Source organism: Neisseria flava, from assembly GCF_982712965.1.
Genome location: NZ_CEXQBZ010000116.1, coordinates 1 through 57,387 on the forward strand (window position 1 = coordinate 1; position 57,387 = coordinate 57,387).

The 57,387-nt window shown below is 49.4% G+C and carries 53 protein-coding genes, 4 tRNA genes and 2 pseudogenes (1 of these 59 only partly in view); 21 read left to right on the forward strand and 38 right to left on the reverse strand.

The genetic code is table 11. The annotated features are described in order from the left end of the window. Positions 1-182: 182 nt before the first annotated feature. Positions 183-746: a YceI family protein gene (locus AC5M9B_RS07495; protein WP_070654430.1), complete on the forward strand. Its 564-nt coding sequence runs from the start codon at positions 183-185 to the stop codon at positions 744-746. A gap of 149 nt (positions 747-895) precedes the next feature. Beyond that, positions 896-1,462 (forward strand): peptidylprolyl isomerase, encoded by a 567-nt coding sequence (locus tag AC5M9B_RS07500; protein WP_070654431.1) that lies wholly within the window; start codon positions 896-898, stop codon positions 1,460-1,462. Between the two features lie 111 nt (positions 1,463-1,573). On the opposite strand, the gene AC5M9B_RS07505 is transcribed toward AC5M9B_RS07500, so the two are convergent. Then, a complete protein-coding gene (locus AC5M9B_RS07505) occupies positions 1,574-2,059 on the reverse strand; it encodes a DUF4189 domain-containing protein (protein WP_070654437.1) in 486 nt (161 codons plus the stop codon). Between the two features lie 125 nt (positions 2,060-2,184). Beyond that, positions 2,185-2,541: a winged helix-turn-helix transcriptional regulator gene (locus tag AC5M9B_RS07510; RefSeq protein ID WP_070654438.1), complete on the reverse strand. Its 357-nt coding sequence runs from the start codon at positions 2,539-2,541 to the stop codon at positions 2,185-2,187. A gap of 163 nt (positions 2,542-2,704) precedes the next feature. Between AC5M9B_RS07510 and AC5M9B_RS07515 the strand changes: the two genes are divergently transcribed. From AC5M9B_RS07515 to AC5M9B_RS07525, 3 genes are all read left to right on the forward strand, one after another. After that, on the forward strand, positions 2,705-3,577 hold the full coding sequence (locus AC5M9B_RS07515; protein WP_487648461.1) for a pirin family protein: 873 nt from the start codon (positions 2,705-2,707) through the stop codon (positions 3,575-3,577). A 418-nt stretch (positions 3,578-3,995) separates the two neighbouring features. Further along, positions 3,996-4,247 carry a hypothetical protein gene (locus tag AC5M9B_RS07520; RefSeq protein WP_003743019.1) on the forward strand — a complete coding sequence of 84 codons (252 nt, stop codon included), beginning with the start codon at positions 3,996-3,998 and terminating at the stop codon, positions 4,245-4,247. Between the two features lie 42 nt (positions 4,248-4,289). Then, on the forward strand, positions 4,290-4,619 hold the full coding sequence (locus tag AC5M9B_RS07525; protein WP_003743017.1) for an NGK_0946 family protein: 330 nt from the start codon (positions 4,290-4,292) through the stop codon (positions 4,617-4,619). Positions 4,620-4,780: 161 nt separating this feature from the next. Here the strand turns inward: AC5M9B_RS07525 and nrdD are convergent, their stop codons facing one another. Continuing rightward, the gene (gene nrdD / locus AC5M9B_RS07530) at positions 4,781-6,562 is read right to left on the reverse strand and encodes an anaerobic ribonucleoside-triphosphate reductase (RefSeq protein ID WP_045072736.1); all 1,782 of its coding nucleotides are present in this window, start codon (positions 6,560-6,562) and stop codon (positions 4,781-4,783) included. Between the two features lie 34 nt (positions 6,563-6,596). Further along, complete coding sequence (gene nrdG, locus AC5M9B_RS07535) at positions 6,597-7,133, reverse strand: anaerobic ribonucleoside-triphosphate reductase activating protein (protein WP_070654434.1); 537 nt, start codon at positions 7,131-7,133, stop codon at positions 6,597-6,599. A gap of 620 nt (positions 7,134-7,753) precedes the next feature. Between nrdG and AC5M9B_RS07540 the strand changes: the two genes are divergently transcribed. Then, entirely contained in the window at positions 7,754-8,143 is a 390-nt protein-coding gene (locus AC5M9B_RS07540) for a DUF5339 family protein (protein WP_070654435.1), read from the forward strand. A gap of 221 nt (positions 8,144-8,364) precedes the next feature. On the opposite strand, the gene AC5M9B_RS07545 is transcribed toward AC5M9B_RS07540, so the two are convergent. From AC5M9B_RS07545 to uvrA, 4 genes are all read right to left on the reverse strand, one after another. Continuing rightward, positions 8,365-8,895, reverse strand: coding sequence for an REP-associated tyrosine transposase (locus tag AC5M9B_RS07545; protein ID WP_487648462.1), 531 nt, complete (start codon positions 8,893-8,895; stop codon positions 8,365-8,367). A gap of 200 nt (positions 8,896-9,095) precedes the next feature. Beyond that, a complete protein-coding gene (locus AC5M9B_RS07550; protein WP_487648463.1) occupies positions 9,096-10,088 on the reverse strand; it encodes a hypothetical protein in 993 nt (330 codons plus the stop codon). A gap of 16 nt (positions 10,089-10,104) precedes the next feature. Then, complete coding sequence (locus AC5M9B_RS07555; protein ID WP_487648464.1) at positions 10,105-11,496, reverse strand: AAA family ATPase; 1,392 nt, start codon at positions 11,494-11,496, stop codon at positions 10,105-10,107. Positions 11,497-11,524: 28 nt separating this feature from the next. Then, positions 11,525-14,395: an excinuclease ABC subunit UvrA gene (gene uvrA / locus AC5M9B_RS07560; RefSeq protein WP_487648465.1), complete on the reverse strand. Its 2,871-nt coding sequence runs from the start codon at positions 14,393-14,395 to the stop codon at positions 11,525-11,527. 219 nt (positions 14,396-14,614) lie between these two features. Here uvrA and AC5M9B_RS07565 point away from each other — a divergent pair, with 219 nt between their 5' ends. Continuing rightward, the gene (locus AC5M9B_RS07565; protein ID WP_487648466.1) at positions 14,615-15,415 is read left to right on the forward strand and encodes a phosphatidylserine decarboxylase; all 801 of its coding nucleotides are present in this window, start codon (positions 14,615-14,617) and stop codon (positions 15,413-15,415) included. A gap of 106 nt (positions 15,416-15,521) precedes the next feature. On the opposite strand, the gene AC5M9B_RS07570 is transcribed toward AC5M9B_RS07565, so the two are convergent. Continuing rightward, positions 15,522-16,022, reverse strand: a complete 501-nt coding sequence (locus tag AC5M9B_RS07570; protein ID WP_487648475.1) for a hypothetical protein — start codon at positions 16,020-16,022, stop codon at positions 15,522-15,524. Continuing rightward, positions 15,937-16,275: a general secretion pathway protein GspG gene (locus tag AC5M9B_RS07575; RefSeq protein WP_070442141.1), complete on the reverse strand. Its 339-nt coding sequence runs from the start codon at positions 16,273-16,275 to the stop codon at positions 15,937-15,939. The genes AC5M9B_RS07570 and AC5M9B_RS07575 overlap by 86 nt, the downstream gene beginning before the upstream one ends. Positions 16,276-16,420: 145 nt before the next feature. On the opposite strand from AC5M9B_RS07575, the gene AC5M9B_RS07580 reads away from it, so the two are divergent. Both AC5M9B_RS07580 and AC5M9B_RS07585 read left to right on the forward strand, forming a co-directional pair. After that, positions 16,421-17,602, forward strand: coding sequence for an aspartate aminotransferase family protein (locus AC5M9B_RS07580; protein WP_487648467.1), 1,182 nt, complete (start codon positions 16,421-16,423; stop codon positions 17,600-17,602). 253 nt (positions 17,603-17,855) lie between these two features. Beyond that, complete coding sequence (locus AC5M9B_RS07585; protein ID WP_070655713.1) at positions 17,856-18,791, forward strand: dihydroorotate oxidase; 936 nt, start codon at positions 17,856-17,858, stop codon at positions 18,789-18,791. 249 nt (positions 18,792-19,040) lie between these two features. Here AC5M9B_RS07585 and ygiD read toward each other — a convergent pair whose 3' ends face one another. The 5 genes and pseudogenes from ygiD to cueR all read right to left on the reverse strand — a co-directional run bounded on the left by ygiD (position 19,041) and on the right by cueR (position 22,551). Next, complete coding sequence (ygiD, locus tag AC5M9B_RS07590; RefSeq protein WP_070655711.1) at positions 19,041-19,826, reverse strand: 4,5-DOPA-extradiol-dioxygenase; 786 nt, start codon at positions 19,824-19,826, stop codon at positions 19,041-19,043. A 263-nt stretch (positions 19,827-20,089) separates the two neighbouring features. Then, positions 20,090-21,064, reverse strand: a pseudogene (locus AC5M9B_RS07595) (oxidoreductase). Positions 21,065-21,122: 58 nt separating this feature from the next. Then, positions 21,123-21,458, reverse strand: a complete 336-nt coding sequence (locus tag AC5M9B_RS07600; protein WP_070655709.1) for a thioredoxin family protein — start codon at positions 21,456-21,458, stop codon at positions 21,123-21,125. 91 nt (positions 21,459-21,549) lie between these two features. Then, positions 21,550-21,879, reverse strand: coding sequence for an OsmC family protein (locus AC5M9B_RS07605; RefSeq protein WP_070655707.1), 330 nt, complete (start codon positions 21,877-21,879; stop codon positions 21,550-21,552). Between the two features lie 279 nt (positions 21,880-22,158). Further along, positions 22,159-22,551, reverse strand: a complete 393-nt coding sequence (cueR, locus tag AC5M9B_RS07610) for a Cu(I)-responsive transcriptional regulator (protein ID WP_379976321.1) — start codon at positions 22,549-22,551, stop codon at positions 22,159-22,161. 147 nt (positions 22,552-22,698) lie between these two features. On the opposite strand from cueR, the gene AC5M9B_RS07615 reads away from it, so the two are divergent. The 4 genes from AC5M9B_RS07615 to AC5M9B_RS07630 all read left to right on the forward strand — a co-directional run bounded on the left by AC5M9B_RS07615 (position 22,699) and on the right by AC5M9B_RS07630 (position 27,078). Then, positions 22,699-22,908: a heavy-metal-associated domain-containing protein gene (locus AC5M9B_RS07615; protein WP_003674677.1), complete on the forward strand. Its 210-nt coding sequence runs from the start codon at positions 22,699-22,701 to the stop codon at positions 22,906-22,908. Positions 22,909-23,007: 99 nt separating this feature from the next. Beyond that, the gene (locus AC5M9B_RS07620; RefSeq protein WP_487648468.1) at positions 23,008-25,170 is read left to right on the forward strand and encodes a heavy metal translocating P-type ATPase; all 2,163 of its coding nucleotides are present in this window, start codon (positions 23,008-23,010) and stop codon (positions 25,168-25,170) included. Between the two features lie 145 nt (positions 25,171-25,315). Further along, positions 25,316-26,275 carry a tRNA 2-thiocytidine(32) synthetase TtcA gene (ttcA, locus tag AC5M9B_RS07625; protein ID WP_070655704.1) on the forward strand — a complete coding sequence of 320 codons (960 nt, stop codon included), beginning with the start codon at positions 25,316-25,318 and terminating at the stop codon, positions 26,273-26,275. A 314-nt stretch (positions 26,276-26,589) separates the two neighbouring features. Further along, a complete protein-coding gene (locus AC5M9B_RS07630) occupies positions 26,590-27,078 on the forward strand; it encodes a DUF456 domain-containing protein (RefSeq protein WP_070655702.1) in 489 nt (162 codons plus the stop codon). A 72-nt stretch (positions 27,079-27,150) separates the two neighbouring features. Here the strand turns inward: AC5M9B_RS07630 and AC5M9B_RS07635 are convergent. Both AC5M9B_RS07635 and AC5M9B_RS07640 read right to left on the reverse strand, forming a co-directional pair. Further along, a pseudogene (locus tag AC5M9B_RS07635) lies at positions 27,151-27,812 on the reverse strand (UPF0149 family protein). Between the two features lie 85 nt (positions 27,813-27,897). Further along, positions 27,898-29,151, reverse strand: a complete 1,254-nt coding sequence (locus AC5M9B_RS07640) for a D-alanyl-D-alanine carboxypeptidase family protein (RefSeq protein WP_487648469.1) — start codon at positions 29,149-29,151, stop codon at positions 27,898-27,900. 215 nt (positions 29,152-29,366) lie between these two features. On the opposite strand from AC5M9B_RS07640, the gene ilvA reads away from it, so the two are divergent. Further along, complete coding sequence (gene ilvA, locus AC5M9B_RS07645; RefSeq protein ID WP_070655696.1) at positions 29,367-30,893, forward strand: threonine ammonia-lyase, biosynthetic; 1,527 nt, start codon at positions 29,367-29,369, stop codon at positions 30,891-30,893. 110 nt (positions 30,894-31,003) lie between these two features. Here ilvA and AC5M9B_RS07650 read toward each other — a convergent pair whose 3' ends face one another. Next, positions 31,004-31,810: an outer membrane protein assembly factor BamD gene (locus AC5M9B_RS07650; RefSeq protein WP_070538918.1), complete on the reverse strand. Its 807-nt coding sequence runs from the start codon at positions 31,808-31,810 to the stop codon at positions 31,004-31,006. Between AC5M9B_RS07650 and rluD the strand changes: the two genes are divergently transcribed. The 4 genes from rluD to yciA all read left to right on the forward strand — a co-directional run bounded on the left by rluD (position 31,809) and on the right by yciA (position 34,955). Beyond that, positions 31,809-32,933 (forward strand): 23S rRNA pseudouridine(1911/1915/1917) synthase RluD, encoded by a 1,125-nt coding sequence (rluD, locus tag AC5M9B_RS07655; protein ID WP_101810763.1) that lies wholly within the window; start codon positions 31,809-31,811, stop codon positions 32,931-32,933. The two genes, AC5M9B_RS07650 and rluD, sit on opposite strands and share 2 nt — an antisense overlap. 1 nt (position 32,934) lies before the next feature. Then, complete coding sequence (locus AC5M9B_RS07660; protein ID WP_261765163.1) at positions 32,935-33,516, forward strand: hypothetical protein; 582 nt, start codon at positions 32,935-32,937, stop codon at positions 33,514-33,516. Positions 33,517-33,639: 123 nt separating this feature from the next. Next, positions 33,640-34,413 (forward strand): peptidoglycan editing factor PgeF, encoded by a 774-nt coding sequence (gene pgeF / locus AC5M9B_RS07665; protein ID WP_070655692.1) that lies wholly within the window; start codon positions 33,640-33,642, stop codon positions 34,411-34,413. 104 nt (positions 34,414-34,517) lie between these two features. Continuing rightward, positions 34,518-34,955, forward strand: a complete 438-nt coding sequence (gene yciA / locus AC5M9B_RS07670; protein WP_003742967.1) for an acyl-CoA thioester hydrolase YciA — start codon at positions 34,518-34,520, stop codon at positions 34,953-34,955. 113 nt (positions 34,956-35,068) lie between these two features. Here yciA and AC5M9B_RS07675 read toward each other — a convergent pair whose 3' ends face one another. The 10 genes from AC5M9B_RS07675 to AC5M9B_RS07720 all read right to left on the reverse strand — a co-directional run bounded on the left by AC5M9B_RS07675 (position 35,069) and on the right by AC5M9B_RS07720 (position 46,820). Then, positions 35,069-36,166: an NnrS family protein gene (locus tag AC5M9B_RS07675; protein WP_070655690.1), complete on the reverse strand. Its 1,098-nt coding sequence runs from the start codon at positions 36,164-36,166 to the stop codon at positions 35,069-35,071. Between the two features lie 295 nt (positions 36,167-36,461). Continuing rightward, on the reverse strand, positions 36,462-37,076 hold the full coding sequence (locus AC5M9B_RS07680; RefSeq protein WP_070538915.1) for a CadD family cadmium resistance transporter: 615 nt from the start codon (positions 37,074-37,076) through the stop codon (positions 36,462-36,464). A gap of 326 nt (positions 37,077-37,402) precedes the next feature. Next, positions 37,403-38,095, reverse strand: coding sequence for an ATP-binding cassette domain-containing protein (locus tag AC5M9B_RS07685; RefSeq protein ID WP_182096250.1), 693 nt, complete (start codon positions 38,093-38,095; stop codon positions 37,403-37,405). Further along, positions 38,095-38,892, reverse strand: coding sequence for an ABC transporter permease (locus AC5M9B_RS07690; protein ID WP_487648470.1), 798 nt, complete (start codon positions 38,890-38,892; stop codon positions 38,095-38,097). The genes AC5M9B_RS07685 and AC5M9B_RS07690 overlap by 1 nt, the downstream gene beginning before the upstream one ends. Positions 38,893-39,075: 183 nt before the next feature. Then, a complete protein-coding gene (locus AC5M9B_RS07695) occupies positions 39,076-40,434 on the reverse strand; it encodes an HNH endonuclease (RefSeq protein WP_487648471.1) in 1,359 nt (452 codons plus the stop codon). A gap of 232 nt (positions 40,435-40,666) precedes the next feature. Next, entirely contained in the window at positions 40,667-41,644 is a 978-nt protein-coding gene (locus tag AC5M9B_RS07700; RefSeq protein WP_487648472.1) for an ABC transporter substrate-binding protein, read from the reverse strand. 323 nt (positions 41,645-41,967) lie between these two features. Then, positions 41,968-42,852: a DMT family transporter gene (locus tag AC5M9B_RS07705; RefSeq protein ID WP_070679764.1), complete on the reverse strand. Its 885-nt coding sequence runs from the start codon at positions 42,850-42,852 to the stop codon at positions 41,968-41,970. 312 nt (positions 42,853-43,164) lie between these two features. Further along, on the reverse strand, positions 43,165-44,184 hold the full coding sequence (gene lepB / locus AC5M9B_RS07710; protein ID WP_101810754.1) for a signal peptidase I: 1,020 nt from the start codon (positions 44,182-44,184) through the stop codon (positions 43,165-43,167). After that, complete coding sequence (gene lepA, locus AC5M9B_RS07715; protein ID WP_002226499.1) at positions 44,184-45,977, reverse strand: translation elongation factor 4; 1,794 nt, start codon at positions 45,975-45,977, stop codon at positions 44,184-44,186. Before lepA ends, lepB begins: the two co-directional genes overlap by 1 nt. 141 nt (positions 45,978-46,118) lie before the next feature. After that, positions 46,119-46,820 carry a 5'-methylthioadenosine/adenosylhomocysteine nucleosidase gene (locus AC5M9B_RS07720; RefSeq protein ID WP_016687050.1) on the reverse strand — a complete coding sequence of 234 codons (702 nt, stop codon included), beginning with the start codon at positions 46,818-46,820 and terminating at the stop codon, positions 46,119-46,121. 187 nt (positions 46,821-47,007) lie between these two features. Here AC5M9B_RS07720 and AC5M9B_RS07725 point away from each other — a divergent pair, with 187 nt between their 5' ends. Continuing rightward, positions 47,008-48,135 (forward strand): PilT/PilU family type 4a pilus ATPase, encoded by a 1,128-nt coding sequence (locus tag AC5M9B_RS07725; protein WP_003742946.1) that lies wholly within the window; start codon positions 47,008-47,010, stop codon positions 48,133-48,135. A gap of 132 nt (positions 48,136-48,267) precedes the next feature. On the opposite strand, the gene AC5M9B_RS07730 is transcribed toward AC5M9B_RS07725, so the two are convergent. From AC5M9B_RS07730 to ccoG, 10 genes are all read right to left on the reverse strand, one after another. Next, positions 48,268-48,786 (reverse strand): tyrosine-type recombinase/integrase, encoded by a 519-nt coding sequence (locus AC5M9B_RS07730; protein WP_321178369.1) that lies wholly within the window; start codon positions 48,784-48,786, stop codon positions 48,268-48,270. A gap of 111 nt (positions 48,787-48,897) precedes the next feature. Next, the gene (locus tag AC5M9B_RS07735; protein WP_261765168.1) at positions 48,898-49,230 is read right to left on the reverse strand and encodes an Arm DNA-binding domain-containing protein; all 333 of its coding nucleotides are present in this window, start codon (positions 49,228-49,230) and stop codon (positions 48,898-48,900) included. 198 nt (positions 49,231-49,428) lie between these two features. Continuing rightward, a tRNA-Leu gene (locus tag AC5M9B_RS07740) sits at positions 49,429-49,518 on the reverse strand. Between the two features lie 23 nt (positions 49,519-49,541). Further along, positions 49,542-49,619, reverse strand: a tRNA-Cys gene (locus AC5M9B_RS07745). A 10-nt stretch (positions 49,620-49,629) separates the two neighbouring features. Further along, positions 49,630-49,703, reverse strand: a tRNA-Cys gene (locus AC5M9B_RS07750). Positions 49,704-49,730: 27 nt separating this feature from the next. Next, positions 49,731-49,806 (reverse strand) — tRNA-Gly (locus tag AC5M9B_RS07755). Between the two features lie 85 nt (positions 49,807-49,891). Continuing rightward, entirely contained in the window at positions 49,892-50,452 is a 561-nt protein-coding gene (gene pgsA, locus AC5M9B_RS07760) for a CDP-diacylglycerol--glycerol-3-phosphate 3-phosphatidyltransferase (protein WP_019270169.1), read from the reverse strand. A 105-nt stretch (positions 50,453-50,557) separates the two neighbouring features. Beyond that, positions 50,558-51,103, reverse strand: a complete 546-nt coding sequence (locus tag AC5M9B_RS07765) for a type IV secretion protein Rhs (protein WP_070539763.1) — start codon at positions 51,101-51,103, stop codon at positions 50,558-50,560. Positions 51,104-51,451: 348 nt separating this feature from the next. Continuing rightward, complete coding sequence (locus AC5M9B_RS07770) at positions 51,452-52,021, reverse strand: FixH family protein (RefSeq protein WP_070539765.1); 570 nt, start codon at positions 52,019-52,021, stop codon at positions 51,452-51,454. 3 nt (positions 52,022-52,024) lie between these two features. Then, entirely contained in the window at positions 52,025-53,509 is a 1,485-nt protein-coding gene (gene ccoG / locus AC5M9B_RS07775) for a cytochrome c oxidase accessory protein CcoG (protein WP_487648473.1), read from the reverse strand. Between the two features lie 449 nt (positions 53,510-53,958). Here ccoG and tkt point away from each other — a divergent pair, with 449 nt between their 5' ends. Both tkt and AC5M9B_RS07785 read left to right on the forward strand, forming a co-directional pair. Beyond that, positions 53,959-55,938, forward strand: a complete 1,980-nt coding sequence (tkt, locus tag AC5M9B_RS07780; protein ID WP_070655669.1) for a transketolase — start codon at positions 53,959-53,961, stop codon at positions 55,936-55,938. 290 nt (positions 55,939-56,228) lie between these two features. Next, on the forward strand, positions 56,229-57,387 hold the 5' portion of the coding sequence (locus AC5M9B_RS07785; protein ID WP_487648474.1) for an LTA synthase family protein. Its footprint extends 854 nt past the window's final position; 1,159 of the gene's 2,013 nt are visible here — the first part of the coding sequence; the start codon lies at positions 56,229-56,231; its stop codon lies beyond the right edge, outside the window.

Sequence of the window (57,387 nt, forward strand, 5' to 3'; positions counted from 1 at the left end):
GAAAGGCCGTATGCTACCGCATACTGGCCTTTTTCTGTTAGGGAAAGTTGCACTTCAAATGCGAATCCGCCGACCTTTTTATCAAACATGAGTAAACCTACCGTTCACCCTTAAGAAATGATTCTCATCCTTTCCTATGTTAAGATAAACGCCTTTACAACCTCATACAAAGGAAAAGAATTATGAAAAAAATCATCCTTGCCGCGCTCGCAGCAGCAACCATCGGTACTGCCTCCGCCGCCACCTACAAAGTGGACGAACACCACGCCAACGCCCGTTTCGCCATCGACCACTTCAACACCAGCACCAACGTCGGCGGTTTTTACGGCCTGACCGGCTCCGTCGATTTCGACCAAGCCAAACGCACCGGCAAAATCGACATCACCATTCCTGTTGCCAACCTGCAAAGCGGTTCGCAACACTTTACCGACCACCTGAAATCTGCCGACATCTTCGATGCCGCCAAATATCCGAACATCCGCTTCGTTTCCACCAAGTTCAACTTCAACGGCAAAAAACTGCTCTCCGTTGACGGTAATCTGACCATGCACGGCAAAACCGCCCCCGTCAAACTCAAAGCCGAAAAATTCAACTGCTACCAAAGCCCGATGGCGAAAACCGAAGTCTGCGGCGGCGACTTCAGCACCACCATCGACCGCACCAAATGGGGCGTGAACTATCTGGTTGATGCAGGCATGACCAAAAACGTCCGCATCGACATCCAAATCGAAGCCGCCAAACAATAAGCCGCTGCGCAACACAAGAGGTCGTCTGAAAACGAAGTTTGCTGTATCCGTTTTCAGACGACCTTAAAATATTTCACAACGCCTTTTAGAGATTTCACATAAAATCCGCGATAATAACGTTTAATTTTCACACTACGAGAAACACTCAAATGAACAAAACCCTCAAACTCACTTTCGCCGCCCTTGTCCTTGCCACTGCCTTCAACGCCCAAGCCGAGACACGTGCTGTCATCGAAACCAATATGGGTAATATCAACCTGTCGCTCGACGAAACCAAAGCGCCGAAAACCGTCGCCAACTTCGTCAGCTACGCGCGCAAAGGCTTTTACGACAACACCGTTTTCCACCGCGTTATCGACGGCTTTATGATTCAAGGCGGCGGCTTTACCCCAGACCTTGCCCAAAAAGCCACAGATAAAGCTGTTATCAACGAAGCAGACAACGGCTTAAAAAACACCGTCGGCACCATCGCCATGGCGCGTACCGGCGATCCTAATTCCGCCACCAGCCAGTTCTTCATCAACACTGCCGACAATACATTCCTCAACTTCAAAAACAAAACCCCGCAAGGCTACGGCTACGCCGTCTTCGGCAAAGTAATCTCGGGCATGGATGTCGTACGCCAAATCAGCAAAACCCCGACTGAAACACGCGGCTTTCATCAAAACGTCCCAGTCAAACCCATTATTATCAAACGTATAACCGTCACCCAATAAATATCACGAATCCAAATAAAAGGTCGTCTGAAAAATCGAAATAACGGACTCCGATTTTCAGACGACCTTTTTTGTCTTAAATGGCTACGCCACAAAAATCAACTCAATGACTTACAACGATTTCAAGCGGTTCCAAAACGCCCTGACCTGACCGCTATACAAATCAGCAGACGTACAATACGCAACTTCCAAACCACATTGACCTTGCGTCCCATATTTTTTAATACATTGGTTCAACGCAGTTTGATGGACGCTTTTAAAACGCGGAGAAGTAATGGCAACCACATTTTCCGCCGTGAGACCGCCTTGCGCTTTCGGATAAGTAAGCGCGATACAGGTATTGTGAAGCGGAATAACTGACTTACACCCCGTCGCCTGCCCCTGCTGCACGCCCGAAAGTGTATCTTGTGCGCGGCAAAAAGCCTCCAATTCGGCATTTGCTTCCAGTTGCGAAGCATTTTCTTTAGTTGTTTTGAGCTGTACGGCACTGCCGCCATCTGCAGGATTCTGCCACATGACCAAGTAGCCATAAGTATCCGCCGCCCCCGCAGTACCTGCACATACGGCAAGAAGCAATGCAATAACTGTTTTTTTCATATTCATCCCTGATTACTTTATTTACATCGGCTGTTGTCATTATAAAACAAAAGAACGGCATGATATATGCCCCTTTCAGACAACCTTATCCTGCTCGGACGGACTAAAAGTCGTCTGAAAGCTGCTTACTCCTGCGTCTGCTTTCTGTGTTTCACACATTCTGCGGCATATTGCTCGCCCCAACGGTGCATCGCCTCGATGACGGGCATCAATGTCTGTCCGAACGCGGTCAGTGAATACTCCACCTTCGGCGGCACCTGCGGATACACTTCGCGATGGACAATACCGTCGTTCTCCAATTCTCGCAGCTGCAACGTCAGCATCCGCTGGGTAACGCCCGCCAACAGACGCTGCAACTCGTTAAATCGTCGGGTTTCTCCGTATAAATAATATAAAATCAATACCTTCCACTTGCCACCGATAATATCCAAAGTATTAACGACCGGACAGCAGGCGCCGTGTGTCAGTTCTGTTTCCGCCATTATCGATCTCCAAATGACAGTATAAAAATTGTGCGTACTTGTTAATAAGTTTGTACCCCATATAATACATGCAACAAAGTATGGCAACCACAACATTATTGATTTCATCACACAAAGGTCGTCTGAAAAGGTTTCAGACGACCCCACAAGAAGGAACCTCATCATGCGCAACGTCAAACAAATCTACCGTGCAAACAGCCAACACTGGGTCGGCGACGGATTCCTCGTCCAACCCCTGTTCTCCCACATGGGCGACGACCGCGGCACCAATCCCTTCCTGATGCTCGACTACGCCGCACCGCATGAGTTTACTCCCAACGAAACCCACAGCCCGCGCGGAGTCGGACAACACCCGCACAAAGGCTTTGAAACCGTTACCATCGCCTACCACGGCGAAGTGGCACACCGCGACTCCAGCGGCGGAGGCGGCATCATTTACGAAGGCGACGTGCAATGGATGACCGCAGGCTCGGGCATCATCCATGAAGAATTCCACTCCGAAAACTTCAGTAAAAAAGGCGGACTTTTTGAAATAGTCCAACTTTGGGTCAACCTGCCCGCCAAAGACAAAAACACCCCGCCGCGCTATCAGCATCTTGCCAAAGCCGCCATTCCCGTCGTTGAACTCCCTGACGAGGCAGGCTATCTACGGCTGATTGCAGGCGAATTTGAGGACGTAAAAGGCGCAGCCGACACTTTCACCGAAATGAACGTTTGGGACATCGTTCTCAATGCCGGTAAAAAAGCTGTATTGGACATACCCGAAACCCACAACTTGTCTATGGTCGTCCTGCGGGGCAACGTTACCCTAAACGGCAAAGAGCAGGCGGGCGCGGGACAATTGGTCGGCTTTGAACAAAACGGCGGCAACGTGCATATAGAAGCCGGCAGCGAAGAAGTCAAAATCCTTTTGCTGTCAGGCGTCCCGATTGACGAACCCGTCGTCGGCTATGGTCCGTTTGTGATGAATACCACCGAAGAAATCCGCCAAGCCATCAGCGATTTCAAAAGCGGCAAATTCGGCGGTATAGATTAAACAGTTCAAAGAAATCTTAGTCATGGGCAGCCTACCTGCCTTCCAGCTTAATTATATTTTTATTTGAGGTTGTCTTAATTGCTTGGAACAACCTCTTTTTTATCTATGAAACATAAAATATAGCTCGACTAAAATGATGCAAAACATGACATAAAAGCCTTATTAATATTTAATTACTTACATTAGTAAATGTATATAACTAGACATACAAACACCTAATACTTATTCAAATATTACCTTATTTAAACAATGGGTTACATATTAAAAATATTAGCATTACCGTTTGTTGGTATTCATGCCATATTGATTTTTAAACTTCCCAAACACTCATAAAATAGTTTGCTAAACTCATAATATTGATATAAAATGAAAAAAAATTAACCCAAACTAACCTTCTCTAAAGACAAGTGGATTTGTTATGTTGAAAAAAACTGTTTTGATGTCCCTCGTGTTATCTGCACTGGTCGGCTGTTCTCCCACCTATGGCAATATGCGCTTCTTACCTTCACCTGAACAAGAAGCAACAATGCGAGCTGATTCCCAAAGAGTTCAGCGCGATGAACGAGTAGAGCGTGCCGAACGCCGTCGCGAACGCCGCGAGGAAATGATGGATGAAGCAGATGCCATCAAACGTGCTTACGGTAATCAAAAAATTTATATCCTCCACTAAATTTACAATACACCCGCTTAATTTTTTTACTAGGTAAAAATCATGAAAAAAACAATTGCTGCCCTGCTTCTTTCTTCTCTGGTAGTAACAGGTTGCGCTACTCAAGGAAGCTCCGTAGGTGACTTGGCTATCGGTGACGATTCCGCAGCCATCAAAGCAGGCCGTAACCGCGCCTCTGCCCAACTCTCCCGTGCGGAACTGGAACAACACCGTCGCCAACGTGCAAACGTTTCTGAAGAGCTGGCATTGGAACGTGAAAAACGCGCCAACAAACGAGACCAAATCAACGGCGCGATGGGTACTGCTGCCGGTGCGGTCGGTCTGATCGGCGGTATCGCAGGTACTGCCGCTTTGATCAAAGCTTGGTTCTAATTTAGCAGGTATTCGTAAAAACGACCGGTACGGCGTATCGGTCGTTTTTCTTATTCTCGGCTTCAAACTCGTTCATCCTGAATAAAGTCATAAACAAAACCCAAAAGGTCGTCTGAAAACTGGTTTTAGGTTTTCAGACGACCTTTATCTATTGAATACCATCAAGCCGCTTTGCGGTGGTAATGCCGTAGTGCGTGTTCTTTGCGACGACCACTACTGAATGCAGATACGCGTTTCAGATAACCAATAACGCGGGTGCCGTAGTCGATGTCGTGACTACCGCAGGCGGAACAGGCGTGCAGGGTGCGTTTGTCGATGTGGCCGCATTCGTTGCAGATGGTGATGCGCACGTTCACGCAGAAGTAGTTGCAGCCGGTTTGTGCGGCGATGTCCAAGAGCGAGCGGTAGCCGGATTCGGGCAGTGCTTCGTCGAGGTTCAGGTGCAGTGCGGAGCCGCCATCAAGCCAGTCCACCAGTTCTTTACCGTGCAGTAGGAATTTGTCGAGCGCGTTGATTTCTTCGTCTTCGACGACGTAGAAATAGGAGTTGTAACATTCGCGGCTGACTTTGTAGCCGTCGGCTTTGTCCCATTTGGCGTTTTTCACGCCGAGGTTTTCGGCGGGGACAAACTCGGTGTTGAACTTCACGCCGTAGTGTTTGCTGGCAGCTTGGTTGGCTTCAAATATTGTTTTCAGACGACCTTGGACGAAGTGGATGTAATCGTCGTTGTAGCCGACCTTGATGCCTTGCGATTCGGCGGCTTCCGCCATGCCGTTGATGCCGATGGTGAGGAACTGTTTGTCCAGCGTGATGAAACCTGCATCGTAAACGGGCAACATGCCGGCGGCTTGGTACTCTTCCATCAGTTTGCGGTAGGCGTATTGGTATTTGTGGATTTTGGCGACTTCGGCAGCAAGGTCGCGCCCGTCTTGTTCCAGCCGGTTCATGTTGATGGTGATGACGTTGATGGAACCGGTCGCCACGCCGCCCGCCCCGAGTGTGTAGCTGAAGGTGCGGTCTTCGATGGCGTTGCGCAGGCGGCAGCAGGAAGCCAACGAGTCGGGGTTGTCGGAAAGATAGACGAAGAAGGAATTGCCTTCCGCCAACTCTTTCGCCATTTCGTCGGCGAACACGGTGTCTTTGCATTTGCCGCCGTCGGTCAGCATCGCAGCGGTCACGACGGGGAAGGTCAAAACGGCTTTAGTGCGCTCCTGATTGAACCATTTGAGGAAGAAGTTTTGCAGCTTCGCCACGCTCGCCCACACCGGTTTGCTGAAATCGGGGAAAACGAAATCGCCGAACATCGCGTCGAAATAGTATTGATCGTAAACGGAAATATTCCAGAATACGCTCTGATAACCGCGCGCGGCAGCGGGCTGGTTGATGCTGTACACCACCTGCTGCATATGGTTGGCGATTTCTTTGCCGTGGGTTTCCAAATAATCGTCGCCGTAGTCTTTGCGGGCGAAGTAGTCGAAATAGGTCAGAAATTCCACCGTTGCCACCGCGCCGGCAAACTGCGCGCTGATGGCAAACACAAGATTGATAAACGAGCCGCAAAACGAAGCCAGATGTTGCGGTGCCTTAGATTCGCCGCCAAGTTTGCTTAAGCCGTCGAGCAGGAAAGGATACAGCGTAACCGACACACAATAAGGCTTGAGGCTGGTTTCGTCGTGCACATAAATCTCATGTGCCTCAATCTGGCGGATGTATTCATCGGCGACGGATTGGTCGAAAATTTCGGCGATTTTGCGCGACACTTGGGCGCGGTTAATCTGCACGAAAAAGTCTTTCATGATTTCCGCTTCCATCGTGGCGATGTTTTTCTGGGTAACGTTGGCATTGGCGTCCATTTTCGAGCCGTCCGCCGCGTTTTGCGCGCTGATGTAGTCATGCATGAATTGCAGTTTGCCGTTTAACTGTTCGGGATGCAGCCGAATCATGTTAAGTCCTCCTGTGTGGGTTGGATAAAAAGCCTCAGGCCGTCTGAAAAGCGGCCGCCTGCGGCTGAGTCGTAATCGGGATGATTTTGGGCCCGGGTTTGTCTTTGATAAACAAGCGGTTCAATACCTCGCCCGTGCGCAAATCGATAAACTTCTGATTGGTTGTCGGGCTGTCCAAGCCACCCAACTCCATCTGCCAGCGGCCGGTTTTCAGATACGTCAGATAAGGCAGGATGCCGTCTGAAACCGCTTCCAGCTCCTCACGCTCCAGACCGGTGTACAAACAGGCTTTCAAACCCGCCTGCGTCACGATGCCCAACATTTTCTGCAAGGCTTCCGGCTGCCATTCCCCGCCCATAAACAACACACAGCTAATCAGCCCGCGATAGCGTTTCAGACGACCTCTCAAATAATCCTCGGTCAATTCCGTGCCGATACCCTCTTTCCACGCATCGGCGCTATGGCAGCCTTTGCAGCGCAGCGGGCAGCCGGAAAACAAAAACGCCAGCGACACTTCGCCCGGCACTTCCTGCCATACGATTTGCTCGATTGTGAATTTCAACGTTTTCATGATTTATCACACAAACACAACATATGGTGTGAATTAAATCACAAAGACACAATATATGGTATTTTTATTTAACAATACAACAAACAGTGGTAATAGCTTTTTATAATTAGCTATATTGATTTTTCAAATTAAAAGCAGTGTGAATAAAGAACTCGTATCCACAACCACGGTTTAAAATACAAATCAAAAGATAAGCAAACTCCGTTGTAGCAAAAACACTCAATAACCCTAAAATCAAAAATACAAAAAGTCGATTCCTTCGCAAAATTCCCTAACCTCTTCCGAAGATATTTAAGGGAGCTTTTCAAGAGCATCTGTTTCCAGCAAACCACACAAGCCATGATGAGATCTTTCATTATTGAACAAGAAAAATGATGTTCTCACTAAAATACCAAATAAAACAAAGTTGCTATTTAAATAATTTTAGATTTTTTCTTATGAATTCAATTAAGAAACACTATTTAATAACTGAATTTATTAAATAAACTTCATACTTTAATATGCCATAAATATACTTAATCACATGATTTTAAACAAAGAAATAGAATAACCATACTTGACACATTAGCAAAATGATTTAATATATCGTTTCTTTTAACCAAAATTCAAAAGAGAGACTCATGAAAACATCAGCTTTATTGGCAACTCTGCTAACCGCACTGTCTTTGTCCGCATGTGGCGGCAGCTCTTCTTCTGCTGTTTGCGACGAATACGAAAAAGCCTTTGCCGACATTACTAAAGGCGTTGATGCAGGCACAAAAGACCTGATGCAAAAATCATTTGAGCAAACTAAAGCAGCCTTGAAAGATATGCCTGCTGACCAAAGAGATGCTACCTGTAAAGCTGCTTTGGATGGATTGAAAGGTAATGCCCCTGCTGCTTCTCCGGAAGATAAAGCTGAAGAAGCAAAAGAAGCTGCCGAAGAAGCGAAAGACGCTGCTGAAGAAGCAAAAGATGAGGCTGCGGCAGCAAAAGAAGAGGCAGCCGAAGCTAAAGAACAAGCTAAATAATACGATGTATCTTATAGCAAAACGGATTCCGACTACTCGGAATCCGTTTTTTATTTATACCTTTCAATCTGCAACTTGCTTTCAGACGACCTTAAAGGTCGTCTGAAAATTTAAAACGGCAAACCGTCAATTAGATGGCGACATGCGTGGGTAGCGCACACACAATACCCGTCTGTTTTAAAGTTTATGCTGCCCGCAGTGGGTAGTTTTTTATTGCGCATTCACTCTCCAAAACTCATTACCGCCGTTTCTTTTGTGCCACCCCAATCTAACGGCAGCCATCCATCCCGCACATAACGGTGAAACGATGAAAACGCCCAATCGCGAACATTGCCGCACAATCCATGTTTGACGGGATTGAAATGGATGTAGTCCGCGCAACGTTGCAAATTCGTTTCGTCGCGCACGGTGTGTTCGTAAAAACGCCGTTGCCAAATACCGCGTTCGTGCCGCCGCTGTTTGCTGGCAGACAGGTTTTCGGCACGAGGGAAATGTGCGGAGAATTTGGTTTTAATCAGCCGCCAACGCAGAGAATAATCCGCATCGTCGGGCGGCAGCGTCCAAATGGCGTGAATGTGGTTCGGCAGTACGCATACGGCGACGGTTTCAAAGGGATATTGTTTTTGCACATCCATATAGGCCGCACGCAATAAGTCGATATGTTCGACAAGCAGGCGCGATTTTGGGTTGGCGAGTTTGACGGTGAAAAAGAATGCGCCGCCGACAATGAAGTTTCTGCGATAACGCGCCATAGGATTTTTGTTTGTGGTTTGGGTGTTGGAGAAGGAATGGTTTATTGTTTAAGGTGTTAACTTTGTTGAAGTTGATGTTTTCAGACGGCATTAGAGGTCGTCTGAAATCGCTAGCTTCAACGAAGTTAAAAGTTGAAACGGCAAACGGTCAATCAACCAACCGCGTGCGCACTGTAGCAGTAAGTCGGATACACTGCCTACTATTTACACCCTTCAGGGGATGTTGAACTAGTAGACTCAGATATGACTTGCGCTATTTTTTCAAATAATCTATCTAAACCATCTATTAAGGAAACATTATTTTTTAAAGAATTTATAGCATCATTCAGGTTTAACTTTCTATTAGCTTTGAATCTATGTTTTTGGCTAGCATATTTAGCATTATACTCAGTACATAAGGATGTAAATCTATTATTATCTATATCATATTTAACTAATTTTATAAAGTAATTAAGTAACCATTTCCCTTTGCATGAGATTAGCATATCTTCCCATTTTTTCTGTATTTTTTGTTCTGTATGAAATGTCTCTATTGCAACTTTTTCATGCTCTAAAAATTCTGTAATCAAAGGATTTTTTAAATAACATTCTAAACTATCTGGTTCAAATTTAATAATTCCTTTTTTTTCATATGAATCTTTTGGTAATATTGCATTTCTTATTGCTTCAACCACAATCAAAAAAATATCATTTACAATAGTATTTTTTATATTTTCAAAATACTTATCAATCCATTCATCATTAAGATATGATTTAGGCGCGTTTGTATAGCTATGTACTAAAAATTTGCAAGATTTTATATTAACAAAGTGGTTTTCTATTGAGTATCTATCGAGGGTAAATATTAATTCATTTGTAGGAATCTCATTTCTGTATTTTCTCATATCTAGATCAACTACCCCTAAAATATGTCTTTTTAATATATTGATTGAAAGATTACTATTTTTACATATAGTATCAATAGTGTGTATAACGTAGTAACAACCCCCAGTTCTAGATTTAACTTGTTTATTTTCAAAATATAATTCTTCTGCAATATAAATTTCTGAATCAATTCCTTTATCTTTAAACAGATCATCATAAATCGGGAAGTCATTTCTTCCTTCAACAATAATAGCTAATTTCCCTCCCATTATTGAGGTGTTAATTATTTCGTCAGGTTGTAATATAGGGCAGTATTCTTGATCAATCATTGTTTTACCTAATATATTATTCATCATTATCCAAATGTTTAATTGGAACAAGAGATTTAGTCATATCTTTTGAAATAAGTGGACTATGGGAAGCTACAATTATTTGAGTTTTCGGTGCAATTTCTTTTAATAGGGACAAAATCCTTCGTTGCCATGATACATTTAATGAAATTTCAGGTTCATCAATTATTAAAAAATCTCTTGAACGCCCAACTACATTAATTAATGCTAAGAATGTAAATATATGCTTTTCTCCGCTAGATAGAATATCTATGGGGTACCTAACTTGTTTTATATCGATGCAAATTTCTTCTGATGTAATAACTAATTTTTTATTATCAGATAAATGTTCATTAAAACCATCAATTGCTGAATTAATGGAAATTAATAACTGTTTTTCGTTTTCAAGTTCTTTAATCATATTGTGAATCAAAAAATCAAGAATATTATTTTTCTCATTTTGATCTGATATTAATCTCTGAATAATTTTCTTTTTTAATGGATTATCTGAAATATCTATCAATGCTTCCACGATTCTATCCTTATATTTTTTGATTAAATAATCAAAATTATCAGGTAGATTTTCACTATATTGTTTTGAATTGTCTTCTATTATTGTAGATAGAGTTTCAAATAAAGCATTTTGTATTCTTTTGGTTGTTTCACTTCTTGCTTCTCTATATCTATGAAGTAACAAATTTTCAATTTCGCTTAGGTCAATTTTAGGTAAATAAATATGATCATTATTAAAATCAATAATTGGATTACTTTTCATTCTATTTCGTTGTATATTTCTCTTTCTTAAAAAATTAGATAACTCTACTGAAAAATCACTTAAGTCAATTCTATTAAAAATAGTTCTGAACTCACGATTATTTATCATAAAATTTTTAATATCAAACTCTGAAATAGATATGTTCGAACTTGAATATGAAACTCCTCTATCAATTCCTAATGACAAAGATTTTGTTTTTTCAAGACCAGAAGATGTATATTCAGACCAATCATAATCATCGACAAAATTATTAAGCTGTAACATTTCATTTACACGTTTATCTTGTCTTTGACCTTTTTCTATAGTGTCAATCATTGATTCTAGAAAAATATCTTCCTTAACAAGATGTTGCCTGATGATGTTAATTTTTTCTGTATTACTCCTCTTTTTAATTTGAATTTTTTTTGTTTTTTTATTTTGGTCAGTGAAATAAATTGTAACATTACTTACGGAGTACTCTTTTAATATTTTACTATTTCTATTAAGAATAGCATTTAGAATTTTAAGAAAAGTAGTTTTCCCACTGCCATTACTTCCGTATATGATAGCCACATCATTCTCGGGGAAAGTTATAGAAATAGATTTATTACTAATATGAAATCCTGAAATTTCAATTTTATCTAAATGAATCATTTTTTACCTTTCAGAAAATAAAATGAGTTTACAATATGTTTATTAAATATTTTCCCGTATAACTCCCTTTCACCTTCGCCACATCCTCAGGACTACCACAAGCAATAATCCTTCCCCCGCCATCACCGCCTTCCGGCCCTAAGTCGACAATATAATCAGCCGTTTTTATAACGTCAAGATTATGCTCGATAATCACAATCGAGTTGCCTTTGCCTTTCAGACGGCTTATGACTTCCAGCAGCAGGGCGATGTCGGCGAAGTGCAGGCCGGTGGTGGGTTCGTCGAGGATGTAGAGCGTTCTGCCGGTGTCGCGTTTGGAGAGTTCCAAGGCGAGTTTGACGCGCTGGGCTTCGCCGCCGGAGAGGGTGGTGGCGGACTGGCCGAGACGGATGTAGCCGAGGCCTACGTCCATCAGGGTTTGCAGTTTGCGCGATACGGTGGGGACGGCGTCGAAAAATTCGCGGGCTTCTTCGACGGTCATGTCGAGGACTTGGCTGATGTTTTTGCCTTTGTATTGGATTTCGAGGGTTTCGCGGTTGTAGCGTTTGCCGTGGCAGACTTCGCAGGGGACGTACACGTCGGGCAGGAAGTGCATTTCGACTTTAATCACGCCGTCGCCTTGGCAGGCTTCGCAGCGCCCGCCTTTGACGTTGAAGGAGAATCTGCCGACGTTGTAGCCGCGTTCTCGCGAGAGGGGTACGCCGGCGAAGAGTTCGCGGATGGGGGTGAACAGGCCGGTGTAGGTGGCGGGGTTGGAGCGCGGGGTGCGGCCGATGGGGGATTGGTCGACGTTGATGACTTTGTCGAGGTGTTCGAGGCCGTGGATGTCGTCGTATGGGGCGGGTTCTTCTTGGGCGCGGTTGAGTTCGCGGGCGGTGATTTTGGCGAGGGTGTCGTTAATCAGGGTGGACTTGCCGCTGCCGGATACGCCTGTGATGCAGGTAATCAAACCGAGCGGCAGTTCAAGGGTTACGTTTTTGAGGTTGTTACCGCGCGCGCCTTTGAGGACGAGCATTCGGTCGGGATTGACGGGCGTGCGTTCAGACGGCACGGCAATGGATTTTTTGCCGCTGAGGTATTGTCCGGTAACGGATTTTTCGCATTGGGCGACGTTTTCGGGCGTGTCGGCAATCAGTACGTTGCCGCCGTGTTCGCCCGCGCCGGGGCCCATATCGACGACGAAATCGGCTTCGCGGATGGCGTCTTCGTCGTGTTCGACCACGATGACGCTGTTGCCCAAATCGCGCAGGCGTTTGAGGGTGGCGAGCAGGCGGTCGTTGTCGCGCTGGTGCAGGCCGATGGAGGGTTCGTCCAACACATACATTACGCCGGTCAGGCCGCTGCCGATTTGGCTGGCGAGGCGGATGCGCTGGGCTTCGCCGCCGGAGAGGGTTTCGGCGGAGCGGCTTAAATTCAGGTAATCCAGCCCGACGTTAATCAGGAAGCCGAGCCGCTCGGTGATTTCTTTGAGGATTTTTTCGGCGATTTGTTTTTTGTTGCCGTCCAAATCCAGTGTTTCAAAGAATTGGTGGGTTTTGGTGAGCGGCCAGGAGGAAACTTCGTGCAACGGCTCGCCGCTGACGTAAACGTAGCGCGCTTCTTTGCGCAAACGTGCGCCGCCGCAGCTCGGGCAGGCGCGGTGGTTTTGGTATTCACGCAGTTTTTCGCGCACGGTTTCGCTGTCGGTTTCGCGGTAGCGGCGTTCGAGATTGGGAATGATGCCTTCGAAGGCGTGGCTGCGGTTGAAGGTGGTGCCGCGTTCGGACAGGTAAGTGAAATCAATGACTTCTTTGCCCGAGCCGTGCAGGATGACTTTTTTGACTTTTTCAGGTAGCGTTTCCCAAGCAGCCTGCACATCGAAACCGTAATGCCGCGCCAGCGACTGAATCATTTGGAAATAGAACTGGTTGCGCTTGTCCCAGCCGTCAATTGCGCCCGTTGCCAACGACAATTCGGGATGCGCGACCACTTTTTCGGGGTCGAAGAAATTGGTGTTGCCCAAGCCGTCGCAAGTCGGGCAGGAACCCATCGGGTTGTTGAACGAAAAGAGGCGCGGCTCCAATTCGGGCAGGCTGTACGAACACACGGGGCAGGCAAAACGCGCGGAAAACCAATGTTCTTCGCCGCTGTCCATTTCCATTGCCAGCGCGCGCTCGTTGCCGTGGCGCAGCGCGGTTTCAAAACTTTCCGCCAGCCGCTGCTTGATGTCCGCCTTCACTTTCACGCGGTCGATGACGACGTCGATATTGTGTTTGATGTTTTTTTCCAGCTTCGGCACTTCGTCAAGCTGATAGACCTCGCCGTCCACGCGCACCCGCGCAAAACCCTGCGCCTGCAAGTCGGCAAAGAAATCGACAAACTCGCCCTTACGCTCGCGCACTGCCGGCGCAAGAATCATCACGCGTGTGTCTTCCGGCAGCTTCAAGACGGCATCGACCATCTGCGATACGGTTTGGCTCGACAGCGGCAGCTTGTGTTCGGGGCAATACGGCGTGCCGACGCGGGCGTATAAAAGGCGCAGGTAATCATGAATTTCTGTTACCGTGCCAACGGTGGAACGCGGGTTGTGGCTGGTGGATTTCTGCTCAATGGAAATCGCGGGCGACAGACCTTCGATCAAATCGACATCGGGCTTGTCCATCATCTGCAAAAACTGCCGCGCATACGCCGAAAGGCTTTCGACATAACGCCGCTGCCCTTCGGCATACAGCGTGTCAAACGCCAGCGATGATTTGCCGCTGCCTGACAATCCTGTTACCACCACGAGTTTGTGGCGCGGAATGTCCAAATCGACGTTTTTCAAATTATGCGTGCGCGCGCCGCGGATGCGGATGGTGTCGTTGTCGCGGGCTTCTGAGTGGGGAGTTTTGCTGTCGTTTTGATGATGGTGGTTACACATGGTCGGACTGCCTTAAGCGGCTAAAATAAAACGGCTATTGTAACACTTTTCGCTTCGGTTTCAGATTGCGAGAGGTCGTCTGAAAAGCGAAGGAGACAGGTTTTCAGACGACCTTCTTTCGCATTCCGTCTGAAAAACGGGCGCACCCGCTAAAAGCGTATCGGATTCCGTTATAATGGCGGCGATTTGGATAGAATTTGAATAGAAAAGGACTAATTTATGAACCGTCTATACCCCCACCCGATTATCGCCCGCGAGGGCTGGCCGTTTATCGGCGGCGGTTTGGCATTGAGTTTGCTGGTGTCTGCCTGCTGCGGCTGGTGGTCGCTGCCGTTTTGGATTTTCACTGTATTTGCCCTGCAATTTTTCCGCGATCCCGCCCGCGAAATCCCGCAAGATCCCGAAGCGATTTTAAGCCCCGTTGACGGACGTATCGTCGTCGTCGAACGCGCGCGCGATCCTTACCGTGATACCGAAGCGTTGAAAATCAGCGTGTTCATGAACGTCTTCAACGTCCACTCGCAAAAATCGCCTGCCGACTGCACCGTAACCGCCGTCGAATACAATAAAGGCAAATTTCTCAACGCCGATTTGGACAAAGCCAGTACCGAAAACGAACGCAACGCCGTACTGGCGACCACTGCTTCAGGTCGCGAAATCACCTTCGTCCAAGTCGCAGGCTTGGTTGCCCGCCGCATTTTGTGTTACACCAAAGTGGGTGAAAAATTGACCCGTGGCGAACGCTACGGTTTTATCCGCTTCGGTTCGCGCGTCGATATGTATCTGCCGGTTGATGCGCAGGCTCAAGTTGCCATCGGCGATAAAGTAACCGGCGTGCGCACTGTTTTGGCGCGCCTGCCGCTCCAAGCCCCTGAAGCTGCCGCACCGACTGAAACCACAACCGCCGCACAAACGCAAACGCCCACTCCGGCGCAAACCGCTGCCGAAGTTACTCAATCCGAAATCGAAGCGGCTGCCGATAAAGTCCGCAATGCCGCAGAGCAGGCTTTAAAAGATTAGCATTCCTACAAACAAAAAAGGTCGTCTGAAAATGAGTTGAGCGGGTCGCGCTCAAACTTTTCAGACGACCTTTTTATATGGTTGTAAAGTCAAAAGACATCCGTCCTTACCATCCACTGTCCGAATCTAGTGGATTAAATTTAAACCAGTACGGCGTTGCCTCGCCTTGCCGTACTATTTGTAATGTCTGCGGCTTCGTCGCCTTGTTCTGATTTAAATTTAATCCACTATATCCCGAACCTTGCGGAACAGAGTAACCGCCCTCTTCCGATGCAGGCGAATAAAAACCCGGATACAGACCGTCGTCTGAAACAGGATGGCGGTTTTTGCCTTTATCCTTTTCTCTGTTTTTCTTTTTGTCCCTGTCGGGAATGGCGGCATCAATGACTGCGCCCGTACCTTTGACGACAACCTTGCCCGCCGTCATGACGGTCGTTGCCGCCAAATCGACTGCCGCCCTGACGACGAGCCGTTCAGCGCAAGGCAGACCAAAGGCAGAAACAAGGTTTTCATCTTTATTTTCATGAATGCGAACATCCGCAATGACCGTCATGCCCTCCATCACAGCCCGCCGCGTGTTCGTGCCACGCGTCATCGTCGCCGTCAAACTCTTCCATTTCGTCAAACTCGCCGTTTTCGACCAATTCGACCAACTCTTCCAAACTTTGCGCCCCTTCCACCCAAAAACACGGAATATCGGGCGGCGTATCGGGTGCCAGCAGTGCTGCATTGCCCTCGTGCCAAGCTATCCAATAGCCGTTGGCCGTTTGAACAAATTGCGCGCCGGGATGAATGGTTTCGCCTTCTGTGCCAACCAGCATACGCTCGGCAATTTCAGTCTGATAAGGCAGGATGTTCATAATCTTCTTCCTACGGTCGGTAAAATACATATTGTAGCCGAAATTTCTACTTACTTTGCGCCCCGCTCATTCCTGCTTGAAGCTTTGTTTCGGGCGGCGCATAATCCCCGCTTATTTTCAATAAATTCACTGCAAAGGAAATCGGATGCAAAACTACCTGACCCCCAACTTTTCATTTGCTCCTATGATTCCTGAACGCGCCCTCGGCAGCCGCGTCTGGGATATTGAAGGTCGTGAATATATCGACTTGTCGGGCGGAATCGCGGTCAACGCGTTGGGACACTGTCATCCCGATTTGGTTGCCGCGCTGGCGGAGCAGTCGCAAAAATTGTGGCACATTTCCAATATCTACACGACCAAGCCCGCGCAGGAATTGGCGAAAAAGCTGGTAGAACATACCTTTGCCGACAAAGTCTTTTTCTGCAATTCCGGCGCGGAAGCCAACGAAGCCGCGCTGAAACTGGCACGAAAATACGGGCGCGATCATTTTGGCGAACACAAAACCGAAATCATCTCCTGCCTCAACAGCTTCCACGGCCGTACGCTGTTTACCGTATCGGTCGGCGGCCAGCCCAAATACAGCAAAGACTACGCGCCGCTGCCGCAAGGCATCACCCACGTTCCGTTTAACGATGTTGCCGCATTGGAAGCCGCCATCAGCGAAAACACCTGTGCGGTAATCATCGAGCCGATTCAAGGCGAAAGCGGCATCCTGCCCGCCACGCAGGAATATCTGCAAGCCGCGCGCCGTTTGTGCGACGAACACGGCGCATTGCTGATTTTAGACGAAGTACAAACCGGTATGGGGCACACGGGCAAACTGTTCGCTTACGAGCATTACGACATTACGCCCGATATTCTCAGTTCCGCCAAAGCCTTGGGCGGCGGCTTCCCCATCGGCGCGATTCTGACCACTGACAAAATCGCTCCGACCTTCGGGCCGGGGACGCACGGTTCTACTTTCGGCGGTAATCCGATGGCGTGTGCCGTCGGCAGCCGTGCGTTCGATATTATCAACGCGCCCGAAACCTTAGCTCATGTTGAAAAACAAGGACAAAAATTTCAGACGACCCTGCGGGAATTGTGCGAGAAAACCGGCGTGTTTAAAGAAGTCCGCGGCATGGGGCTGCTCATCGGCTGTGTGTTGGCGGACAAATACAAAGGCCGCGCTTCGGAAATTACCGCCGCTGCATTGAAACACGGCCTGATGGTATTGGTTGCCGGAGCCGATGTCGTGCGTTTTGCGCCCAGCCTGCTGCTAAACGATGAAGATATGGCGGAAGGACTGAAACGCTTGGAGGCCGCGTTAACGGAATGGATAGCCTGATTTAAGAAATTATGAGCCAAGGCTTTCTTGGCTATTTCAAAAACTTTTATCAATCACTGTGGCTTATTCATATTAAAGGTCGTCTGAAAACAAGCAAAACAGGTTTTCAGACGACCTTTTTTGCACCTTCTCTTCATCACATGAAACAACATTTTCCTACATCCCCTGTCATTTGATGTTCGTTAAAAAATGCGTTGCCTATTCGTGTTACGCTTCGCAAACAAATTGATTTTTCAAGGGAAAGGAGCAGGGTATGCCTTCGTTGAGAACGCAAATCGCCGGTTTTTCTTTTGACAACTGTCTGATGAATGCCGCGGGCGTGGCGTGCATGAGCGTGGAAGAATTGGAAGAAGTCAGACAATCCGCCGCGGGCAGCTTCGTCACCAAAACGGCGACGCTTGAAGCGCGTGCGGGCAATCCCGAACCGCGTTATCGCGATATACCGCTGGGCAGCATCAATTCTATGGGTTTGCCGAATCAAGGCATTGATTACTATTTGGATTATTTGCTGAGCCTTCAAGAATCGCAACCCGAACGGACATTTTTCCTCTCGCTGGTCGGTATGTCGCCCGATGAAACACACACGCTGTTGAAAAAAGTGCAAAACAGCGGTTTTAAAGGCATTACCGAACTCAACCTTTCCTGCCCGAACGTCCCCGGCAAGCCGCAAATCGCCTACGACTTTGAAGCAACCGAGCGGATTTTGGGCGAAGCATTCGGCTACTTCGACAAGCCTTTAGGCATCAAACTGCCTCCGTATTTCGACATCGTCCATTTCGACCAAGCAGCGGAAGTGTTCAACCGCCATCCGCTGAAATTTGTCAACTGCGTCAATTCTATCGGCAACGGCATGTATATCGAGGACGAATCCGTCGTGATCCGACCTAAAAACGGCTTTGGCGGCATAGGCGGCGAATACATCAAACCGACCGCGCTTGCCAATGTCCATGCGTTCTACCAAAGATTGAATCCGTCCATCCAAATCATCGGTACAGGCGGCATTTATACCGGTCGCGATGCGTTCGAGCATATCTTGTGCGGCGCGAGCATGGTACAAATAGGCACGGCACTGCATCAACAAGGCGTCGAAGTTTTCGAACGCGTTTCGCTTGGCTTGAAAGCCATCATGGTACAAAAAGGCTACGAGACGCTCGAAGACTTCAAAGGCAAACTGAAATATCTGGGGTAAGTCTGCTCAGATGAAGGGGAAAGGTCGTCTGAAAACCTGAATCTGGCTTTCAGACGACCTATTTTGGTTTTAGAAATACTCTTAATCTCCCGAACCCGGATAACTCGCTAAACAACCATTTTCTTTACATGCAAAGCTTTTCTGCGCTTTTTGATTGACATCCCATTCCCAAGAACGGTAAGCGGATCAACACCATCTACGAAAGCGGAACAAACCAATAAGAATCTTTTTCGCTGCCATATTTTTCTTTTACCCCACTAAAAGCGAAGTCATACTGAGCGAACCGGCGACAAGGTTGTCGTTGAAAAAAGTAATGGAATCATCCAGTTCGCGTAATGCCATAATGCAAAGAAAAGGCAAGTAATGCTCCGGCGTCGGCACGGAGAGCATCGCCTTTTCACCCAGCCGTTCGTAATGAATCAACGTGTCGTCATCCCGTTCAACAATCGCCTGATTGACCGCTTCGCGGAACGCAAACGCCCAATCATAGCCCGCGCCAATTTGATTGATATGCGCCCTGCTCATCACGCTCAAATTATGAATAATATTGCCGCTGCCGATGATCAACACACCCTGTTCGCGCAAAGCGGATAATTTTTTCGTCAAATTGAAATGCCATTCCGCAGATTGCAAGCGGTTAAGACTGAGCTGCACCACGGGAATATCGGCATCGGGATACAGAAATTTCAACACTGCCCAAGTGCCATGATCAAAACCGCGCGTCGGATTCAGCCCGACATTTTCCGGCTGCAATAACGACCGCACTTGCTCCGCCAACTCAGGCGAACCGGGCGCCGGATACCGCACCTGACTGAGTTCTTCAGGAAATCCGTAAAAATCATAAATCATTTCAGGCTGTTCGCCCGATGAAACCTGCAAACCGCTGCTGTACCAATGCGCCGAAATCATCAAAATCGCCTTGGGTTTGGCAAACTTTTGCGTAATCAGGCTGAGATTTTGGTTGAACGAATTTTCCTTATCCAACACATTCATCGGACTGCCATGCCCGACAAACAATACAGGCATTTTTTTCATCATTGCCTCCTTAATATCTGATGAGGCAGATTGTACGGATAAATGATTAAGCAATAAATCTCAATTTATGAACAACATATTTTCCCAGTAGGAAATGATGAAATATTCTTTGGCTTTGCTGCAAAGTTAAAAATAGGTCGTCTGAAAATGTTTTCAGACGACCTTTTAGTTTTAAATGGCAAGGGCGCATTGCATATACAAAAGAGCGGTCAGATTTTCAAAAGTTTTTGCAAACCCTCTTTCAAACCCAACCGCTTTCGTCATCAAGCCCTGCCCGTACTCAAACCCGCTTTGCCGTTTTCCCACAAGGTTTTCAGCAATACTTTCCACGCCGACAATTTAGGATTGGGCTGTTTGCCTTGCCCGATCAAGTCCATTTGCGTCATATACCAGTTCATTTCCAGCATCGCGCCTGCTTTTTTATCAACCAACGCCACGCCCGTTTGGATGCGGTCGGTTTGTACGGTTTGGTAAGTGCCGTTTTGCATTTGGTTCGCCCAATCAGGCAATAAGGCAAACGGGCGGGCGACGCCGACCAAATCCAAATGGCCGCTGGATAAGGCGTCTTCCATGGCGGTTTGCGAACGGAAGCCACCCGTAATAATCAGCGGAGCTTGGCTGACTGCACGGGCTTTTTCGGCGTAATCGATGAAGAAGGCTTCGCGTTTGCGGGTGCTGTCTTTGGCGGCGAGCATTTGCGGGCTTTCGTAGTTACCACCGGAAACTTCAATAAAATCAATGCCCATTTCCGACAGTTTTTGTATCACTTGCACCGATTCGCTTTCGTCAAATCCGCCTTTTTGGAAATCTGCCGAATTGAGTTTTACACCCACCAAGAAATCTTTGCCCACGGCAGCGCGAATGGCGGTGTAGGTTTCCAAAAGGAAGCGCATACGGTTTTCCAAACTGCCGCCTCATTGGTCTTGGCGGCGGTTGTGGTGCGGCGAGAGGAATTGGCTGATGAGATAACCGTGCGCGGCATGAATTTGTACGCCTGAAAAGCCTGCCTGTTCGGCAATTTTGGCGGTTTGTACGAATTGTTGAATCAGCCCGTTGATTTCATCGGCAGTCAATTCGCGCGGCGGATTGATGAAGCCGTCCATGCCCACCAACGGCACGGCGCTCGGCGCAAGCGGCGTTTTATTGACCACCACAGGCGACTGTTTGCCCGCATGGTTGATTTGCATGATGAGCAGCGTGTCGTTTTGCGTGCCTGCTTTCGCCCATTTTTTCAGCATTTCAAGCCCACTTGCATCATTATCAAGACCGCAGCCGTCTGCAACATTGATAGACCGGTTACTGATGTCCGCTTTCTGCTACTTTTGTCCATTTTGCCAATGTCTGCTTCATCTGTGCCTGAGGGATGAAGCGGGCCATCCGTTCTACTTCCTTGCCTTGATAAAACAGCAGCCATGCAGGTGCGGTCAGCACGTGGAAACGTCCAGCCATTTTGGGTATTTCAGCAATATCGGCTTTTACGGCATACACATTTCCTTCCACAGCCAAAGCTGAGTCAATCTGGGCGGCCACGACCGTACAAACACCGCAGATTGGGGCTTTGATGTACAGTGATACTAAAGGGTGTGTGGCGATGACCTGTTCGATGTCTTTCAGAGTGTGTAGTTGTTGCATGTCATGTACTCCTTTGAGCGATTAAGCCCTTTTCTAGTTGTTAGAAAAGGGGCTTTCAACGAAATAAAAACAAGAAAGTAGTTTGAGCCGTTTAGATTTTCTCCACAACCACTTTTGCCCGCGCTTTCAGGCTGTTCAACACTGGCGAGTTGGCGGCTGAGCGGTCAGCGAAATTTTGCAGGGTAGGAAGGTCGGCGTCGGCTTTTACTTTTACGGTTAGCACCAGATTATCCAGTCCGCCGTAGCCATCTTCCATGCCGAACAGTTTGGCCATGTCGATACCGCCGCTTGCGGATATTTCAAACTGTTCCAGTTTCACGCCTGCCTGTGCTGCTTGCAACTCGAAACCTATGGAGCAGCAGCCTGCCGCAGCGCCGATCAGGTATTCCATCGGATTTGGGGCGGCGTTTTCACCGCCCATGTTTTTCGGTTCGAGACCTTTGCAAAATACCCTTCTTCACCTGTTCCCTCAACAGCCGAAACCCCAAAACAGGTTTTCGGCTGTTTTCGTGCCAAATATCCCCGTTTTTCTTCCCGGATGCCTTATTATGGGGTATCCGGGGAGGATGAAGGGGGTATTGGGGTAGAATTAGGAGTGATTTGGGGCGAAAACAGCCGAAAACCTGTTTTTGGGTTTCGGCTGTCGAAGGAAGGGCTTTTTTGCAAAGGTCTCAGCCTGTTTCTATTCTGCCCAAGCCGCCTAACGCTCCTCCAGCCCGGCCAAAATCGCACAATCCGGGCAGTCGTCTCCCGCGCAGGCATCGTGCCAGCGTTGCAGCTCGACCACCATGCCCTGCAAGCGTTCGATTTTGGCTTCCAGCTCGGCGATGTGCCGCGCGGTGAGCGTTTTCACTTCGCGGCTGGTGCGCTGCGGGTTGTGTTGCAGGCTCAAAAGCTGCCCGATCTGCGGCAGCGAAAAGCCCACTTCCCGCGCATGGCGGATAAAGCGCAGCCGGGCAAGGTCGGCCTGTCCGTAGCGACGGTAGCCCGCTTCGCTGCGCGCGGCCGGGGCGATTAGGCCGTGCTTTTCGTAGTCGCGGATTTGTTTGGCGGAAAGGCCGCTCTCGGCCGCGGCCTGGCTGATGTTCATCATGATGCTTGACCTTTACTTCGGGTGAAGCTTTATAGTGGTGGCACTTAGCGGGAAAGCAAGAGCAGACCCATCATTTCAGGCTACCTGAAAGCTTTGGCTGCAACGGACTTTAAAACCTCAGCCTCATTCCAACAGAAAGGAAACCCTATGCAAACCATCACATTAAACATCGAAGGCATGACCTGCGGCGGCTGCGTGAAAAGCGTTACCAGCATCCTCGAAGGCGTAAACGGCGTGGACAAGGCCGAAGTGAGCCTGGAAAACAAGAACGCCGTCGTGGAATTCGACCCCGCCCAAACCAACCCCGCCGCGCTGATAGAAGCGGTGGAAGACGGCGGCTTTGATGCGGCTTTGTAAATCGAATCGCAACAAATCGACTGCAACACCCCAAAGGCTACCTGAAAACCCTGCTCCGCTTTTTTCAGGTAGCCCAACCACATTCAGAAGGAAGAAACCATGCAACAAAAAGTCCGTTTCCAAATCGAAGGCATGACCTGTCAGGCCTGCGCTTCGCGCATTGAGAAAGTGTTGAACAAAAAAGACTTTGTCGCCGAAGCGGGGGTGAACTTCGCCAGCGAAGAGGCGCAGGTGGTGTTTGACGATAGCCAAACCTCCGCCGCCGACATCGCCAAAATCATCGAGAAAACCGGTTACGGCGCAAAAGAAAAGACGGAAGACGCGCTGCCACAGCCCGAAAAAACAACGCATGTAAGCTGGCGGCTGTGGCTTTTGCTGGCAATCAATATCCCGTTCCTTATCGGTATGGCGGGGATGATGATCGGCAGACACGATTGGATGATTCCGCCGTTGTGGCAGTTCGCATTGGCGAGTGTGGTGCAGCTTTGGCTGGCAATCCCGTTTTACAAAAGCGCGTGGGCGAGTATAAAGGGCGGACTGGCGAATATGGACGTGCTTGTTACCATCGGCACGGTCTCGATTTACCTGTATTCTATCTATATGCTGTTTTTCAGCCCGCACGCGGCGCACGGCATGGCGCATGTGTATTTTGAAGCGGGCGTGATGGTGATTGGTTTTGTGTCGCTGGGCAAATTTTTGGAACACCGCACCAAAAAATCCAGCCTGAACAGCTTGGGTCTGCTGCTGAAACTCACGCCGACCCAAGTCAACGTGCAGCGCGGAGGCGAATGGAAACAACTGCCCATCGACCAAGTGCAAATCGGCGACCTTATCCGCGCCAACCACGGCGAACGCATTGCCGCCGACGGCATTATCGAAAGCGGCAGCGGCTGGGCGGACGAGAGCCACCTCACCGGCGAATCCAATCCCGAAGAGAAAAAGGCGGGCGGCAAAGTGTTGGCGGGCGCGCTGATGACCGAAGGCAGCGTGGTTTACCGCGCCACACAGCTCGGCAGCCAAACCCTGCTCGGCGACATGATGAACGCGCTATCTGAAGCGCAGGGCAGCAAGGCGCCGATTGCGCGTGTGGCGGACAAGGCGGCGGCGGTGTTCGTGCCTGCCGTCGTGGGCATCGCGCTTTTGACCTTTATCGCCACTTGGCTGGTGAAAGGCGATTGGACGATTGCGCTGATGCACGCCGTTGCCGTTTTGGTGATTGCCTGCCCGTGCGCGCTCGGTCTGGCAACGCCCGCCGCGATTATGGTCGGCATGGGCAAAGCAGTGAAACACGGCATTTGGTTCAAAGACGCGGCGGCGATGGAAGAAGCCGCCCACGTCGATGCCGTCGTGTTGGACAAAACCGGCACGCTGACCGAAGGCAGACCGCAGGTTGCCGCCGTTTATTGCGCCCCCGACAGCGGCTTTGACGAAGACGCTTTGTACCGCATCGCCGCCGCTGTCGAACAAAACGCCGCCCACCCGCTCGCCCGTGCCATCGTCTCCGCCGCCCAAGCACGCGGTTTGGAGATTCCCGCCGCACAAAACGCGCAAACCGTCGTCGGTGCAGGGATTACCGCCGAAGTCGAAGGCGTGGGTTTGGTGAAAGCGGGCAAAGCCGAATTTGCCGAACTGACCTTGCCCGAGTTTTCAGACGACGTCTGGCACATCGCAAGCATCGTCGCCGTTTCCGCCAACGGCAAACCCATCGGCGCATTCGCACTCGCTGACGCATTGAAAACCGACACCGCCGAAGCCATAGGTCGTCTGAAAAAACACGGCATCGACGTTTACATCATGAGTGGCGACAACCAAGGCACGGTCGAATACGTCGCCAAACAACTGGGCATCGCACACGCCTTCGGCAACATGAGTCCACGCGACAAAGCTGCCGAAGTGCAGAAACTCAAGGCCGCCGGCAAAACTGTGGCGATGGTCGGCGACGGCATCAACGACGCGCCCGCGCTCGCCGCTGCCAACGTCAGCTTCGCCATGAAAGGCGGTGCGGACGTTGCCGAACACACCGCATCCGCCACGCTGATGCAGCATTCGGTCAACCAACTCGCCGATGCTCTGCTGGTGTCGCAAGCGACTTTGAAAAATATCAAGCAAAACCTGTTTTTCGCTTTGTTCTACAATATCTTGGGCATCCCGCTCGCCGCACTCGGCTTCTTAAATCCTGTCATCGCGGGCGCGGCAATGGCGGCAAGTTCGGTTTCAGTGTTGAGCAATGCGTTGAGGTTGAAGCGGGTGAAGATTGAATAATATTTTGCGTAATATAAAGCGAAGGTCGTCTGAAACCCCCTCCCCTCTTTCAGACGATCTTTCTTTTCTAATATGCGGTTTCCAAACGCTTTTTGCGGTACAATACCGCCCTTAAATTTTTCCTTATTTCAAAGTACAAACCGCCATGTCCAAAAAAACCAAGCAAGAATTAGAGAATAACAAACTCAACAAACGCCTGCGCCACGCCGTCGGCGACGCGATTAACGATTTCAACATGATCGAGCCGGGCGACAAAATCATGGTCTGCCTCTCCGGCGGCAAAGACAGCTACGCCCTCTTAGACATCCTGCGCCAGCTCCAAGCCAGCGCGCCGATTGATTTTGAGCTGGTTGCCGTCAATCTCGACCAAAAGCAGCCGGGCTTTCCCGAAGAAGTGTTGCCCACCTATCTTGAAAGCATAGGCGTACCGTACAAAATCGTTGAAGAAGACACCTACTCGACCGTCAAACGCGTCTTGGACGAAGGCAAAACGACTTGTTCGCTGTGCAGCCGTCTGCGCCGCGGCATTCTCTACCGCACCGCAAAAGAATTGGGCTGCACCAAAATTGCCTTAGGACACCACCGCGACGACATCCTCGCCACCATGTTTTTAAATATGTTTTATGGCGGCAAACTCAAAGCCATGCCGCCCAAGCTGGTGAGTGACAACGGCGAACACATCGTCATCCGCCCGCTGGCGTATGTGAAAGAAAAAGATTTGATCAAATACGCCGAGCTGAAACAATTCCCAATCATCCCGTGCAACCTCTGCGGCTCGCAGCCCAACCTGCAACGCCAAGTCATCGGCGATATGCTCCGTGATTGGGACAAACGCTTCCCCGGCCGTATCGAATCCATGTTCTCTGCCCTGCAAAACGTCGTTCCCTCACATCTTGCCGACCCCGAGCTTTTCGACTTCGTCGGTTTGGAACGCGGTCAAACCTTGAAACACGGCGGCGACTTGGCGTTTGACAGCGAAAAAATGCCCGAACGCTACTCCGACGACAGCGAAGAAGATGAAAGCGAAATCAAAATCACCCCGTCCAAACCCGAACGCAAAGTCATCAACATTCTGGCGAACAAGCCGAAAACTTGTGGCGTATAACACAAAAATCCGGATGCCTTGTCCGGATTTTTTATTTCTTTGCACAAACCTGCCTTGAATCATCAGGACGTGCAACCATAATACGGTGAGTCGTCTGAAAACTGGGATTTTATAGTGGATTAAATTTAAACCAGTACGGCGTTGCCTCGCTTTACCGTACTATCTGTACTGTCTGCGGCTTCGTCGCCTTGTCCTGATTTAAATTTAATCCACTATACGTGAAAGACGATACAAACCGTTCCATTTTAATCCGCCGCAAAACAAGCTCAGCGTGCTTCGCATACCCTTTTTCCTTCCATCAATCAAGGACTGTTATGACTGCCATTTTTATCCTGCTCGGTTTAATCGCCATCTGTGTCGGACTGCTCGGCACGATTTATCCCGCCATTCCCGGATTGGGATTGATGTTCGGCGGCGCATGGCTGCTTGCCTATGCCGGCGATTATCAGATTTACGGTACAAATACTCTAATCTTTCTCGCTGTTATCGCCGCTATCGGCACGGCAATGGATTTTGTTGCAGGCGCATTAGGGGCAAAATATACGGGAGCCAGTAAAAAAGCAGTCTGGGGGGCGTTGATTGGCGGCATTATCGGCGCGTTTTTTTCCATCCCCGGACTGTTGTTCGGCCCGCTCATCGGCGCGGGTGTCGGGGAATTCTTGGCACGCCGCGATATGTGGCAGGCGGGCAAAGTCGGACTGGGGACGTTTATCGGCTTCATCATCGGTACGGTCGCCAAAATCGGTTGCGCCTTGACGATTGTGATGACCCTGCTCGTTATGTGGGCGGCAAGCTGGTTTTAACCTGATCATTGCAAAAGGTCGTCTGAAAATGGTTTTTCAGACGACCTTTTGATTTTTTACCTGATCGGAAAGTTATCCATTGCCGCAACAGGCTTTGTATTTTTTACCGCTCCCGCAGGGACAAGAATCGTTTCGCCCTATTTTTCACCTTCGCGACGTACGGTTTGCGGTTTGTTGATGATTGCCTGCCAATACCAGTAAATATCCAGCAGGACATGCGGCAGGTCGGATTCGAGTTGTGAAAGTTCTTTTTCAGTCAGGTGCAAAATGATTTCGCCGTTTTGCTCTTCGTCGTAAATGCCGCCCAAAGCCATGATCGGATAGAACAAGTCTTCAAACTCCTCCTGATCGACCGCTTCAAACCAATCGGTCGGAACCACATCCAAGGCATACAGATAGGCGTTACACCAAGTGTACACGTCGGGATTGCCCGCTGCATCTTCATAAAGCCACAAATCGGGCAACATTTTACTGCCGAGCTTGATACGCAAATCAGCCGCCAGCGCCATCACCAAACGCTCGATTTCGGTACGCTCTTTTGCGTCAAACAATGATTCTTCACCCAAAACTTCAGGCAGCCAATCGTTCGGATTTAAGGCATCGGGACCACTCAACAAAGCCATCATAAACGCCTGTACCTCATCGCAGCGCATGGTATTGTGTTGTTCCGATTTGGCATCGAGCAGCTGCATCAGGCGCACGCGGGATGCCTCATTAAATACTTGTAATTGCATGGTTTTTCCTTATTTTCAATGATGTATCCGTTATCCGAAAGGCCGTCTGGAAACCATTTTCAGACGACCTTTTCATCAACCCGGCCTATTTCGAACTACTGCCGAACAAGCCTTTGAACCACAATACGATATCGTCCCACATCCGTCTAAACCAACTGCCTTCTTCAACGGAATGCAGTGCGACGACGTTTTTCTCGGTAATGACTTTGCCGTCTTTGATGATTTTGAGTTTGCCCAAGCTTTGACCTTTTCGTATCGGAGCGACAACGGGCTGGACGGTTTCTAAAATCGGTTTGATGTTTTGTCCGGCATTGTGGGGAATAGTGATGTACACGTCTTCCAGGAAGCCGACGTTCACCGATTTGCTGCTGCCTTTGTAAACTTTGACCTTAGAAATGATTTCGCCGCCGTTGTAGAGCTTGGGCGTGTCGAATGCCTGCAATGCCCAGTTGAGCAATTTGCCGCTTTCGGACGCGCGGGCTTCGGTGGACTCAGTACCTACGACGATGGACACGATGCGTCTGCCGTTACGTTTGCTGGACGCGGCAAGGTTGTAGCCTGCGCTTTCGGAATGTCCTGCCTTCAGGCCGTCCACGCTGGAGTCGCGGTAGAGCAAAAGGTTGCGGTTGGGCTGTTCGACATTGTTGTATTTGAAGGATTTAATCGAAAATACGGGATAGTATTTCGGATAATCGTGTATCAGCGCGGCGGACAAAATGGCTAAATCGCCGACGGTGGAAACGTGGCCTTCGGTAGCCAATCCGGTCGGGTTTTTAAAGTGGGTTTTGGTCATGCCCAAACGCTTGGCTTCTTCGTTCATTTGTTGGACGAACACGTCCACCGAGCCTCCTCCCATGGCTTCGGCAAGCGTGGTGGCAGCATCGTTGCCGGATTGGACAATCATGCCTTTAATCAAATCACTCACGCTGGCGGGGACTTTGGGATTGAGGAACATCCGCGAGCCTTCGATTTTCCAGCCTGCGTCAGACACGGTCAGCATTTGGTCGGCGCGCAATGTGCCGTTTTCCAAAGCCTTGAACGTGAGGTAGGCGGTCATCATTTTGGTCAGCGAAGCCGGTTCGATTTGAGTGTCGATATTGTTGGAGGCAAGCACTTGATGGCTGTGCAAATCGGTAACAATGTATGCGGCGGCGGCAATGGCAGGCGGCGCATCGGGGCTGTTGATGCTGGGCATCATGGCTTCGGGCTGGGATGCGGCGGCAGGAGCCGGCTCGGAAGCGGCAACTGCGGGGGCTGCGTTGTTTTTAGCCACTTGCGGCGCGGCTTGCGCGGCGGCAATCATCATCGCCGCGATCAATACGGATAATGTTTTTTTCATTGGAATGTGGTGCGGAAATAGAAATAAAAACAACCGCGTCGTGCGGTTTGGCACAAAAGGCAGTCATTATACCGCCCCATCTTCGCTTTGCTAAGATTTTTCTTGATTTCAGACGACCTCGAGGGTATGGTTTTACCTTTCCGCCGTTTTGTTGACAAAGTTTGACGCGGACGGCGGACACTCCTTTTGAAAATAATCCTCCGGCACACAAAACCATGAACAACCGCCCATCTTATTCCGATTACCTCATCCGCATCCTGACCGCCTCCGTTTACGACGTTGCCGTCGAAACCCCGCTCGAACCCGCCATCGGACTGTCAGGTCGTCTGAACAACAACGTCCTGCTCAAACGCGAAGACCTGCAACCCGTGTTTTCCTTCAAAATCCGCGGCGCGTACAACAAAATGGCGAAGCTGCCTAAAGAAGCGCTCGCCTGCGGCGTGATCGCCGCCAGCGCGGGCAACCACGCACAAGGCGTCGCACTTTCGGCACAGCGTCTAGGCTGCCGCGCCGTCATCGTTATGCCCGAAACCACGCCCCAAATCAAAATCGACGCCGTCAAAAGCCGCGGCGGCGAAGTCGTCCTCAAAGGCGTTTCCTACAACGATGCCTATGATTACGCGATGGAATTGGCAGAAAAAGAAAAACTGACCTACATCGCCCCTTTTGACGACCCCGACGTGATTGCCGGTCAAGGCACCGTCGGCATGGAAATCGTACGCCAACGTCCCGACGACATCCACGCCATCTTCGTCCCCATCGGCGGCGGCGGGCTCGCGGCAGGCGTTGCCGCGTTCGTCAAACAAGTCCGACCAAGCATCAAAGTCATCGGCGTGCAAACACACGACTCCTGCTGCATGAAACAATCCGTCGAAGCCGGAAAAGTCGTCAGCCTCAAAGACGTCGGCCTCTTCTCCGACGGTACCGCCGTCAAAGTCGTCGGCGAAGAAACCTTCCGCCTCTGCCGCGATCTCTTGGACGACATCATCACCGTTGACACCGACGCCATCTGCGGCGCCATCAAAGACATCTTCGACGACACCCGCAGCATCACCGAACCCGCCGGCGCGCTCGCCCTTGCCGGCTTGAAAACCTATGCCGCCCGCAACCGCATCCAAAACCAAACCCTCGTCGCCGTCACCAGCGGCGCCAACATGAATTTCCACCGCCTGCGCCACGTTTCCGAACGCAGCGAATTGGGCGAAGGCAACGAAGGCATTTTCGCCGTTACCATCCCTGAAGAGCGCGGCAGTTTCCTCAAATTCGTCAACCTGCTCGGCAGCCGCAACATCACCGAGTTCAACTACCGCTACGGCGACGACCAAAAAGCCCACATCTTCGTCGGCCTGCAAACCGCAGGTTCCCAAGACCTTGCCGTCATCAGCAGCCAACTGACCGAAGCCGGGCTGCCCAATGTCGATTTGACCGACGACGAAATCTCCAAAATCCACATCCGCTACATGGTCGGCGGACGCACAACAAAAGTCGCCCACGAACGCCTAATCAGCTTCGAGTTCCCCGAACGCCCCGGCGCACTCGCCCGCTTCCTCAACCATATGCAGGGCGGCTGGAACATTACCCTCTTCCACTACCGCAACCACGGCGCCGACTACGGCCGCATTCTCGTCGGCATCGACGTCCCGTCCACCGACGATGAAGCATTTGAAAACTTCCTCGAAAGCCTCGGTTACAGCTATCAGGACGAAACCCAAAACGCCGCATACCGCCTGTTCCTTGCTTGATAGGAAGGCAAAATAAAGGTCGTCTGAAACTCTTTTTATGGTTTCAGACGACCTTTCATCTTTCGGACAACCGACACGAATCCGTATCAACCATCCTGAATTTGATGTCCTTAACGCCAGTAGCGCCACCAAGGCATGTCGTTTGGCTGCCATTGGTGTTGCAGGAAGGGGCTTTGCGGGAAGTTGGTTTCCAAGACGCGGCGGGTGTCGGCGGCGAGTTGGGGTTTTTCCAGTTTCTTGTAGGCAAGCTCCATCATGGCGAGCGATTCTTCTACGTAGCGGGTGTTTTGGTAACGCTCGACGATTTTTTGGGCACGGTTAACAGCGGCAAGGTAGGCGCCGCGTTTCATGTAGTAGCGGGCAACGGAGATTTCGTTACCGCCCAATGCGTCCACCAGTTTTGCCATGCGCTCGGTTGCGTCGGCTGCGTATTTGCTCTCCGGATAGCGTTGTACCAATTCGGCAAATGCTTGGTATGCGCTGCGGTTGGCTTTAGGGTCGCGGTCGGACCAGTCTTGAGAAGCGAGTTTGTTGAGGAAGGATTGGTCTTCATTGAATAAAACCAAGCCTTTGAGGTAAAGCGCGTAATCCATATTCGGATGTTGCGGGTGATGGCGCTGGAAGCGGTCGATGGCGGCGAGGGCTTTTTCAGGCTCGTCGTCTTTGTAATAGGCGTATGCGGTATCCAGTTGCGCCTGTTGCGCGTAGCGGCCGTTGGGGAAGCGGGATTCTAAAATTTCGTATAACTTGATGGCTCGCGTATAATTGCTGCTGTTCAACTCGTCATGCGCTTCGGCATAGAGTTTTTCCACGTTCCAATCTTGTGTGATTTGCGCGTCTTTATCGACCGTACCTTTATTGCTTGCACAGGCACCCAGTGCCAGACTTAACGAAACTACTAAAAGAATTTTTTTCATGCAGAATACTTCCTTTGATAATGAAGCCGATTATAGCGACGATTTAGACTTTACGTCAGCCCCCGAAGCAGAAAGTTGTGTTAATTTGACTGTTCCGCTGGAGCTTGCGGGCGGGCGGCTGGATGCGGTGTTGGCAAAGCTCATGCCTGATTATTCGCGCAGCCGCCTGACATCGTGGATTAAAGAAGGCGCGGTCATTGTAAACGATAAGCCCGCCCAACCCAAAGACAAAATGATAGGCGGGGAATCCATCAGCGTAACGGTACGTCCGAGCGAAGAGAATCTCGCGTTCAAACCCGAAGCGATGGATTTGGATATTGTGTACGAAGACGATACCGTCATCGTCGTCAACAAACCCGCCGGACTGGTCGTCCATCCGGCCGCAGGCAATTGGACGGGGACGCTGCTCAACGGTTTATTGGCGCATTGTCCCGAATTGAGCCAGATTCCGCGCGCGGGCATCGTCCACAGGTTAGACAAAGAAACCAGCGGCCTGATGGTGGTCGCCAAAACCCTGCCCGCACAAAATTCCCTCGTGCAACAGCTTCAAGAGCGCACGGTCAAACGCATTTACCGCGCCGTCGCCAACGGCATCGTTCCCTTTGACGGCAAAATCGAAACCCAAATCGGACGCGATCCGCACAACCGCCTGAAAATGGCGGTCGTCAAATTCGGCGGCAAACCTGCCGTGACACATGTCAAAGTGTTGGAACGCTATCTTGCCCACAGCTACATCGAATGCTCGCTCGAAACAGGCAGGACGCACCAAATCCGCGTCCATATGCGCGAAGCCAACCACCCGCTTGCCGCCGACCCCGTTTACGGCAACCTGCGCCATCCGTGCAGCGAACCGGTAAAAGAAGCGGTCAAAAGTCTGGGCGCGCGTCAGGCTTTGCACGCCTACCGCTTAAGTTTCGTCCATCCGAAAACCGGCGAAACCGTTTCCTTCGAAGCCCCGATTCCCGAAGATATGTATCACTTACTCTCCGTCCTGCGCCTCGAAGCGGGCTTGGATTCTTCTTTGAGCAACGAGGAAGAATGGCAGGACAAACTCGGCACGGATGATGACGATGATTGGAACGAAGACGATTACGATGTCGAAGTGGTCTATGTGAGGGATTAAGGTGTCTTCTTTGGATTTGGTAAATCTTGCACAAATGGACGGCAAAATGCAGTGGCTGGCGGGTTACGGCAATTTGTCGTCTGAAAAAGCATACCGACTTGCCACTAGAGCTGCCATCGTTTCCATGATTTTGCTGCCCGTATGGTTGGGTACGCGGATTATGGATGATATGGAGATTCTGAACATAGGCTCCGGTTTTTTCTTCATGTCATTTCTCTTGATAATGATTTTACCCTTCCCGTATGTGTCTCTATCATCCAAAAAAAGAGCATTGGAAAAATTACAGGATAAGTCTTGGCAATACGACCCTGTCAAACGAGTCCTGACGCATTGGGAAGGCAGCGAAATCGTTATGGAATATACTCTTTCTGAAAATGACCACTTATCGGCAATCAGATGGAGAGGCGATCTCTATGGAGAATTTTTTACGCTGGAATATCGCCGTCCATATCCCGCACCATACGTTCGAATTTTGACTTTTATTTATAGCAAGCCGTCAGACAAAAAAGATTTCGCGGCTGCTGCGCAAAATATTGCCAAGCAGATGAATCTGCCCTTGGATGAAAACGGCTTGTACAACTAGTCTGATCGAATGTTCAAATAGCTTTCACGCAGTAGATGAAAAGGTCGTCTGAAAAAGTACGATGTGGCGTGTCGAGACTGATAGACGCATTCTTTTCAAACCTTTCCTTACTCAGATAAAAACATGAAAACCATCACAGAAACCTTAAATCTCGCCCCGCAAGGCAAAAATTTTCTGACAGCCGACTGGCCTGCGCCCGCCAACGTCAAAACCCTGATTACCACACGCAACGGCGGCGTGAGCCAAGGCGTGTATCAGAGTTTGAACCTCGGTTCGCACGTCGGCGATGATCCCGATGCCGTGCGCCGCAACCGTGAAATCGTGCAGGAACAGGTCGGACTGCCCGTTGCCTACCTCAATCAAATCCACAGCACCATCGTTGTCAACGCTGCCGACGCATTGGGCAACACGCCCGACGCAGACGCTTCGGTGGACAACACGGGCAAAGCCGCCTGCGCCGCGATGACTGCCGACTGCCTGCCTGTCTTGTTCTGCGATAAAGCCGGTACGGTCGTCGCTGCCGCACACGCAGGCTGGCGCGGTTTGGCGGGCGGCGTGCTGCAAAACACCATAGCCGCGATGAATGTTGCGCCCGTCGAAATCATGGCATATCTCGGCCCTGCCATCGGCGCGGACGCGTTCGAAGTCGGACAAGACGTGTTCGACGCATTTTGTACGCCCATGCCCGAAGCTGAGGACGCATTTGAAGACATCGGCGGCGGTAAATATCTTGCCGACATCTACGCGCTGGCGCGTTTGGTTCTGCGCCGCGAAGGGGTGGATATGATTTACGGCGGTACACACTGCACCGTCTTGGAACGCGACACTTTCTTCTCTTACCGCCGCGACGGACAAACCGGCCGCATGGTCAGTCTGATTTGGCTTGAACAGGCATAAAAGGTCGTCTGAAACGCCCTATCCTCTTTCAGACGACCTTTGTAAGACAAAATCCGCCAACATGCAAATCCACCCCAACCCGCACCGCTCAAAAGGATATTCCCATGACTCAAAAAAACGAACACCGCTCCCACCCTCAAGGCGAACTTTTGCTGCGCACCGTCGCCATGCCGCAAGACACCAATCCCAACCAAGATATTTTCGGCGGCTGGATTATGTCGCAAATGGATTTGGGCGGCGGCATTTTGGCGGCGGAAATCGCGCAAGGCCGCATCGTTACCGTCGCCGTTCAGGAAATGAACTTCATCCGCCCCGTTAAAGTAGGCAACGTTGTTTGCTGCTACGGACGCTGCGTACGCGTGGGCAATACTTCGCTGCAACTGAAAATCGAAGTTTGGGTGAAAACGCTGATGAACGACCACCTGACCGAAGACCGCCAACTCGTTACCGAAGCCGTCTTCACCTACGTCGCCATCGACAGCGAAGGCAACACGCGCCCTATTCCCAAAGAAGGCAACCCGAAACTGCAAGGTCTGATTTAAACACTGATTTAAGCAAAGGTCGTCTGAAAACCCATATTGGAGATTTTCAGACGACCTTTTGACTTAAGGCGATACAGGATTTGCTATTGACTGACAGGATGAAACGAAAACGCTCACTCCGGATCATCCGTAAACGCATTCGCCCGAAAGATCGGTACGAACGTCAACAGATAAAGCACGAACACGGCGGCGGTCAGAATCGCGGGGACAGTGATGAAGAATATCGGATTCACGTTCATTAAAACAGCGCGCGAGACGGCTGCGGCGAAGAGGATGGGAACGGCGATGCGGCAGAGTTTGGGATAGTCGAGCTTGGTAAAGCCGCTGTGCCACAGTCCGGCAGTCAGCCACACCATCATCACGCCGCCCATCATGCCGCCGAGGGTAATCAGGTGCAGGGGTGCTGAGGCGGGCAGGTTTTGCAGTTTCGCCGCGCCTGTCCACAGATAGCCTGCGGCGGCAAAGAGTTGGAGCAGGTAATAGGTGCGGACGTAGTGTTTGCGCAGGAGTTCGTGATGGTGCAGTTCGCGCAGCTTGGCGAGCAGGATGAAACCGACGGCGAATGCGGTAAAACCGGCGGTTTGCGCGGGCAGCCAAAGTTCGGCGGCGGTGTGCAGGAGCAGGAAGGTGATGGCGATGTTTTTATAGACGACGTTGGGGATGAATACGGGGTCTTTCAGACGGCATTCTTTAAGGGCTTCCGCGCCCAAAAGGACACTGACGCGGACGGATACGAACATGACCGCCGCCATGTTCAAATGCACTTGCGCGCGCAACAGGTTCAAATCGCCGCTGACGGCATAGGCCGTCTGAAAAACGGTGAACGCGGCAAGCAGCATCAGCAGGGCGAAATTGTCGGTGTTGCGGTCGAGCCAAATCAGCCAGGTGCAGAACAGCAGCAACACCAGCCAATAAGCAGCGACGAAAAACGAAGCGGTTTGCGGCGAAAACGGCAGCAGGACGGATGCGGCAAGCAACAGCGCCGCCAAGACGGTGGCAACGGGTTTCAGACGACCTTTATAACCCGTCCATTCGAGCATGGCGGCAGTCAGAAAACCGCCGTATGCCGCAGGCAGCATGAGTTCTAAGAAGATTTGGCGGTGCAGGACGATGGCGGCGGGACTGATGAAAAACACCAACGCGCCAAGTATGGCAAGCACCGCCGCGCCGACAAAAAACGGCCGCATGGGGTGGGTGAAAAATTTATTCATGGCTTGGCTTAATTCTGCATGAAGATGCTTTCGGATACGGATTTATTGGGCGGACAGGGCCGTATCTTTTGCCAAAGAGGCAAGCCTGCGGCTTGCTTGCCCTCTCCCTAGCCCTCTCCCACGGGGAGAGGGAATTGGGCTGTCGAGTCCGAACATTTTCAGGTTTACCTGCCATCTAATTCCCAATCCTGCACTCTTTGATTTTCAGCAACTTGATTCCCTCTCCCCGTGGGAGAGGGTTAGGGAGAGGGTAACGAACCGCAAGGTTTGTCAGATACTCAAATGCCCGTATCATTCATATTATTGATATTATTGTTTGAATTGTATGATTTTCAATAATAATAAATAACCCTAAACCAATATAAATAACAGCCATTATCCAACGACTAAACTTCTCTACAATTTCACCAACACCTGAAATATTAGCCAATCTTTGTGCTGTATATACTAAAACAAAAATCAATATTAAAAATACAAGAAGAGTAACTAATAAGTCGACAAGATCTAAAGTCACAAAGTAAGGAACAAAAAGTCCAATATTATCTGCACCACAACTAGCAACTGTAACCAAAGCAACAATACCGACTAATTTTGACAACCCTTTTTCATCCAATTCTTTTTTAGCTCTTTTTTCGCCCTCACAATCGTCGTAAATAGCAACTTTAATACCTAAGTAAATCGGTATTAAACCTAATAAACCCAACACCCATTTTTCCGGAACATAATTCAAAACAAAAGCTAGAAATAAACTAACTAATATTAAAATTACAGAACCTAAATATTGTCCGATATAAATATCTCGATATTCTTTTCTAGTATTTGCTCTAGCAAAAAATACTAATAGTATTACCAACAAATCTACTGCTGTAGCAATATATAAAACAGCAGCAGTAATCACAGTCGAAAACATAAAGCACCTCATAATGAATCCCCTGCCCCCTTGGCACCACGGCTTTTTCAAAAACCGAATCGCGTTCGGATAACAGATTCGTATCTTTCGCTAAAGAGGCAAGCCTGCGGCTTGCTTACCCTGCGGCTTGCTTACCCTCCCCCTAGCCCTCTCCCACGGGGAGAGGGAATCGGGCTGCCAAACCCTAACATTTTCAGGTTTACCTGACATCTGATTCCCAATCCTGCACTCTCTGATTTTCAGCAACCTAATCCCCTCTCCCCGTGGGAGAGGGTTAGGGAGAGGGCAACGAACCGCAAGGTTCGTCAGATACTCAAATCCCCTCATCACTCATAATAATGAATCCCCTGAAACTCCCTTGCCACGACTGCCTCTTCAAAAGCCGAATCGCGTTCGGACAACGGCGTGGGCAGGGTTATCACGTTTTGCACGTTCATGCCCTTAGTGGAAAGCAGCATGATTTCATGGCTCAGGCGCGCGGCTTCGAATCGGTCGTGCGTCACCAGCATACACGCCATGCCCTGCTGCTCGATTTTTTCCACCAGCATGGCAACCAAAATATCGCGCAAATCGCGATCCAAACCGACAAACGGCTCGTCCAGCAGGGCAAGGTCGCAGCCGCACAGCAGCAGGCGCAAAAACGCCACCCGTTTCGCCATGCCGCCGGACAATTCGGTCGGATATTTGTTCAAATCGCCCGCAGTCAGCCCGACTTTCGCCGCCAGCGCGATGATTTCGCCTTCATCGGGTTTGTCCATAAAAATAGCGATATTCTGCATCGCGGTCAAGTTTTCCGGCAGACGGTTTTCCTGAAACAGAAAACCCGTTTTACGGAAAGTATTGCGTATCGTGCCCGATTTCGGCGTTTCCAAGCCCGCAATCAAACGCAAAACCGTCGTCTTGCCACAGCCGCTCGGCCCGAACAAAGCTTTCACTTCGCCATGTTGCAGGTTCAAACTGAAATCGCGCACGATGGGGTCGCGGAGAATTTCAAAACGCACGTTTTCAAGACAGAGCATCATCTTCTCCACGGCATAAACAAAATTTCCAAAGGCTTGGTAATCAGGTATTCAAACAGCGACACAAACACGATAACCAGAACCACATAAGCCATCACCGTCGAAGTCTCCAGCATCGCCCTCGCGTCCGCAATCCGCGCGCCCACGCCTTCGCTCGCGCCCAAAAGTTCCGCCATAATCACCACCTTCACCCCCATCGCCACCGCCACGCCGATGCTGGAAATCACATAGCCCGTCAGATGCGGGATATACAGATAGCGGATTTTTTTCAGACGGCCTAATTTATAAGCGTCAAACAATTCCTCATGCTGCTTGTTCACGCTCGCCATCCCGACCGCCGCACTCGCAAACGTCAGCGGCGCAACCAACACAATGATGGTAAACAACACGCTCGGATTGCCGAAACCGAACCAAAACAACGCCATCACTACCCAAATAATCGGCGGCATCGCCAACAAAATCGTAATCACAGGCTTGAGCAACGCCATCGCCGTCTTAAAACTGCCCGCCACCAGCCCCGCCGCCAATCCCGCTACCAGCGCAACCGAAATGCCCACCACCGACCGCCACAGCGAAATCCCGATTTCATTTTCCTGAAAATGTTTCAATAAATCCAAAGACTTTTGAAACACCTCCACCGGCGCGGGCAGCATAAACTCACCGAACACGGCGCTGCCCCACGCCCACAACGCCACCACCACCATCGCCACGCTCAGACCGGCAAAGCCGCTCCAAAGGTAGTCGATGATGTAAAACAGCGCAGGCTGCGGTTTGCGGATTTTATCGGTTTTAATCATGGTTTGAGTGTTGGTTAATGGGGATGGTTTGGGGATGATAGGCCGTCTGAAAAAGGGTTGATTGGGTTAGATAGAATGCCTTAATCCAACGAAACGATTTGGTTTCCCAAATAATGTTTTTCAGACGATCTTGGTTTGGGATTTCGGGGGGGGGCGACTGCGGCTAAGCCAACTTAAGATTGCTTATTGATATCTTATATCCCAAACCTGAAAATGCTCTTTATCATCTTGAATTATCTTTATCATATCTTCTAATTTTCTCATTTTTCTAGAGTTATATTCGAAAATCTTGTTTTTGTATTTATCTTGAAGTTTGCATAAGGATTCCCAGTAACAATCATTCCTAATTTCTTGGGGGTTTAAAGTAAAGAAATATAACCTACGATATATTTCAACCTCAGAATTATTTATTAATTCAGCATTTTTCTCATAGAATAATTTTAAATCTTTATATTGAATCGAATCTTTACTTTGTTTACTATCAAATAATACCAAATTCATGGTAACTGCATTAATTAAATCAGAATAATATTCATCAAAATCTAATTTATTAGGTTGTTTTCTAATTTCATTATTAATTTTATTTAACGTACTTTCTGTATAATCTAATTTCTCATCCTCTGATAGTAAGTGTCTATAAAGTAAAAGATATTTATATCTAGGTAAAGATGGTAACTCTTCTCTCTTTAATTTAAATATTGGTTGCATATATGAGCTATTAATATTTTGTCCATTATAGTTCTCGCTAAGAAGTATATAACATTGAAAAGTCCCAAATATCTCAATATAACAAAACAATCTTTTTTCTATATTAAATAATTTTATTTGATGGCATAAATAACGCAAATCATCACTAGAAAAACGTACTTCCTCAATAGCACCATTTATAAAATCCCATGGCATATAAAGTAGCAATGGTATTTTTTGCTTTATATGATGATGCTCAATATCCAGAACATATTCCAATTCTTCACGTTTAACACCGTGCGCAATAGCAAACCCAATAGCTATTTTTGCCATACCTTGTTTGTATGCTTTATTATCTAAATTAAATGGAATAGCATAGCTATTATCAGAATAGCTATTAAAATCCCTAATAACAATAACATTCTCAGAATTTTCTATTCCAAAATGTTTCATCTTAGCCTTCTTAAGTCCTTCAAGATTTATTTCAGGCATTCCTTTAGGATAAAGGATAATTAATTTATTACCATGTTTAAATGCATCAACACCCGCAGGTAAAAAATTATTCTTATTAATTTTAAATTTAAACGATCTATTAAACTCAGGAATGAATATATCTCCGTCTTCAGTAAAATTTTTATTTTCCGATTTTCTATCAAAATTTATAGGTAACCTAGATGTATAATTTTTAAAAATCTCAACAAATGGTACATCTATCTCTTTACCTAAACGGTTTCCGCAGCTTTCGCATAAAACACCTTTTTTTACTAATGTTCCTCCTAATGCTTGTTGGAAAATATGTTCACCATGATCATTTTCAGGTGTTAAATCCTCATTACATAAATAGCAAATTCCCATTATTTCTCCTTTTATCTAAAAACAGCATATTATGATAATAATATTATACTAAAATGTTGTCTGAATAATAATAAATCAGCAATTGTAGATTGGGTTATGATCCAATATTTCAGACAGTTCAAAGGTTTTTTGTGTACTCTTCTAGCTATTATTTTATTTAATAGGCCGTCTGAAAAATAGAAGATTGAATACTTGCAACTATTCTACACTTTCAGACGGCCTCCCTCCTATTTTAAGCCAAGAAGAACCCGTTATCCGGCAGCTTGCCGCCCAAGAGTTTCGGGTTGAACTGCATCAGGATTTCGTAAAACTTCAAAATCTCGTTCTTCACTTCGCTGCCTTTGGTTACCGTCAGCCGTGCGCCGTCCAAGCCCATGACTAGGGCGGGTTCGGGGGCGGGGAGGTAGTTTTTGCCGATTTTCGCCGCGCTTTGACGGTTGGCCAGTATCCAGTTGAGCGCGTTTTTCAAATCCTGATGGAAGATGTCGAACTGCGCCTTGTGCGCGTGGAAATATTCTTCGTTGGCGATGATGCCTGCCATCGGAATCAGCGGTTTGGTATCAAACGCCTGCCCCCATGCCTTCACCAAATCAAAGCCGCGCACGACGTTTACGCCCATGGTTTTGCCTTTAAGTAGACTGGCTGTTGCCATCGGTTCGGGCAGGATGGCGGCGTGGTAGTCTTTACTTAAAAACAGTCCGACTGCTTCTGGCGGCGTGGCGGTGTAGGTGATGCCGACTTTGTGTGCGTCGATTTTCAGTTTTTTCAACAAGGCTTGCAGCACGATGTCGGGCATGTCGTTTTTAAACGGCACGAGGATTTTTTTGCCGACCAAATCCTGCGGCGAGGCAATCGCACTACCTTTGCACATCAGCTGCGTGATGCCGTTGGTCAAAATATTGACCATACCGACTTTCTGCCCTTGGTTGCGCAGGTTTACGCCCACATTGCTCGGACTCATCATCACTTTAAATTGTCCGCTTGCTACGCCCGCGCGCAGTTGGTCGGGCGAACGCCAGATTTTCAGCGACACATCCGCCTGTTTCGCCAGCTTGCCCTGCAACGCCGCTACGGCAATGGTAACGCTGGGCATTGCCGGCGCGCCGTAAATGGTAAACTGCTCTTTACCGGCAGCCAACAGCGAAGGCGAAACGCCTGCCGCAGCCAGCGCAGCGGTCATTTTTAAGAAATCACGTCTTTTCAGTTCCATTTTCCAATCTCCTGGTTAGGTAGCGCGGACTTCAGCCCGGCTGTTTAACAGAATCCCTCTAAGATGGGTTTGAGCTGCGCCAAACATAGGAATGGACACACCACAGCCTATCTAGACTCGCAACTCTGTTTTTCCATCCACATTCTGATAATAATTTTTATTCATTATGCTATTAAAAAAAATGGAAGTAAAGGCACGATTGTCCCGACATCCGTTTATATATAGAAACGCAAATCTTTTTCGGCATTACGCCTATTAATAATATTGAAATAAAAGGTCGTCTGAAAACGGTTTTCAGACGACCTTTTGTTCCCCAATACGGCTTAATTTGTGTTTTTTTGTTTTAAAGAACCAAGATAAATCGCTGACAAAGTCAAAACAACACCAAACCACTGCAAAGTGTTAATCGGCTTGTCCAACCAAAAATAATCAATCAGTAAAGCGGCGACGGGTTCGGAAAGCAGCAGCAAACCGGTTAAAGACAGGGACAGCAGCGGGATTGCATAGGCAATCATCCCCCATGCCAAACATTGCATGACCACGCCGTATATCAAGACTAAGCCTATATCGCGCCATTGCGTCGGGTATAGGGCGTTACTGTCGAAAATCAGCGCGGGAACAATCAGGGACAACGCGCCGCCGAAACTCAAAACCATCATCAATGGAAAAAGCGCCACCCTTTCAACTTCATGCGTTTTGCGGACGAACACCATAGACAATGCCAAAAGCCCGCCCGACGCAATTCCGCTGGCAAAGCCCCATAAGGCGTGGGCATTGTGGTTGAACTCGGGACTGCCGATTAGGACCACCCCGCCAACCGCCAATATCAGGCTCAAAACTTGCAGGCTGTTCAAGCGTTCTTGAAAAAAGAAAAATCCAATGGCGGACAGGAAAAATATCTGTAAGCTGTTGAGCAATGTGGAAATCCCGGGTCCAACCGCATATACGCTTTCATGCCACAATGACAAATCAAACGCCAGAAATATGCCGGACAACATGGCATATTTGACCGCCCTTCTCCTTTTAGGCAGCTTTTGCCCGAAAAAACGGCAGAGCAGCCAAAACACGCCCGCCGCAATCAGCAGCCGCCAAAATGCAACTGCATACGGGCCTACGGGGACGAATCTGACGATCAGGCTTCCCAGCCCGAATAAGACGCAGCCGAAGATGAGGAATGGTGCAGCATAAGAGTCGGAACGGATATTCATGAACTTACTCCGCAACGGATTGGCATGAGGATTTAAAGTGATGAAAAGGATTGTGCATGGTAACGCGAATCCGAAAGAATAATAAGTAGGTGCAATATCTTATTTCCCTTCCGGCTTCTCCTGAGGAAAATCAGTACGTTTCAGAAATTTAACATACCGGCTGGGTTTCAAAATAAAGCCGCTTCCCGCATAGATAACTATAAATTGGCAATGATGGAAACCTGCTTTCAATTTATTCCGCCGAAAAGCCAAAGGTCGTCTGAAAATCAGCTTCCAGACGACCTTTGGTTTTATCGAAATAAAACGGGCAACTTAGTGGATACTGCTGCCGATACGGCTGTAATCGCCGAAGTTCATCCACACGAAGAAGGCTTTCCCGACGATAAGTTTGTCGTCCACAAAGCCCCAGTAGCGGGAGTCGGCGCTGTTGTCGCGGTTGTCGCCCATGGCGAAGTAACGGCCTTCGGGTACTTTGCAGGTAAAGCCGCTGCCGTCTTCGGCGTATTGACAGTGTTCCAAACCGCTTTGCTCTACGGAATAACCGTTTTCAGGCATGATTTCCATACGATATTTATCGAGCGCGGGGATCGAGATAGTGGGCTGTCCGGGCTCTTTCAGGATGTTGAAGCTTTTGCCGTTGAGGGTCGTCTGAAACAGTTCGGGGCTATGAATCGCGGACGGCTCAGTATCGTCAGGGTAGGAGTAGATACCGTTCGGTTGGTCGGGGGCAACCTGTCCGTTGACGGTCAGGACTTTGTCGCGGTATTCGACGGTGTCGCCCGGAAGTCCGACGACGCGCTTGATGTAGTTCATTTCAGGTTGGACGGGATAGTTGAACACGACGACGTCGCCGCGCTCGATTTGTCCGGTCGGAATCAGGACGTTGTTGATAATCGGGGTTCTGATGCCGTAGGCGAATTTGTTCACGAGAATGAAGTCGCCTTTAACCAAGCCAGGGCGCATGGAGCTGGACGGGATTTGGAATGGCTCGGCGATAAAGGTGCGCAGGATGAAGACGACGAGGATGATCGGGAAAAAGCCGCTCATGTAGTCGGTAAAGTGGGCTTTGTCCTGATGCGACGGGTCTTTTTTCAGACGACCTTTGTGAATGGCCCAAACGATGCCGGTGAATACGACAAATATCAGCAATACGGCGGTAAAGCTCATGTAAAAAGACAGGATGCCGAAAACGCCGATCATGCACAAAAGGTAAGCCCATTGCAGGCCGGAGCTCCATTCTCCGTTTTCCTGACGTTCTTTACTGCTTATGAAATAAAGGAAAATGCCGATAACGATGGCGGCAATCGCGCCGTAGATTAAATTTGTGCTCATTATTTGTCGCTCACTTGCAGAATCGCCAAGAACGCGCTTTGCGGGATTTCCACGTTGCCCACTTGTTTCATGCGGCGTTTGCCTGCTTTTTGTTTTTCGAGAAGTTTTTTCTTACGGGTAATATCGCCGCCGTAACATTTTGCCAAGACGTTTTTACGCAGGGCTTTGACGTTTTCGCGGGCGATAATCTGGCTGCCGATGGCGGCTTGGACGGCGATGTCGAACATTTGGCGCGGAATCAGTTCGCGCATTTTCGATGCCAGCTCGCGACCTCGGTGAACCGCGCTTTGACGGTGCACAATCAGGCTCAAGGCATCGACTTTTTCGCCGTTGACCATAATATCCAGTTTAATCAAGTCAGACGGTTGGAACTCTTTGAAATGGTAGTCCAGCGAGGCATAACCGCGGGAAGTGGATTTGAGTTTGTCGAAGAAGTCCATTACGACTTCATTCATGGGCAAATCGTAAGTCAGCATGACTTGACGGCCCATATACTGCATATTGACCTGCACGCCGCGCTTTTGGTTACACAAAGTCATGACGTTGCCGACGTATTCCTGCGGCACGAGGATGGTCGCGGTAATAATCGGCTCGAGAATGGTTTCGATGCTGCCGATGTCGGGCAGTTTGGACGGATTTTCGACTTCGATTTTTTCGCCGCTTTTCAACACGACTTCGTAAACCACCGTCGGCGCGGTGGTAATCAAATCCATATCGAACTCGCGCTCCAAGCGTTCCTGCACGATTTCCAAGTGCAGCAGACCCAAGAAGCCGCAACGGAAGCCGAAGCCCAATGCTTGAGAAACTTCAGGTTCGAATTTCAGCGAAGCATCGTTAAGCTGCAATTTTTCCAAAGCGTCGCGTAAGGCTTCGTAATCGTGGCTTTCTACGGGGTAGAGGCCGGCGAATACTTGGCTTTGTACTTCTTGGAAACCGGGCAGCGGCTCAGAAGCGGGGTTGGCAACCAAAGTAACCGTATCGCCGACTTTTGCCTGTCCCAATTCTTTCACACCGGTAATCAAAAAGCCCACTTCGCCGGCTTTGAGTTCTTGTTTTTGAACCGATTTCGGCGTGAATACGCCGAGCTGTTCGACCTGCGTTTCCGCTTTGGTGCTCATAAAGCGCACTTTGTCTTTCAGCTTGATGGTGCCGTTTTTCACTCGAATCAGCATGACCACGCCGACGTAGTTGTCAAACCACGAATCGACGATAACGGCTTGCAGCGGCGCGTTTTCGTCGCCGGTCGGTGCGGGGATTTTGGCAACGATTTCTTCCAAAACGTCTTCCACGCCGATGCCGCTTTTGGCTGAACATTGCACCGCGCCGACGGCATCGATGCCGATGATGTCTTCGATTTCCTGTTCCACGCGCTCGGGGTCGGCGGCGGGCAGGTCGATTTTGTTCAAGACAGGCACGACTTCCACGCCCAAATCAATCGCGGTGTAGCAGTTCGCCACAGTTTGCGCTTCCACGCCTTGCGACGCGTCAACGACCAAAAGCGCGCCTTCACAGGCGGACAGCGAGCGGGAGACTTCGTAAGAGAAGTCGACGTGTCCCGGCGTGTCAATCAGGTTGAGCTGATACACCTGCCCGTCGCGTGCTTTATAGTTGAGCGCGGCGGTCTGCGCTTTGATGGTGATGCCGCGCTCTTTTTCGATGTCCATGGAATCGAGTACCTGCGTACTCATTTCGCGCAAATCCAAGCCGCCGCAGTATTGGATGAAGCGGTCGGCAAGCGTTGATTTGCCGTGGTCGATGTGGGCAATGATGGAGAAATTTCGGATATTTTTCATATTGTTATTTTGAAAGATAAGCAGTGATTCTGAAAAGGTCGTCTGAAAATCAAATAGACCGTTCAGACGACCTTCAGGTAAAGTGAAATAGCCTGACATTCTAGCGGAAATTTACTGTTTCCGCATGATTTTATGCGTGTTTTACAGCGACGCGACAATCTTTTCCACCATTTTTGCCGAGCTTGCAGCCGCCGTTTTCAAAAACTCTTCAAAGCTGATGTCCGCTTTTTCGTCCGCCGAGTCCGACATCGCGCGGATCACGACAAAAGGCGTGTTCAATTGGTGGCAGGCTTGCGCAATCGCCGCCGCTTCCATTTCCACTGCTTTGACTTCGGGGAAATGGCTGCGGATTTCCGCCACGCCTTCGCTGCTGTGGACAAAGCGGTCGCCGCTGACAATCAAACCTTGCTCTACCGCCGCGCCTTCAAACACTTCCGCCGCCTGTTTCGCCTTGCCGACCAAGAGGTCGTCTGAAACGAATACGGCGGGCAGTTGCGGCACTTGTCCCCAAACATAGCCGAACGCTGTTACATCGACATCATGGTGCGCGATTTCCGTGCCGACCACTACGTCGCCGACTTTCATACCTTTGCCTACACCGCCCGCGCTGCCGGTATTGATGACGCAGTCCGGCGCGAATTGATGGATAACCCAAGCTGTTGAAACCGCTGCGTTGACCTTGCCGATGCCGCTCAATACCAACACCATGCGTTTGCCCGCCATCTCGCCTTCATAGGCGGTAAACTTACCGAAAGACACGCTTTTGACGTTATCCATTGCATCGCGCAAAAGCTCGATTTCCTGTTCCATTGCGCCGATGACCGCTACTGTTTGTACAGACATTTTTTACCTTTCCATGAAATTGTGGGCGGTATTATAACAGCAGCGGCGGCATTCCATACCCGTATTGAATCCGCCATATTGCCCGCCTGTCTTATTATCCGATACGGTAATCGTGCCATTTTTATGTATCATGATTTATTTGATATAATCCATTTCAATAAAATAACCACCGAAATTATCCAATATCATGATGACCAACCCTCCCAGCGCAAAAGACGAATTGTTCACTTGGCTGCGCCATATGAACAAATACAAAGGCTCCGACCTTTTTATCACTACCAATTTTCCGCCTGCTATGAAAGTGGACGGCAAAATTACGCCGATTACCGACGAGCCGCTGACCTCCGAAAAATGTATGGAAATCGCTTTTTCGATTATGTCCACCAAACAAATCGAAGAGTTTTCCTCCACCAACGAATGCAACTTCGCCATCAGCCTGCCCGACACCAGTCGCTTCCGCGTCAATGCCATGGTGCAGCGCGGCGCGACGGCGTTGGTGTTCCGCTCCATTACCAGCAAAATCCCGAATTTCGACAGCCTCAATCTGCCGCCCGTCTTGAAAGACGTGGTGATGAAAAAACGCGGCCTCGTGATTTTCGTCGGCGGTACCGGCTCGGGCAAATCCACCTCGCTCGCCGCGATGGTTGACCACCGCAACGAAAATTGCCAAGACCACATCATCACCATCGAAGACCCGATTGAGTTCGTCCATCAACACAAAAAAAGCATCATTACCCAGCGCGAAGTCGGCGTGGATACCGAAAACTGGTTTGCCGCGCTGAAAAACACTCTGCGTCAGGCGCCCGACGTTATCCTGATCGGCGAGATTCGCGACCGCGAAACCATGGACTACGCCTTGGCGTTCGCCGAAACAGGCCACCTCTGTCTCGCCACGTTGCACGCCAACAACTCCAACCAGGCACTCGACCGCATCATCAACTTCTTCCCAGAAGAGCGCCGCACCCAGCTTTTGACCGACTTGTCGCTCAACCTGCAAGCCTTCATCTCGCAACGCCTGATTCCCCGCGAAGGCGGCAAGGGCCGCGTAGCCGCAGTGGAAATCCTGCTCAATTCGCCGATCATTTCCGAGATGATTCAAAAAGGCGAAATCCACGGCATCAAAGAAATGATGAAAAAATCGACCGCCATGGGCATGCAAACCTTCGACCAAGCGCTCTACGAGCTGTATGAACGCGGCGACATCAGCTTCCAAGACGCCATTAAAAATGCCGACTCCGCCCACGACCTGCGTTTGGACATCCAACTGCGCAGCCGCCGCGCCCAAAACGCCGGCCCAGATTTGGAACTGATTTAAAAGTTGTCGAAATGAGCAAAGGTCGTCTGAAAACTACTTTTCAGACGACCTTTTAAACAACTAATTAAATTACATAGTTCACAGCATAACGGCTTTCATAGGACATTAGGTTCCTAACCATATCAAACAGCTTTAACTAATTCCGCCAACAGAATTATAGGTGTATTTTCTACACAGCCCTATCGGTATTGTGTAGGTGTAGGAAATCGTTGCGTTGTTTTCACTCATATGCTTATCAGGGTCTTTTACCGATGGGAACAGATAATGGCTATGTCCTGTCAGTTCCTTCAGTTCTGCCGAAAGCTCAAGCGTCCAATCAGCAAGGGGGACGATATGCGGGGCTTTCATCTTCATCTTGGCGGCGGGTATGCTCCACTCTGCCCTATCTAAATCAAATTCCGCCCATTCCGCCACCCTAAGCTCTCCATTTCTGACAAAGGTCAGCATGAGTAACTGCATGGCTATTTTTGTTTGCTGTTCGGCTTGTTCCAACATCAAACGGCGGTAAAACTCGGTCAGCTCGGATTGCGGTAATGCGGGCTGATGTTTCTGCTTTGGGGCTTTGATTAAACCTACCAAAGGAACAGCAGGGTTGTTCTCTGCCCTCTCCGTCCGTATCGCATAAGTGAAAACAGCCTTGATACGCTGCAATATCCGCGCCCTGTCGTTTCAAGTGCTCCCCTTGCTGCCACCGCTTCAATCACTTCTTTTACCTGGCTGACTTTGATTTCACTGACAGGCAACGGGCGGCGTGATTGCCTGTCAATCCTGTTTCACGGTGTTTATGCCACTCGGCGGCAATGTTCCGAAAGGTATTACTGACAGCGGCTTGCCGTTCACGCTTTTCCTGTTGGGGTCTTGCCCCGATGCAAGCAAGCGGCGGGCGTTTTCGGCGGTTTGGCGGGCTTCTGCCAGTGATACGGTCGGATATTTGCCGATTGAAAGCGTTTTACGTTTGCCGTTATGTGAAAAGTCAAACCGCCATAACTTCCCGACACTCGTATTGATATACAGATACAAGCCCTTGCCGTCATTCAGCTTAAACGGTTTTTCGGCGGGCTTGGCGTTTTTGATTTGGCGGTCGTTCAGCTTCATTTTTACGGTATTTTCTCAAGGTATTTTTCAGATACCGCAAAAGATACCGTAAATTTTAGGTTGATTCAATTAGGCAGAAATAAGCGGGATTAGATGATATATAGATACCGAAACTAGCGGAAAGCCTTATATTTCTTGGCTTTGGTTTACGGCATTAGACTGCGATAGACAAAAAAATAACCGCTCTAAAAGCGGTTGTGGTGCCCGGAGCCGGAATCGAACCGGCACGGCCGGTTTAGGGCCGACGGATTTTAAGTCCGTTGTGTCTACCTATTTCACCACCCGGGCATAGGCTGTTTTATATTGAAATTTGGAGGCGGGGGCGCGGATTTGAACCGGCCTGTATAAGGGTTGCACCCCTTATAGCATAAACACTCTGCCACCCCGCCATGAAATGAGTGGAGGCGAGAGTCGGAATCGAACCGGCGTAGACGGATTTGCAATCCGCTGCATAACCACTTTGCTATCTCGCCAAACAAACTACCAGGTAGTATTCAAACTGGAGCGGGAAACGAGTCTCGAACTCGCGACCTCAACCTTGGCAAGGTTGCGCTCTACCAACTGAGCTATTCCCGCCGAATATCTGTTTTTGCTGCTGTTTCCGAAGAAGACGCAATTATTATGGATTTGAAACTTGTCGTCAAGGGGTTTGTTTTATTTTTTATTTGATTTCCTGCCACGCCATTTTCAGATAATAGAACATTGACCAGAGAGTTAATACAGATGCGATAAACATCAATATGTTACCTGTCAGGTAAAAAATATTGTCAAACTGATTGGAGGCTAAGAGCAATAAAAATATGGCGACCATTTGCGCGGCGGTTTTAAATTTGCCGATAGTGGCAACGGCAACGCTGCTGCGTCTGCCCATTTGCGCCATCCATTCCCTCAAGGCGGAAATGGTGATTTCCCTGCCGATGATGATAATGGCGAAGATAACATAAGTACGACCGAGACTGACCAACAGCAACAATGCGGTCGCTACCATCAATTTGTCCGCGACGGGATCGAGAAATGCGCCGAAATCGGAGGTTTGCTTCCAAAGCCTTGCTAAAAATCCGTCAAACCAATCGGTTACAGCGGCGAGTGCAAAGATGATAGCGGCGGTCCAATTAACGGTCTCCGGTGCAATCCACCCTTTTGGTAGGAAAAACAGCAAAGTAAAGACCGGAATCAGCAAAACGCGCATCCAAGTCAGAAAAATCGGTATGTTCCAAGGCATGATTTACCTTTGATGTGTTTATGATAGTTAATTTGCCTATTATAACGGACTTGCTTGTCTGTCTGAAAGCTTGTATTCAAACCATCTTTCAGCCAATAAAACTTCTCAAGTCTGTTTGTTTTTTCGATAAAACCTACATTGAGGCAGCCATTCTTTTTGACACGGGTCGTCAATAAATGACTTTAAAACGCTTTGAAAGGTTTGATTTTGGGCGTTGTATATGTTGCCTTTTAGATAACACGACGCGTAATAATGCGCCAACAAATCCGCCTGCTGCTCCATATTCAGCACACTGAAATGACAAATATCGGACAGCTTGGGATAGAGATAGGCACGACGGCGACGATAGCCTCCGCTGACGAACAAAAATAATCCGCCCAACCAAGTTTTGAAGCCTTGTTGATACTGCCAAACATGGGTCAATTCATGAATCATCCATATTTGATAGGAAGCGGAAGCAAGGGCGAAGTCGTCAGGGCAGTTATTACGCGGGAAATAGATGTTTCCATTGGGCGAAACGGCAACCTGCATGGTCGGCAGACAAGGAATGCCGCGATAGATTTTGACGCGGGCGTAATCAATGCTGTCGGCAAAAATCAGCTTTGCCATTTTGATCTCGTTGTCCGTCAGCCTGCGCCAGCGTTTGCTCATATCTTGTCCTTGTTACTTTCATGACGGCCGAGGTCGTCTGAAAACGATTGTTCTACCTTAACAGTCATTCAGCTACGTTTACAACCGATACTGCCATATCCCCTAGCTTTATAGTGGATTAAATTTAAATCAGGACAAGGAGACGAAGCCGCAGACAGTACAGATAGTACGGAACCGATTCACTTGGTGCTTCAGCACCTTAGAGAATCGTTCTCTTTGAGCTAAGGCGAGGCAACGCCGTACTGGTTTAAAATTAATCCACTATATTTGCGCCAACATCATCACAAACCTTACAGCATGAAGGTCGTCTGAAATTTTTCAGACGACCTTTTGAATGTGTCAAACAAACTACTGTCCTGAATCTTTCGGTTTCTGATCGGCATTACCAAACAATTTGTCCATAGGGGTCAGATTGATCGCATTGCCTTGGCTGACGATCCATTTGTCTTCCACCCGCCAAACACCTGAACTGTCTTCCACGCGCAGATACCAATGGTTGGTCGGTGTCAGGGGTTTGAAAGTCGCTTCATACTCCATACGGCCGTTTTGGGCTTCCGGGCTGACGGCGCGCAGTTTGACGGTTTGGTCTTCCGATTTTTTAGTCGGGTGCATCAAGAGAAGATTCAAAGGCTGCTTGGAATCGAATTCTCCGCTGACGAACACTTTGGCAGCATCCTTATCCGGACTGATCAGCACTTGCACCTGTATATGACGCTTCACCGCTTCTTCATCGCGGTGAAGCTGGATGTCGATGTGTTTGCCGTCTTTGTAATAGTCGTCCGTTACCAAGTCGGTTGTATGCTCTTTGGCGACAAAGAACATGGAGACACTGGCAATCACGACAAAAATAGGACCCGCCATCAATACCCACGGCCAAATGTGTTTGTACCAAGGTTTGACTTGTTTTTGCTCGGACACGTTTTATTCTCCGATAAAGGTTGCTTCTTCTTCCAAGATGATGGGTTCACCATCTGCTTTGCCGGTTTCGCGATAAGTGAAGGTAAACTCAATCGGATGGCTGCCCTTGTTTGCATATTCGGGAATGGTGGAAACTTGGACAGGAATGGTCAACGTTTGGCGCGGTGCGATTTTCACACCGCCTTCCGGCAGTCCGGTCAGGGCAATTTCTTCAAAGCCTTTGACTGCCGCAGTCATCACTTGTTCGTTTTCGCTATTGTTGATAATGCGCAGGTTGTAAGCGTTTTCCAGCCAACCTTTGCTGTTTTCGCGCACCATCACGCCGCGGTCTTTCAGAATATCGACTTCGACCATTTTACGGGTCGAAAGTCCGACCAAGAAAGCGATGATGACCACCAGTAAAACTGCGCCGTATCCCGCAACACGCGGACGTTTCAAGCGTTTTTTGATGTCGCTTTCAAGATATTCGTGTTCCAACGCGCCTTCGGTCGTATAGCGAATCAAGCCGCGCGGATAGCCCATTTTATCCATGATTTCGTCGCAGGCATCAATGCAGGCAGCACAGCCGATACATTGGTATTGCAAACCGTTGCGAATGTCGATACCGACGGGGCAAACTTGTACGCACATGGTGCAGTTGATGCAATCGCCCAATCCGCTGTCTTCCTTATTAGCAGTTTTCTTGCGTGCGCCGCGCGGTTCGCCGCGTTCGGCATCGTAAGAAATAATCAGCGTGTCTTTATCGAACATCGCGCTTTGGAAGCGTGCATACGGACACATATGCAGGCACACTTTCTCGCGCATGATGTGGGCAAAGAAGAAAGTAACAAAGCCGTAGAACGCTGCGGCAAACATTGCGCCACCACCCGCTATCCCAGTAAACAAGTCGGGAACAAACTGGCGAATCGGAACAAACCAACCGGCAAAGGTAATACCCGTCCACGCGCAAAAGAGGAAAATCAGCAGGGCTTTGGTTGCCTTGATGCGGATTTTAGTGAAATTCCACGGCGATTTTTCCAGCTTCAAGCGTTTGTTGCGGTCGCCTTCAACCAAGTTGTCGATCCACAGCATGATTTCGGTGTAAACCGTCTGCGGGCAGGAATAGCCGCACCACAAACGTCCGGCAATCGTCGTCCACCAAAACAGCCCGAAAGCGCAAATCATCAGCAACAGGGCGAGGTAAATCAAGTCGCCCATACCCAGCGACAATCCGAAAATGAAGAAATGTCGGTCCGGAATATTGAAAAGCACCGCCTGACGGCCGCTCCAGTTGAACCACGGAATCACATAAAACACAAACTGGGTCGCCAATACGGCGGCAATACGCAATTTGGCGAACCGCCCTTCCGCTTTTTTCGGATGGATGCGCTCGCCTTCGGGATGGATTTGGATGACGCTGGATTTGGGTTTTGAGGGTTTGGGCGGAGCGGTTTTTGCCGTTTTTTCTGTTGAGGGTGTGGTGTTTTCAGCTTGGTTTTCGGGTGACATAATCAGTGTTCCTTAATCGAAGTGCACACAAGCCTTTTGTCATGGTAGTAGTTTGATGCAAGTATTTTCAGACGGCCTTTGGAGTGCATATAAAATCATAACATTTGACTCTATGCAAAGCAAAAGCGGGGCTTGCCCTTAACAATGGTTGCGGTACTCCTGCCTCATACAAGGCCGTCTGAAAAGAGCAGTATTCAAAGACTTACGGAATAAGCGCAGGTTTATACTTATAGTGATTTCCTATTTGTCCGATAAAAAATTTACAACATACTGTTTCAAAACGAAATAACAGTTAATATCATCTATCCCGTCCGTTTCAGACGGCCTATTGGAAATCATGCCGCCTGACAATGCAAATATAAAAGGCCATTCTTGAAAGCACGGCTGATTCAGGCGATAATCGACACACTTTTTTCAAATTTCCAATCTTGTCCAAGGAAGGTCAAACCATGTCTCAACTGGCAAACGCAATCCGTTTCCTCTCGGCCGATGCCGTTCAAAAAGCAAATTCCGGCCATCCCGGCGCGCCTATGGGTATGGCAGAAATGGCGGAAGTATTGTGGACGAAATTCCTGTACCACAACCCCGCCAACCCCAAATTCTACAACCGCGACCGCTTCATCCTCTCCAACGGCCACGCGTCCATGCTGTTGTACAGCCTGCTGCACCTGACCGGCTACAACCTGAGCATTGAAGACCTGAAAAACTTCCGTCAGCTGCACAGCAAAACCCCCGGCCACCCCGAATACGGCTACACCGACGGCGTGGAAACCACGACCGGCCCGTTGGGACAAGGTATTGCCAACGCGGTGGGCATGGCATTAGCGGAAAAAATCCTTGCCGCCGAGTTCAATAAAGACGGTTTGAACATCGTCGATCACTATACTTATGTCTTCATGGGTGACGGCTGCCTGATGGAAGGCGTATCGCACGAAGCCTGTTCGCTCGCCGGCACTTTGGGATTGGGCAAACTGATTGTTTTATATGATGACAACAATATTTCCATCGACGGCAAAGTGGACGGCTGGTTTACCGAGAACATCCCGCAACGCTTTGAAAGCTACGGCTGGCACGTCGTTCCCAACGTAAACGGTCACGACACCGCCGCTATTCAAGCCGCTATCGAAGCCGCACGCGCCGAAACCGGCAAACCGTCCATCATCTGCTGCAAAACCTTAATCGGTAAAGGCAGTGCCAATAAAGAGGGCAGCCATAAAACCCACGGTGCGCCTTTGGGTGCGGACGAGATTGAAGCTACTCGTAAACATTTGGGTTGGGCTTATCCTGCGTTTGAAATCCCTCAAGAAATCTATGCTGCATGGGATGCAAAAGAAAAAGGTGCGAAACTTGAAGCCGAATGGAACGAGCTCTTCGCTCAATATCAAGCCAAATATCCTGCCGAAGCCGCAGAATTTGTGCGCCGTATGGATAAAAAACTGCCTGAAAACTTCGACGCTTACGTTCAAGCTGCATTGAAAGAAGTGTGTGCCAAAGCAGAAACCATCGCCACCCGTAAAGCCAGCCAAAACAGCATTGAAATCCTCGCTAAAGAGCTGCCTGAGTTGGTGGGCGGTTCTGCCGACTTGACTCCGTCCAACCTGACTGACTGGTCAAACAGCGTTTCCGTTACCCGCGAACACGGCGGCAACTATATTCACTACGGTGTGCGCGAGTTCGGCATGGGCGCAATCATGAACGGCCTTACCCTGCATGGCGGTGTGAAACCATTCGGCGCGACTTTCCTGATGTTCAGCGAATACGAGCGTAATGCCTTGCGCATGGCTTCACTGATGAAAATCAACCCCGTCTTCGTCTTCACCCACGACTCCATCGGTTTGGGCGAAGACGGTCCGACCCACCAACCTATCGAGCAAACTGCTACCCTGCGCCTGATTCCGAATATGGACGTATGGCGCCCGTGCGACACCGCCGAATCCTTGGTAGCGTGGGCAGAAGCCACAAAAGCCGAAGACCACCCGTCCTGCCTGATTTTCAGCCGTCAAAACCTGAAATTCCAAGCGCGCAACGAGCAACAACTGAACGACATCAAACGCGGCGGCTACGTCATCAGCGAAGCCCAAGGCAACGCCCAAGCCGTCATCATTGCCACCGGCTCCGAAGTCGAGCTGGCCTTGGAAGCGCAAAAAGCCCTCGCCGCGCAAAACATCGCCGTACGCGTCGTCTCCATGCCGTCCACCAACGTATTCGACCGCCAAGACGCCGCCTATAAAGCCGCCGTCCTACCCGAAGGTCTGCCGCGCGTTGCCGTAGAAGCCGGACATGCCGACAGCTGGTACAAATACGTCGGACTGAACGGCGCAGTCGTCGGCATCAACCGCTTCGGCGAATCCGCCCCTGCCGAACTGCTGTTCAAAGAATTCGGCTTTACCGTGGACAATGTGGTTGATACTGTGAAATCAGTGCTGTAAACGGCTGCCATCGCATCAAAGGTCGTCTGAAAACGGAAGATAAGGTTTTCAGACGACCTTTTTCCTTTAAAGCCGCCCAAACCGGTTTAACAGAAATCCAACCCATACAGTGGCGCAACCCTTCCTACGCCAACGAAGTTGCATAGAAACGCCGAATAAAGCAGCATCTGAAGCCCCTCCTATTCCTGATAATCTTTTGCCATATCTTGAAAGCCGCACCGCTAAACCGTAAAATTACACCTTACTAAATTTGATATAAATTTACATCTAACCCATCTTACCCGCCAATTATGATGACTCGCCTTGCTACCTATCGGAAAACCCTCCTCATCTGCCTGATTTTATGGGCATCCATCGTCGCTGTTTTCTCCGTCGAACGTTTCTTCATGCTGTACCATTTCGTTTCAGACGACATCCGCAGCCGTTACGCGGGCGATTTGGCGGCTTTGTTTGTCAAAGGGCTGCTGTTCGACATCAAAATCGCCTCCGTTGCCGCCGCCTTCCCCTTCCTGATCGGGCTGTTCGGACTGACTTCTCAAAAAACTGCCGCCTTTACCCTACGCCTCCTGCCTACCGTCGCAACCGTCCTTTTCCTGACCGCCTTTGCCGCCGCGCTGGGTAACTGGTTCTATTACAGCGTTTACGACCGTCAATTTGACGTCTTTGTCTTCGGTCTAGCGGACGAAGACACCCGCGCCGTCCTGAAAACCGTCTGGTCGGACTATCCCGTCATCCCCTGTCTTGCCGCCTTGATTGCCGCAGCTTTCGTTTTCGGCAAAATATTCAGCCTCATCCGCCGCCGTACCCGCTTTCAGACGACCTCATGGGGAAAAACCGCTTGGATTGCCGCCATCCTCTTACCCGTCCTCGCGCTTGCCGCAGGCATACGCGGCTCGTTCGGCAAATTCCCCCTGCGTCAGACCGCCATGCAGATTTCTGCCGCACCGCAAATCAACAAACTCGTTCCCAACGCCCTGACCTCCCTAAGCTGGGCAGTCAACGAATACCGCAACAGCAACGACTTCCATCCCGTCTCCGACGAAGACGGCAGCCGGCTCATCAGTACCCTGCTCGATAAAAAAACCGACGCTGACTTGACGCAGCTCTTTGCCCAAACCGCCGCAAACGCCGCCGTCGAAAAACACCGTCCCAACGTCGTTCTCACCGTCATGGAAAGCATGAGCGCGCATCTCTTGAACATGGACAATCCCGAACGGGACCTCTTGGGCGAACTGGGCAAACACTGGCAGCAAGACTGGGTGTACCGCAAATTCGTTTCCGAGGGAGACGGCACCAGCGACACCCTGCACCGCTTCTTCGTCCGCAGCCCGCGCCTCAACCTCAGCCAATCCCTTGCTAAAAACAAAACCTTCCCCGGCAATATGTTCAAACCCTATCTCGATGCCGGCTACCGCGTCGTCTATATTACGGCGGGCAACGGCGGCTGGC

Bases quoted from the DNA above. Each gene is read 5' to 3' on its own strand.
- AC5M9B_RS07705 (WP_070679764.1), bottom strand. From the start codon at position 42,852: ATGAATATCCGTTCCGACTCTTATGCTGCACCATTCCTCATCTTCGGC.
- pgeF (WP_070655692.1), top strand. From the start codon at position 33,640: ATGAAAACCATCACAGAAACCTTAAATCTCGCCCCGCAAGGCAAAAAT.
- tkt (WP_070655669.1), top strand. From the start codon at position 53,959: ATGTCTCAACTGGCAAACGCAATCCGTTTCCTCTCGGCCGATGCCGTT.
- AC5M9B_RS07640 (WP_487648469.1), bottom strand. From the start codon at position 29,151: ATGAAAAAAACATTATCCGTATTGATCGCGGCGATGATGATTGCCGCC.
- AC5M9B_RS07515 (WP_487648461.1), top strand. From the start codon at position 2,705: ATGCGCAACGTCAAACAAATCTACCGTGCAAACAGCCAACACTGGGTC.
- AC5M9B_RS07680 (WP_070538915.1), bottom strand. From the start codon at position 37,076: ATGTTTTCGACTGTGATTACTGCTGCTGTTTTATATATTGCTACAGCA.
- AC5M9B_RS07725 (WP_003742946.1), top strand. From the start codon at position 47,008: ATGATGACCAACCCTCCCAGCGCAAAAGACGAATTGTTCACTTGGCTG.
- pgsA (WP_019270169.1), bottom strand. From the start codon at position 50,452: ATGCCTTGGAACATACCGATTTTTCTGACTTGGATGCGCGTTTTGCTG.
- AC5M9B_RS07695 (WP_487648471.1), bottom strand. From the start codon at position 40,434: ATGGGAATTTGCTATTTATGTAATGAGGATTTAACACCTGAAAATGAT.
- AC5M9B_RS07615 (WP_003674677.1), top strand. From the start codon at position 22,699: ATGCAAACCATCACATTAAACATCGAAGGCATGACCTGCGGCGGCTGC.
- lepA (WP_002226499.1), bottom strand. From the start codon at position 45,977: ATGAAAAATATCCGAAATTTCTCCATCATTGCCCACATCGACCACGGC.
- AC5M9B_RS07605 (WP_070655707.1), bottom strand. From the start codon at position 21,879: ATGGGCGGTGAAAACGCCGCCCCAAATCCGATGGAATACCTGATCGGC.
- AC5M9B_RS07700 (WP_487648472.1), bottom strand. From the start codon at position 41,644: ATGGAACTGAAAAGACGTGATTTCTTAAAAATGACCGCTGCGCTGGCT.
- AC5M9B_RS07495 (WP_070654430.1), top strand. From the start codon at position 183: ATGAAAAAAATCATCCTTGCCGCGCTCGCAGCAGCAACCATCGGTACT.
- rluD (WP_101810763.1), top strand. From the start codon at position 31,809: ATGCAGAATACTTCCTTTGATAATGAAGCCGATTATAGCGACGATTTA.
- AC5M9B_RS07550 (WP_487648463.1), bottom strand. From the start codon at position 10,088: ATGATTGATCAAGAATACTGCCCTATATTACAACCTGACGAAATAATT.
- AC5M9B_RS07510 (WP_070654438.1), bottom strand. From the start codon at position 2,541: ATGGCGGAAACAGAACTGACACACGGCGCCTGCTGTCCGGTCGTTAAT.
- AC5M9B_RS07520 (WP_003743019.1), top strand. From the start codon at position 3,996: ATGTTGAAAAAAACTGTTTTGATGTCCCTCGTGTTATCTGCACTGGTC.
- AC5M9B_RS07540 (WP_070654435.1), top strand. From the start codon at position 7,754: ATGAAAACATCAGCTTTATTGGCAACTCTGCTAACCGCACTGTCTTTG.
- AC5M9B_RS07545 (WP_487648462.1), bottom strand. From the start codon at position 8,895: ATGGCGCGTTATCGCAGAAACTTCATTGTCGGCGGCGCATTCTTTTTC.
- AC5M9B_RS07735 (WP_261765168.1), bottom strand. From the start codon at position 49,230: ATGAAGCTGAACGACCGCCAAATCAAAAACGCCAAGCCCGCCGAAAAA.
- AC5M9B_RS07685 (WP_182096250.1), bottom strand. From the start codon at position 38,095: ATGCTCTGTCTTGAAAACGTGCGTTTTGAAATTCTCCGCGACCCCATC.
- ccoG (WP_487648473.1), bottom strand. From the start codon at position 53,509: ATGTCACCCGAAAACCAAGCTGAAAACACCACACCCTCAACAGAAAAA.
- nrdG (WP_070654434.1), bottom strand. From the start codon at position 7,133: ATGAAAACGTTGAAATTCACAATCGAGCAAATCGTATGGCAGGAAGTG.
- cueR (WP_379976321.1), bottom strand. From the start codon at position 22,551: ATGATGAACATCAGCCAGGCCGCGGCCGAGAGCGGCCTTTCCGCCAAA.
- AC5M9B_RS07505 (WP_070654437.1), bottom strand. From the start codon at position 2,059: ATGAAAAAAACAGTTATTGCATTGCTTCTTGCCGTATGTGCAGGTACT.
- AC5M9B_RS07525 (WP_003743017.1), top strand. From the start codon at position 4,290: ATGAAAAAAACAATTGCTGCCCTGCTTCTTTCTTCTCTGGTAGTAACA.
- AC5M9B_RS07600 (WP_070655709.1), bottom strand. From the start codon at position 21,458: ATGCAACAACTACACACTCTGAAAGACATCGAACAGGTCATCGCCACA.
- AC5M9B_RS07675 (WP_070655690.1), bottom strand. From the start codon at position 36,166: ATGAATAAATTTTTCACCCACCCCATGCGGCCGTTTTTTGTCGGCGCG.
- AC5M9B_RS07690 (WP_487648470.1), bottom strand. From the start codon at position 38,892: ATGATTAAAACCGATAAAATCCGCAAACCGCAGCCTGCGCTGTTTTAC.
- ttcA (WP_070655704.1), top strand. From the start codon at position 25,316: ATGTCCAAAAAAACCAAGCAAGAATTAGAGAATAACAAACTCAACAAA.
- AC5M9B_RS07575 (WP_070442141.1), bottom strand. From the start codon at position 16,275: ATGAACATCCTGCCTTATCAGACTGAAATTGCCGAGCGTATGCTGGTT.
- AC5M9B_RS07555 (WP_487648464.1), bottom strand. From the start codon at position 11,496: ATGATTCATTTAGATAAAATTGAAATTTCAGGATTTCATATTAGTAAT.
- uvrA (WP_487648465.1), bottom strand. From the start codon at position 14,395: ATGTGTAACCACCATCATCAAAACGACAGCAAAACTCCCCACTCAGAA.
- AC5M9B_RS07580 (WP_487648467.1), top strand. From the start codon at position 16,421: ATGCAAAACTACCTGACCCCCAACTTTTCATTTGCTCCTATGATTCCT.
- nrdD (WP_045072736.1), bottom strand. From the start codon at position 6,562: ATGATTCGGCTGCATCCCGAACAGTTAAACGGCAAACTGCAATTCATG.
- AC5M9B_RS07500 (WP_070654431.1), top strand. From the start codon at position 896: ATGAACAAAACCCTCAAACTCACTTTCGCCGCCCTTGTCCTTGCCACT.
- ygiD (WP_070655711.1), bottom strand. From the start codon at position 19,826: ATGAAAAAAATGCCTGTATTGTTTGTCGGGCATGGCAGTCCGATGAAT.
- ilvA (WP_070655696.1), top strand. From the start codon at position 29,367: ATGAACAACCGCCCATCTTATTCCGATTACCTCATCCGCATCCTGACC.
- AC5M9B_RS07650 (WP_070538918.1), bottom strand. From the start codon at position 31,810: ATGAAAAAAATTCTTTTAGTAGTTTCGTTAAGTCTGGCACTGGGTGCC.
- AC5M9B_RS07620 (WP_487648468.1), top strand. From the start codon at position 23,008: ATGCAACAAAAAGTCCGTTTCCAAATCGAAGGCATGACCTGTCAGGCC.
- lepB (WP_101810754.1), bottom strand. From the start codon at position 44,184: ATGAGCACAAATTTAATCTACGGCGCGATTGCCGCCATCGTTATCGGC.
- AC5M9B_RS07765 (WP_070539763.1), bottom strand. From the start codon at position 51,103: ATGAGCAAACGCTGGCGCAGGCTGACGGACAACGAGATCAAAATGGCA.
- yciA (WP_003742967.1), top strand. From the start codon at position 34,518: ATGACTCAAAAAAACGAACACCGCTCCCACCCTCAAGGCGAACTTTTG.
- AC5M9B_RS07565 (WP_487648466.1), top strand. From the start codon at position 14,615: ATGAACCGTCTATACCCCCACCCGATTATCGCCCGCGAGGGCTGGCCG.
- AC5M9B_RS07720 (WP_016687050.1), bottom strand. From the start codon at position 46,820: ATGTCTGTACAAACAGTAGCGGTCATCGGCGCAATGGAACAGGAAATC.
- AC5M9B_RS07630 (WP_070655702.1), top strand. From the start codon at position 26,590: ATGACTGCCATTTTTATCCTGCTCGGTTTAATCGCCATCTGTGTCGGA.
- AC5M9B_RS07585 (WP_070655713.1), top strand. From the start codon at position 17,856: ATGCCTTCGTTGAGAACGCAAATCGCCGGTTTTTCTTTTGACAACTGT.